At 59.9% G+C, this 57,671-nt stretch carries 56 protein-coding genes (2 of these 56 cut by a window edge); 25 read left to right on the top strand and 31 right to left on the bottom strand.

Annotation, left to right across the window (positions count from 1 at the left end; genetic code table 11):
• Positions 1-612 carry the 3' portion of a hypothetical protein gene (locus VGG22_17095; GenBank protein HEY1730089.1) on the top strand. 222 nt of this gene lie to the left of the window's left edge, so 612 of the gene's 834 nt are visible here — the last part of the coding sequence; its start codon lies off the left edge, out of view; the stop codon is at positions 610-612.
• A 46-nt stretch (positions 613-658) separates the two neighbouring features.
• Positions 659-1,345, top strand: coding sequence for a PilZ domain-containing protein (locus tag VGG22_17090; GenBank protein HEY1730088.1), 687 nt, complete (start codon positions 659-661; stop codon positions 1,343-1,345).
• On the opposite strand, the gene VGG22_17085 is transcribed toward VGG22_17090, so the two are convergent.
• Both VGG22_17085 and VGG22_17080 read right to left on the bottom strand, forming a co-directional pair.
• Positions 1,342-2,031 (bottom strand): PilZ domain-containing protein, encoded by a 690-nt coding sequence (locus VGG22_17085; GenBank protein HEY1730087.1) that lies wholly within the window; start codon positions 2,029-2,031, stop codon positions 1,342-1,344. The two genes, VGG22_17090 and VGG22_17085, sit on opposite strands and share 4 nt — an antisense overlap.
• A gap of 69 nt (positions 2,032-2,100) precedes the next feature.
• Positions 2,101-3,396 (bottom strand): homocysteine synthase, encoded by a 1,296-nt coding sequence (locus tag VGG22_17080; protein HEY1730086.1) that lies wholly within the window; start codon positions 3,394-3,396, stop codon positions 2,101-2,103.
• Positions 3,397-3,677: 281 nt separating this feature from the next.
• Between VGG22_17080 and VGG22_17075 the strand changes: the two genes are divergently transcribed.
• Positions 3,678-4,094 carry a hypothetical protein gene (locus VGG22_17075; GenBank protein ID HEY1730085.1) on the top strand — a complete coding sequence of 139 codons (417 nt, stop codon included), beginning with the start codon at positions 3,678-3,680 and terminating at the stop codon, positions 4,092-4,094.
• On the opposite strand, the gene VGG22_17070 is transcribed toward VGG22_17075, so the two are convergent.
• Positions 4,091-4,606 (bottom strand): hypothetical protein, encoded by a 516-nt coding sequence (locus tag VGG22_17070; GenBank protein ID HEY1730084.1) that lies wholly within the window; start codon positions 4,604-4,606, stop codon positions 4,091-4,093. The genes VGG22_17075 and VGG22_17070 overlap by 4 nt on opposite strands.
• A 45-nt stretch (positions 4,607-4,651) precedes the next feature.
• Between VGG22_17070 and VGG22_17065 the strand changes: the two genes are divergently transcribed.
• Positions 4,652-5,611 (top strand): threonine/serine dehydratase, encoded by a 960-nt coding sequence (locus VGG22_17065; protein HEY1730083.1) that lies wholly within the window; start codon positions 4,652-4,654, stop codon positions 5,609-5,611.
• On the opposite strand, the gene VGG22_17060 is transcribed toward VGG22_17065, so the two are convergent.
• Both VGG22_17060 and VGG22_17055 read right to left on the bottom strand, forming a co-directional pair.
• Positions 5,586-7,481 carry a hypothetical protein gene (locus VGG22_17060; GenBank protein HEY1730082.1) on the bottom strand — a complete coding sequence of 632 codons (1,896 nt, stop codon included), beginning with the start codon at positions 7,479-7,481 and terminating at the stop codon, positions 5,586-5,588. The two genes, VGG22_17065 and VGG22_17060, sit on opposite strands and share 26 nt — an antisense overlap.
• On the bottom strand, positions 7,478-8,338 hold the full coding sequence (locus tag VGG22_17055; protein ID HEY1730081.1) for a polyphosphate kinase 2 family protein: 861 nt from the start codon (positions 8,336-8,338) through the stop codon (positions 7,478-7,480). The genes VGG22_17060 and VGG22_17055 overlap by 4 nt, the downstream gene beginning before the upstream one ends.
• Before the next feature lie 173 nt (positions 8,339-8,511).
• Here VGG22_17055 and VGG22_17050 point away from each other — a divergent pair, with 173 nt between their 5' ends.
• Genes VGG22_17050 through VGG22_17030 form a run of 5 tightly spaced genes read left to right on the top strand, consistent with a single transcriptional unit; the run spans position 8,512 to position 11,933 of the window.
• Positions 8,512-9,276 (top strand): methyltransferase domain-containing protein, encoded by a 765-nt coding sequence (locus tag VGG22_17050; GenBank protein ID HEY1730080.1) that lies wholly within the window; start codon positions 8,512-8,514, stop codon positions 9,274-9,276.
• Positions 9,277-9,287: 11 nt separating this feature from the next.
• Complete coding sequence (locus tag VGG22_17045) at positions 9,288-10,085, top strand: SGNH/GDSL hydrolase family protein (GenBank protein HEY1730079.1); 798 nt, start codon at positions 9,288-9,290, stop codon at positions 10,083-10,085.
• Positions 10,085-11,047, top strand: a complete 963-nt coding sequence (locus VGG22_17040; protein ID HEY1730078.1) for a glycosyltransferase family 2 protein — start codon at positions 10,085-10,087, stop codon at positions 11,045-11,047. Before VGG22_17045 ends, VGG22_17040 begins: the two co-directional genes overlap by 1 nt.
• A complete protein-coding gene (locus VGG22_17035) occupies positions 11,041-11,634 on the top strand; it encodes a hypothetical protein (protein HEY1730077.1) in 594 nt (197 codons plus the stop codon). The genes VGG22_17040 and VGG22_17035 overlap by 7 nt, the downstream gene beginning before the upstream one ends.
• The gene (locus VGG22_17030; GenBank protein HEY1730076.1) at positions 11,631-11,933 is read left to right on the top strand and encodes a lipoyl domain-containing protein; all 303 of its coding nucleotides are present in this window, start codon (positions 11,631-11,633) and stop codon (positions 11,931-11,933) included. Before VGG22_17035 ends, VGG22_17030 begins: the two co-directional genes overlap by 4 nt.
• On the opposite strand, the gene VGG22_17025 is transcribed toward VGG22_17030, so the two are convergent.
• On the bottom strand, positions 11,930-13,249 hold the full coding sequence (locus VGG22_17025; protein HEY1730075.1) for a hypothetical protein: 1,320 nt from the start codon (positions 13,247-13,249) through the stop codon (positions 11,930-11,932). The two genes, VGG22_17030 and VGG22_17025, sit on opposite strands and share 4 nt — an antisense overlap.
• Positions 13,246-13,548, bottom strand: a complete 303-nt coding sequence (locus VGG22_17020; protein ID HEY1730074.1) for a hypothetical protein — start codon at positions 13,546-13,548, stop codon at positions 13,246-13,248. The genes VGG22_17025 and VGG22_17020 overlap by 4 nt, the downstream gene beginning before the upstream one ends.
• 89 nt (positions 13,549-13,637) lie before the next feature.
• Between VGG22_17020 and VGG22_17015 the strand changes: the two genes are divergently transcribed.
• Positions 13,638-14,924 carry a transglutaminase-like domain-containing protein gene (locus VGG22_17015; GenBank protein HEY1730073.1) on the top strand — a complete coding sequence of 429 codons (1,287 nt, stop codon included), beginning with the start codon at positions 13,638-13,640 and terminating at the stop codon, positions 14,922-14,924.
• Here the strand turns inward: VGG22_17015 and VGG22_17010 are convergent.
• From VGG22_17010 to VGG22_16995, 4 genes are all read right to left on the bottom strand, one after another.
• Complete coding sequence (locus tag VGG22_17010; protein HEY1730072.1) at positions 14,888-15,682, bottom strand: glycosyltransferase family 2 protein; 795 nt, start codon at positions 15,680-15,682, stop codon at positions 14,888-14,890. The genes VGG22_17015 and VGG22_17010 overlap by 37 nt on opposite strands.
• Before the next feature lie 39 nt (positions 15,683-15,721).
• Positions 15,722-16,708: a hypothetical protein gene (locus VGG22_17005; GenBank protein ID HEY1730071.1), complete on the bottom strand. Its 987-nt coding sequence runs from the start codon at positions 16,706-16,708 to the stop codon at positions 15,722-15,724.
• 115 nt (positions 16,709-16,823) lie between these two features.
• Positions 16,824-18,206: a hypothetical protein gene (locus tag VGG22_17000; GenBank protein HEY1730070.1), complete on the bottom strand. Its 1,383-nt coding sequence runs from the start codon at positions 18,204-18,206 to the stop codon at positions 16,824-16,826.
• Positions 18,207-20,975, bottom strand: a complete 2,769-nt coding sequence (locus tag VGG22_16995) for a TonB-dependent receptor (protein HEY1730069.1) — start codon at positions 20,973-20,975, stop codon at positions 18,207-18,209.
• A gap of 250 nt (positions 20,976-21,225) precedes the next feature.
• On the opposite strand from VGG22_16995, the gene VGG22_16990 reads away from it, so the two are divergent.
• A complete protein-coding gene (locus VGG22_16990) occupies positions 21,226-22,140 on the top strand; it encodes a proline dehydrogenase family protein (protein HEY1730068.1) in 915 nt (304 codons plus the stop codon).
• On the opposite strand, the gene cysC is transcribed toward VGG22_16990, so the two are convergent.
• Both cysC and cysD read right to left on the bottom strand, forming a co-directional pair.
• Positions 22,117-23,946 carry an adenylyl-sulfate kinase gene (gene cysC, locus VGG22_16985; GenBank protein ID HEY1730067.1) on the bottom strand — a complete coding sequence of 610 codons (1,830 nt, stop codon included), beginning with the start codon at positions 23,944-23,946 and terminating at the stop codon, positions 22,117-22,119. The two genes, VGG22_16990 and cysC, sit on opposite strands and share 24 nt — an antisense overlap.
• Positions 23,946-24,770 (bottom strand): sulfate adenylyltransferase subunit CysD, encoded by an 825-nt coding sequence (gene cysD, locus VGG22_16980; GenBank protein ID HEY1730066.1) that lies wholly within the window; start codon positions 24,768-24,770, stop codon positions 23,946-23,948. The genes cysC and cysD overlap by 1 nt, the downstream gene beginning before the upstream one ends.
• 31 nt (positions 24,771-24,801) lie before the next feature.
• On the opposite strand from cysD, the gene VGG22_16975 reads away from it, so the two are divergent.
• Together VGG22_16975 and VGG22_16970 are read left to right on the top strand one after the other, a co-directional pair.
• Complete coding sequence (locus VGG22_16975) at positions 24,802-25,269, top strand: helix-turn-helix domain-containing protein (protein HEY1730065.1); 468 nt, start codon at positions 24,802-24,804, stop codon at positions 25,267-25,269.
• Positions 25,270-25,280: 11 nt separating this feature from the next.
• The gene (locus tag VGG22_16970; protein HEY1730064.1) at positions 25,281-26,327 is read left to right on the top strand and encodes an MFS transporter; all 1,047 of its coding nucleotides are present in this window, start codon (positions 25,281-25,283) and stop codon (positions 26,325-26,327) included.
• Between the two features lie 98 nt (positions 26,328-26,425).
• Here VGG22_16970 and VGG22_16965 read toward each other — a convergent pair whose 3' ends face one another.
• The 5 genes from VGG22_16965 to VGG22_16945 form a co-directional block, all read right to left on the bottom strand.
• A complete protein-coding gene (locus tag VGG22_16965; protein HEY1730063.1) occupies positions 26,426-26,953 on the bottom strand; it encodes a hypothetical protein in 528 nt (175 codons plus the stop codon).
• Positions 26,954-27,267: 314 nt separating this feature from the next.
• Complete coding sequence (locus VGG22_16960; GenBank protein HEY1730062.1) at positions 27,268-27,879, bottom strand: pyridoxamine 5'-phosphate oxidase family protein; 612 nt, start codon at positions 27,877-27,879, stop codon at positions 27,268-27,270.
• Positions 27,880-28,296: a carbonic anhydrase gene (locus VGG22_16955; GenBank protein ID HEY1730061.1), complete on the bottom strand. Its 417-nt coding sequence runs from the start codon at positions 28,294-28,296 to the stop codon at positions 27,880-27,882. It lies immediately after the preceding gene.
• Between the two features lie 3 nt (positions 28,297-28,299).
• Positions 28,300-30,858, bottom strand: coding sequence for a phosphoenolpyruvate carboxylase (locus VGG22_16950; protein ID HEY1730060.1), 2,559 nt, complete (start codon positions 30,856-30,858; stop codon positions 28,300-28,302).
• The gene (locus VGG22_16945; protein ID HEY1730059.1) at positions 30,800-32,257 is read right to left on the bottom strand and encodes a hypothetical protein; all 1,458 of its coding nucleotides are present in this window, start codon (positions 32,255-32,257) and stop codon (positions 30,800-30,802) included. Before VGG22_16945 ends, VGG22_16950 begins: the two co-directional genes overlap by 59 nt.
• A gap of 91 nt (positions 32,258-32,348) precedes the next feature.
• Here VGG22_16945 and VGG22_16940 point away from each other — a divergent pair, with 91 nt between their 5' ends.
• Together VGG22_16940 and VGG22_16935 are read left to right on the top strand one after the other, a co-directional pair.
• On the top strand, positions 32,349-32,792 hold the full coding sequence (locus tag VGG22_16940; protein HEY1730058.1) for a type II 3-dehydroquinate dehydratase: 444 nt from the start codon (positions 32,349-32,351) through the stop codon (positions 32,790-32,792).
• A complete protein-coding gene (locus VGG22_16935) occupies positions 32,789-33,163 on the top strand; it encodes a response regulator (GenBank protein HEY1730057.1) in 375 nt (124 codons plus the stop codon). Before VGG22_16940 ends, VGG22_16935 begins: the two co-directional genes overlap by 4 nt.
• On the opposite strand, the gene VGG22_16930 is transcribed toward VGG22_16935, so the two are convergent.
• Genes VGG22_16930 through VGG22_16910 form a run of 5 tightly spaced genes read right to left on the bottom strand, consistent with a single transcriptional unit; the run spans position 33,160 to position 38,285 of the window.
• Positions 33,160-34,002, bottom strand: a complete 843-nt coding sequence (locus tag VGG22_16930; protein ID HEY1730056.1) for a DUF1028 domain-containing protein — start codon at positions 34,000-34,002, stop codon at positions 33,160-33,162. The two genes, VGG22_16935 and VGG22_16930, sit on opposite strands and share 4 nt — an antisense overlap.
• 25 nt (positions 34,003-34,027) lie before the next feature.
• Positions 34,028-35,653, bottom strand: a complete 1,626-nt coding sequence (locus VGG22_16925) for a peptide ABC transporter substrate-binding protein (protein HEY1730055.1) — start codon at positions 35,651-35,653, stop codon at positions 34,028-34,030.
• A 48-nt stretch (positions 35,654-35,701) separates the two neighbouring features.
• Positions 35,702-36,772 carry a DUF4432 family protein gene (locus VGG22_16920; protein ID HEY1730054.1) on the bottom strand — a complete coding sequence of 357 codons (1,071 nt, stop codon included), beginning with the start codon at positions 36,770-36,772 and terminating at the stop codon, positions 35,702-35,704.
• Positions 36,742-37,413, bottom strand: coding sequence for a cyclase family protein (locus tag VGG22_16915; GenBank protein HEY1730053.1), 672 nt, complete (start codon positions 37,411-37,413; stop codon positions 36,742-36,744). Before VGG22_16915 ends, VGG22_16920 begins: the two co-directional genes overlap by 31 nt.
• A complete protein-coding gene (locus tag VGG22_16910) occupies positions 37,410-38,285 on the bottom strand; it encodes a sugar phosphate isomerase/epimerase family protein (protein ID HEY1730052.1) in 876 nt (291 codons plus the stop codon). Before VGG22_16910 ends, VGG22_16915 begins: the two co-directional genes overlap by 4 nt.
• A gap of 23 nt (positions 38,286-38,308) precedes the next feature.
• Between VGG22_16910 and VGG22_16905 the strand changes: the two genes are divergently transcribed.
• The gene (locus tag VGG22_16905) at positions 38,309-38,773 is read left to right on the top strand and encodes a MarR family transcriptional regulator (protein HEY1730051.1); all 465 of its coding nucleotides are present in this window, start codon (positions 38,309-38,311) and stop codon (positions 38,771-38,773) included.
• A 17-nt stretch (positions 38,774-38,790) separates the two neighbouring features.
• Here VGG22_16905 and VGG22_16900 read toward each other — a convergent pair whose 3' ends face one another.
• The 5 genes from VGG22_16900 to VGG22_16880 are packed head-to-tail and all read right to left on the bottom strand — an operon-like array spanning position 38,791 to position 46,190.
• Positions 38,791-41,214, bottom strand: a complete 2,424-nt coding sequence (locus tag VGG22_16900) for a hypothetical protein (protein ID HEY1730050.1) — start codon at positions 41,212-41,214, stop codon at positions 38,791-38,793.
• A gap of 14 nt (positions 41,215-41,228) precedes the next feature.
• Positions 41,229-41,996 carry an SDR family oxidoreductase gene (locus VGG22_16895; GenBank protein ID HEY1730049.1) on the bottom strand — a complete coding sequence of 256 codons (768 nt, stop codon included), beginning with the start codon at positions 41,994-41,996 and terminating at the stop codon, positions 41,229-41,231.
• The gene (locus VGG22_16890) at positions 41,980-43,275 is read right to left on the bottom strand and encodes an NAD(P)/FAD-dependent oxidoreductase (GenBank protein ID HEY1730048.1); all 1,296 of its coding nucleotides are present in this window, start codon (positions 43,273-43,275) and stop codon (positions 41,980-41,982) included. Before VGG22_16890 ends, VGG22_16895 begins: the two co-directional genes overlap by 17 nt.
• 3 nt (positions 43,276-43,278) lie before the next feature.
• Positions 43,279-44,403: an enolase C-terminal domain-like protein gene (locus tag VGG22_16885; protein ID HEY1730047.1), complete on the bottom strand. Its 1,125-nt coding sequence runs from the start codon at positions 44,401-44,403 to the stop codon at positions 43,279-43,281.
• Positions 44,400-46,190 carry a thiamine pyrophosphate-requiring protein gene (locus VGG22_16880; GenBank protein HEY1730046.1) on the bottom strand — a complete coding sequence of 597 codons (1,791 nt, stop codon included), beginning with the start codon at positions 46,188-46,190 and terminating at the stop codon, positions 44,400-44,402. Before VGG22_16880 ends, VGG22_16885 begins: the two co-directional genes overlap by 4 nt.
• A gap of 124 nt (positions 46,191-46,314) precedes the next feature.
• Here VGG22_16880 and VGG22_16875 point away from each other — a divergent pair, with 124 nt between their 5' ends.
• From VGG22_16875 to VGG22_16845, 7 genes are all read left to right on the top strand, one after another.
• The gene (locus VGG22_16875; protein HEY1730045.1) at positions 46,315-47,268 is read left to right on the top strand and encodes a hypothetical protein; all 954 of its coding nucleotides are present in this window, start codon (positions 46,315-46,317) and stop codon (positions 47,266-47,268) included.
• Positions 47,265-47,987, top strand: coding sequence for a gluconate 2-dehydrogenase subunit 3 family protein (locus VGG22_16870; GenBank protein HEY1730044.1), 723 nt, complete (start codon positions 47,265-47,267; stop codon positions 47,985-47,987). Before VGG22_16875 ends, VGG22_16870 begins: the two co-directional genes overlap by 4 nt.
• 58 nt (positions 47,988-48,045) lie before the next feature.
• The gene (locus VGG22_16865) at positions 48,046-49,722 is read left to right on the top strand and encodes a GMC family oxidoreductase (protein ID HEY1730043.1); all 1,677 of its coding nucleotides are present in this window, start codon (positions 48,046-48,048) and stop codon (positions 49,720-49,722) included.
• Between the two features lie 569 nt (positions 49,723-50,291).
• The gene (locus VGG22_16860) at positions 50,292-50,822 is read left to right on the top strand and encodes a hypothetical protein (protein ID HEY1730042.1); all 531 of its coding nucleotides are present in this window, start codon (positions 50,292-50,294) and stop codon (positions 50,820-50,822) included.
• 4 nt (positions 50,823-50,826) lie between these two features.
• Positions 50,827-51,513 carry a TMEM175 family protein gene (locus tag VGG22_16855; GenBank protein HEY1730041.1) on the top strand — a complete coding sequence of 229 codons (687 nt, stop codon included), beginning with the start codon at positions 50,827-50,829 and terminating at the stop codon, positions 51,511-51,513.
• A 98-nt stretch (positions 51,514-51,611) separates the two neighbouring features.
• Positions 51,612-51,785 (top strand): hypothetical protein, encoded by a 174-nt coding sequence (locus tag VGG22_16850; GenBank protein ID HEY1730040.1) that lies wholly within the window; start codon positions 51,612-51,614, stop codon positions 51,783-51,785.
• A complete protein-coding gene (locus VGG22_16845; GenBank protein HEY1730039.1) occupies positions 51,782-52,351 on the top strand; it encodes a DUF308 domain-containing protein in 570 nt (189 codons plus the stop codon). Before VGG22_16850 ends, VGG22_16845 begins: the two co-directional genes overlap by 4 nt.
• A gap of 105 nt (positions 52,352-52,456) precedes the next feature.
• Here VGG22_16845 and VGG22_16840 read toward each other — a convergent pair whose 3' ends face one another.
• Positions 52,457-53,248, bottom strand: a complete 792-nt coding sequence (locus VGG22_16840) for a helix-turn-helix domain-containing protein (GenBank protein HEY1730038.1) — start codon at positions 53,246-53,248, stop codon at positions 52,457-52,459.
• 187 nt (positions 53,249-53,435) lie between these two features.
• Between VGG22_16840 and VGG22_16835 the strand changes: the two genes are divergently transcribed.
• Positions 53,436-54,338, top strand: coding sequence for a helix-turn-helix transcriptional regulator (locus VGG22_16835; GenBank protein HEY1730037.1), 903 nt, complete (start codon positions 53,436-53,438; stop codon positions 54,336-54,338).
• Here VGG22_16835 and VGG22_16830 read toward each other — a convergent pair.
• Positions 54,322-54,756, bottom strand: a complete 435-nt coding sequence (locus tag VGG22_16830; protein ID HEY1730036.1) for a PRC-barrel domain-containing protein — start codon at positions 54,754-54,756, stop codon at positions 54,322-54,324. The genes VGG22_16835 and VGG22_16830 overlap by 17 nt on opposite strands.
• A 127-nt stretch (positions 54,757-54,883) precedes the next feature.
• Here VGG22_16830 and VGG22_16825 point away from each other — a divergent pair, with 127 nt between their 5' ends.
• On the top strand, positions 54,884-55,567 hold the full coding sequence (locus tag VGG22_16825) for a BON domain-containing protein (protein ID HEY1730035.1): 684 nt from the start codon (positions 54,884-54,886) through the stop codon (positions 55,565-55,567).
• A gap of 1,067 nt (positions 55,568-56,634) precedes the next feature.
• On the opposite strand, the gene VGG22_16820 is transcribed toward VGG22_16825, so the two are convergent.
• Positions 56,635-57,671 carry the 3' portion of a peptide ABC transporter substrate-binding protein gene (locus VGG22_16820; protein HEY1730034.1) on the bottom strand. 556 nt of this gene lie beyond the right edge of the window, so 1,037 of the gene's 1,593 nt are visible here — the last part of the coding sequence; its start codon lies off the right edge, out of view; the stop codon is at positions 56,635-56,637.

Genomic DNA, 57,671 nt, shown 5'->3' with positions numbered 1-57,671 from the left:
GCTCCGCGCGCAACGCTCCTCGCCGTGCACACCGGCGGCTCGAAAGGCGCACCCAAGCTCGAGGTTCACACGCAGAAGGTGGTCCATCATAAGGAAAGCCTACCGATCTGGTGGGCCGCGATGCACGCTTCGAAGACCGTCGCAAGCACCGGAGCCGGGACAGAGCCGACACCCGGACCCGGGGCCTCGAGCGGTACCGGAACGGGCACCGGCGCCGGTTCCGAAAACGGCCCCGGCGGAGGAACCGGTGGAAACGGAAGCGGCGTCGCAAATGCGACGGCGCCCTGCGGGAGTCCGGTCTTCTATCGCATTCACGCACAATACAATCGCCAGGACGGCAGCTTCGATGATACGATCCGCGTTCAGTTGACGCTCGGCAGCGGCCAAACGCTCGACGGCGTCTTCCCGTATGCGTGGCACTACGCGAGCGAAGCCGATGACCCGTTCTCACAAAAGGGCTCGGACGACGATGGTGTCATGGCAAAATTGCCGCCGCCGGGTCTCGATCGCTCCAAAGAGCCGCTAGCCGTCCGTCTGACACTCGCGAAGACATTGCCTGACGGCAGAACCTTGTTCGACCCGTGTCCGCCCGGGGTCGGCAAAGACTTGTGATTTAAAGCAAGAGCAATTCGGGACCGTATGTGCCGAACAAGAGATTATGTTCGCGGACCTGATGGACTGGTTCGGTTCCCGTGCGCAGGAGCGCCGGGACGCCCCTCGCGCCCGTATGCCCTACAAGGTGGCTTGCAGCTCTAACGGCCTGACCTGGAGCCCGGTCATGGGCATCGACATCGGCGTGGGCGGAATCTCGATACTCTCACAGCACGGCCTGCACAAAACCGAACTCGACTTCAAATTAACCATCGGTTCGCGGATGATCCCTTGCCGCATGGCGGTCGTCCGTCACGAAGGCGCGATTCAAGCCGGCAACAAGCTGCACAAATACGCGCTGCGTTTCGTCTCGATGAAGCGCGACGATCAAGACGCGATGCTTCGGTGGCTGCGCGGAGCTCCGCTCGAAGACAAAAACAAGGCGCAGCAAGAGCTTGCCGCCGTTCGCGTTAGCCCCGACGACGTCAATCGGCTTTTTCCGAAAGCCATTCAAGATCGTCTGCATGCGGAGCTTGTCTCACGCAAACGTCTCGCGCCTCCGGATGGAAAACACTCACCACTCGTCGCGTATTACTACGGTGGCGTGGTTACGAAGAACGGCAAGCGTCTGCACCATCTCGCGATCGAATCGAAGATCTCGCACACGACGCACAACCACCATCATTCGGAAGCGCGTCATCGCACCCGTTTCACGTTTGACGACGGCGCAACCGAGATTACGGTCTTAGACTAAGTCTGCTGATCCATCGGGATCGCAATGACCCGCGAAAGCGTATCGTCGAAATACACCTGCGTGACATAGTTGTTGACGTGATGCGGCTTCACGAGGCGGGATTCGATGCGCAGCACATGCATCTCCACACCTTGGCGTAGCGTCTTTCCGAGGTAGCGCAGCTTGACGAGCGGCTCGACGGTCGGATGTAGCGGCGCAAGGCGCTTCATTTTTACTAGCTCGCCGAGCAGATGCTTGAGTGCAGTCTTCGGCAATAAGCGCGCCGCGTCGTCGGGACGCGTTTGCAGAGAGTTCAAGTCCAGACGCAATTTGTCGCTCGGCGCCGGCACGTTCTCGATGAAGCGCGCGAGCGCGTCCCAATGATCGGCAGTGATGCCGATGAACTTGCCGCCCGTTCGCCAGGCCTCACCGCCGCGCAGTTTCCCGGGAACCGATCCGGCTTTCGAAACAAGCGCGGTGATCTGGCGATCGTCGAGCGTTAGCTCGACAAGAAATTCTTTCAGTCCGATCTCGTCGTTCGTCAGCAATCCAAGTCCGCCGACGCTGATATCGACCGCAAGTGCCGGAACCATCGTCGCACCACGATCGAGCGAGTACTGGACCTTAAATGGCCGTTTGACACGCTGATGAGCGCGTTCCGTATGACCGCGCTTCTTGTCGGCTCGACTCGATCCGAAAAGCGGCACTAATCCTAATCCTAAAGGCGGGAGGGCCCAGATTTCGCTTGGGCTCACCCCCGCCTCCTTTAGCCGCGCCTAATTTGCAGCGAAAGCCTGTTCGAGATCAGCAATGATGTCGCCGATGTTTTCGATCCCGACTGAAAGCCGGATCGTCTCTTCGGACACGCCGCTCTCCCGTTGCTCCTGCGCCGTCAGCTGCTGGTGCGTCGTCGTCGCCGGATGTATGACGAGGGACTTCGCGTCGCCGACGTTTGCAAGATTCGAGAAGAGCTTGAGGCGGTCGATCAGTGCTCGCGCTTCGGCGGCGCCGCCATCGATCCCGAACGTAAGGATCGCGCCTTGACCCTTGGGCAGGTATTTCTTTGCCCGCCCGTGCGCGGCATGATCCGGCAACCCCGGATACGACACCCAACGAACTTTCGGATGCTTTGCCAGATACTCGGCCACCGATTGGGCGTTCTGCGAGTGCCGTTCGATGCGTAGAGCCAGCGTCTCTAGCCCCTGAAGGAAGAGCCACGAGTTGAACGGGGCTTGCGCCGCACCAAGATCGCGCAACAGCTGCACGCGCGCCTTGATGATGTACGCAAGCGTACCGAAGACGTTCTGATAACGAATCCCATGGTACGACGGATCCGGATCCACGAACTCATTGAACTTGCCGGACGCCGCCCAGTCGAATTTTCCGCCGTCGACGATCAGGCCACCGATCGAAGTGCCGTGGCCGCCGATGAATTTGGTGGCCGAATGCACGACGACATCCGCACCCCACTCGATGGGACGGAGCAGGTACGGCGTAGCGAGCGTGTTGTCGACGATCAACGGGATTGCGTGCTGATGCGCGACTTCTGCAATCGCCTCGACATCGAGAACGTCGATCTTCGGGTTGCCGATCGACTCGCCGAAAATTGCTTTCGTGTTCGGTTGAATCGCGCGTGAAAAATTTTCGGGCTTCGACGGATCGACGAACGACACGTTGATGCCGAGCTTCGGCAGCGTGTGCGTGAAGGCCGAATACGTCCCGCCGTACAGCGAAGCCGCGCTTACGATGTGATCGCCGGTTCCGGCCAGGTTGAGCACCGAATAAATGACGGCGGCCTGACCGCTGGAAAGCCCGAGCGCCCCGACGCCCTTCTCGAGCGTCGCAATACGCTGCTCGAGAACATCGGTCGTCGGATTCATGATCCGCGTGTAGATGTTGCCGAACTCTTCGAGCGCGAACAGGCGCGCTGCGTGGCTCGTGTCATTGAACAGGTACGAGGTCGTCTGGTAGATCGGGACGGCGCGTGCTTTTGTCGTTGGGTCGCCGGAGTGACCGCCGTGGATCGCGACGGTTTCGAAATCGGGTACGCGGTTCTCGAGAGCTGTGCTCATATCAATTCGTCCTTTTTGCGATGGGGAACGAAGCAAATAAAAAAGCCTCCGACCGGCGGAGGCGTCTTTTGTGTTGCGGCGGGGCCGCAGACCAATGACTCCTTACGCCGATCCCCGTGGGAAACAGCACATGGCCATGGTCATCATTCGGGCGTGAGCCGACATGCGTGGGACTTTATCATGGGCGTCAGTCGTCGGTCAAGCAGCCAAGCGACTCCGATAAAAAAACATCATCCAAATGGACGCAGGAACGCTTGTCATTGAGGCGCACCCGGCCCAGCATGAAAACTGCCGTCCTCATTTCTTTCATACTTATAATTAGCGGACCGTGGACCGCCCTTAACGCGCAAAGCGCGGCGCAATCGCCGCCGGCTCCGGGCGCCGTGGACGTCGGCCAGGAACGGATCGACGAGGTTCTTACCAAGCCGAAAGTCACGTCCGATGAGTTTGCGCCTTCATACTTGCAGCACAACACGCAAGCTAAGGTCGAGGGAATCGTCAAAGACCTTAAGTCTCAAATCGGCGGTTACAAGAGCGTCAAGAAATCAACGGATAAGAACGATCCGCCCTTCGACGAAACTTGGCAACGCTATACGGCAGTCTTCGCTAAGGGAGTCGACGACGTGTACATCCACTTCGACGACTCCGGGAAAATCGACGCGCTTACGTTTCGCGCGCCGAAACCGGGCGGAACTTAGGCCGTCGTACTAAACAGCGGGGGCTGCGAACCCGTGCTGTTCGTCCCAACCGACGAGTACGTGGGCGAGAGTAATTGCGCAAGCTTCTGCTGCTGTTCGGGCGTCAGCACCGATTCGATCTGGGAAAGCACGCTCGCCGGCGAGGCTTGGCTTTTCTGGGCCGTTTGCACGATCGAGGCGATCTGGGACTGTTGATCCGTCGTCAGGTCTAGGGCCGACGCGAGCGTCTGCGCTTGTGAAGCTCCGTCGGCTTCGCCTGCGTGCTTTCCGTGATGACCGTGATGGACGTGCGCCCCCGAGGTGTCCTGACTCCCCGCAGTTCCCGATGCGATCGCTGAAATTTCGCTCTGCGCCTGTGCGGATGTAATTGACCCGCTGGCGAGCTGACCCAAGATCGACTGAACTTCCGATTCCTGCGCGGGCGTCAGATCCGTGGGGATGCTGATCGACGAGGATGCCTCTTGTTGTGACGATGCGAGTGAGGAGGTGATTCCGTTGAGAGCCGACGACACGAGTAACTCCTTTTTAGCTGATATACCTCACGTCGGAGCCTGGGAGTGCGCGATTTAGATTCCTCGGAGAACCTCAGGAAAGCGATCTCAGAAATCGAGCAGCGCATTCGCCCGTACATCCGGCGAACGCCGGTAATCGAGATCAATCCGGCGGATTTTGGTGTCGCGTGTTCGGCGATTGCGCTAAAGCTCGAATTGATGCAATACGCGGGTTCGTTCAAGACGCGTGGTGCATTCACGAACCTCTTGTTGCGCGATGTTCCCAAAGCCGGAATCGTTGCGGCGTCAGGCGGCAATCACGGCGCTGCGGTCGCGTACGCAGCCATGCGTCTTGGAATTCCGGCGACGATTTTTGTTCCGAGCATATCATCACAAGCGAAGGTCGATCGCATTCGCTCCTACGGTGCACGTCTCGAGATTCGCGGTGATCTTTATGCCGATGCGCTCGCTGCAAGCGAAGAGTTTGTCCGCGAATCCGGCGCGATGCCGGTGCACGCTTTCGATCAAGCCGAGACGATTCGAGGGCAAGGCACGCTCGCACTCGAGCTGGAGCAGCAAGCCCCGAATCTCGACACGGTGCTGGCCGGCGTCGGCGTCGGCGGTTTGATCAGCGGCATCGCCGCATGGTACGGCGGGCGCACGCGCGTGATCGGCGTCGAGCCGCGCAAATCACCGACGCTGACGCGCGCGTTCGAAGCCGGTAAGCCGGTCGATGCCGAAGCCGGTGGGATTGCGGCAGATTCGCTTGCACCGCGTCGCGTCGGCGAGCTGGTGTATCCGATCGCGCGTCAATACGTCGAACGCGTTCTGCTCGTCGAGGACGAAATGATCGAACAGGCGCAGCAGCGACTTTGGGACGATCTTCGTCTCGTCGCCGAACCGGGCGGCTCAGCCGCGTTTGCGGCATTGCTTGCGGGCGTCTACACTCCGTCGAGCGATGAGCGCGTTGGCGTCGTGGTCAGCGGCGGAAACACCGTTGTCACCTTGCGTGCGGTGCCGCAATAGCCGAGAGCATATCGGTTGTCCCCGAAATACGCTCGAGATGCGGGAAGCGGAGCCCGTCGTGATAGTTGAGGGTTAGGACTTGAAACATGCCGGCGCGCTGCTCGAGAAGCACGATCGGCGCGTTTGTATGCTGCATCGTCTTTAGCGAATATTCGAGACGCGCCTTGTCGACGGCGAATCCGTCGATCGCAAGAATCGTCGCCTTAGGAACAAGGCCGGCATCCCAAGCCGGCGAGCCTTCACGAACGTCAAGCACGACATTTTTCGAGTCGGTGTTGAAGCCGAGGCTGAACCAGGCATTCAGGCCGTCACGATCGGCGACATCGTCGAATACGAGATACGGGTTCGGTGTTTGATTCCACACCAGTTTCCATCCGGCACGCGCGAGCTCGTCCTCAGGCGGAGTCGCGGTGGCCGTGTAGACGTGACGCTGAAAGAACGCGTGCCAATCGTACGGCTCAACGTCGTTCAAGAGCGCTTCGATCTCGGCGCGCGTATAGGTTTTGACGATTGGCCCGGTAACTGCCGGCAATGTGTAGCGGTGCAGAAACGTATCGATCGAACGCGTGCCGTGCGAACGCTCGCGGATGATCGTATCGACGTCGAGCCAGAGCAAATGGCCTTCGACGTAAAAATCGCTCGCCATCCGGCGGATCGAGTCGTAATCGCCGTGTTCGGTATAGAAATACGGCGCGCCGGTCGTTAGATCGATGATCGGCGTGGTTTTTCGTCCGGATTCCGACGCCATCTGTGCGTAGTCGGCTGCGACGAGATCTGGGTATGTTTTTGGATCGCGCAGACCGGCGCGAAACGAGATCAGGTCGCCGAGATATTGATTCATGCCTTCGTAGACCCAGAGCAAGTCGGTTTTCTGCGGTACTTGAAAGTTCGGCGTCGTGAGATCGTATGGCCGGCGGTATTTTCCGTTCCACGAGTGCGAGAACTCGTGCGTCACCAAATCGGCGGCCCCGACGTTGACCTGCGAGTTTGTCAGGAAATCGTTATCCGAACGATTGTCGCTCGATTGGTGGTGTTCGATGCCCTGAAATGGGATCGAGTTGCTAAGGGTGAGCAGCGCGTGATAGTCGGCAAAATGCCGCGATCCGTAGAGCGCAAACGCTTCGGCGGGAACGCGTTGGTAAGCATGAAGAATGTTTGGGGAAATTTCGAGATCTTTCGGATCGTCGGCGAAGGCGTCGAGCTCGACGAAGGCGCTGCCTTCTTTCCAAAGCGTCCACTTTTGGACGTACGCCCCCAAGTCCATCGGCGAATCGACGAAATTCACAATCGCCGCCGGCGCAAAGTCGACGCGATCGCCGCTTTGTGATTGCACGCGCAGCGCTGTGCCGAACTGCCACGCAGACGGCAGCATGACCGAAGCTTTGACCCAATACTGCGCGGAGTCGATCCCGTGTTGATACAGCAGCACGCGATTCCAATTGACGATGGCGAGTGAGGCCGTCGACATGATATCTCCGGGAGCGTTGAGCAGAATATCGAAATCGAGCGTGACGCTCGTTACGCCCTGCGGGACGTCGAGGTGGAACGCGTACATATCGAGGTCATCGCGGTGCCAGGCAACCGGCATCGAGCCGGATGAAACGCGCAGGCTCGCAAGATCGTAGAGTGGACCGGTCGGTCCGTGTTCGCCCGGAATCCACTGTGGATAATCGATCGTGAAGGTCCCGGATTGCACAGGCATCGTCTCGTGAACGAAAAGCACCCCGCGCCTGACCTGGCGCGCGTCCACGACGAGAGTCATCGGATTCTGCTCGGTCGCAAGCGACTGCGCGGGCGTGAACGTTTGCGCGTACGCGGGCCGCGCGATCGCAAGTAGCGCGACGGCGACGAGCGCCGCAAAGACCCTCATCGCTTCTCTGCCTCGAACTGTTTGCGGATGCGGTCCAATGATTTCTCCTGTTCTGCATCAGGCTTAGGGTAATGAAGATCGAGTGATTCGAGCGCATCCACCGTAATCTCGCCTATCGCCGCTCGCGAGCACCATTTATGATCGGCTGGAATGACGTACCACGGTGCAAAGTCGGTGCTCGTCGCGGAAAGCATCGACTCGTATGCGGCGATGTACTCTTTCCAATACTCGCGTTCCGTTGCGTCACTCCGGGAGAACTTCCAGTTCTTCGAGGGATCGTCAAGACGGGCGAGCAGCCTGGTTCGCTGCTCATCCTTGGAGATGTGCAGAAAGAATTTCAGGATACGCGTTCCGTTGCGCACGAGATGACGCTCAAACGCGTTGATATCCTCGAAGCGCTCGCACCAAATGTCTTTGCCGTTCTCGACGTCCTCTTTGGCGAGCAAACTGCTGTGGACGCGCACGACGAGTACTTCCTCGTAGTAGGAGCGATTGAAGATGCCGATGCGGCCGCGCTCCGGTAGCGCTTCCTGACAGCGCCACAGAAAATCGTGGCTCAACTCTTCTTCCGTAGGTTGCTTGAAAGCGTGCACGTCGACGCCCTGCGGATTCACACCCGACATGACGTGCTTGATCACGCCGTCCTTGCCGGACGAATCCATGCCTTGCAGTACGATTAGAACCGCATACGAACGCGAAGCCGCAAGCTTTTCTTGCAAAGTCTCAAGCTTGTGGAGATTGCGCTCGTGGCATTCGCGCGCATCATCCTTATCTTTGAAACCATTTGTGTCGCTCGGATCGATCTCTCCCAGATGGAGCGGCACGCCGGGCTTCACGCGCAAGTGTTTTTGCTTCACGATTGCCGCTCGCTTGCGCTCCTTTAGTTGTCCGAACCTTCATGCGCCCTTAAGGTGAATTGGGTAAGCTCGCAGCGGCGGGAGCAGTCCGCGTGGGGGACCTGCTTCCGGGAAACCGCCTTGCGCAACCCCTCGTGCAAGGCGGTTTCGCTTTTTGTCGCAAAGACGCTGGCATGTCGCCGCGGTCGGAACAGCACAAGCTCGTTCAAGAAAAGTTCTCGCAGCAAGCCGAGCACTGGCGCGCCTTGAGCATCCCCCATGATTTGCAGGCAATTTTACAGCGCGTCGAGCTGTCGCCGCATGCGCGCGTGCTCGACGTCGCGGCGGGAAGCGGATTGCTGAGCCGCGCCCTCGCTCGCCGCGCCAAAGAAGTCGTGGCTGTCGACATCACTCTGGAGATGCTCGCCGGCGGCCGCGAAGCTGCTGCGCGCGAAGGCATAACCAACGTCACGTTTATGCAGGCCGAGGCCGAATCGCTGCCGTTCGAAGACGGTTCGTTCGATCTCGTCGTAACGCGCTTCTCGTTGCATCACATTGCTGAGCCGCAGCGCGTCGTCAACGAGATGGTGCGTGTCGCGCGCGGACGTGGTCGCGTGCTGTTGATCGATATGGTCGTCACCGACGATCCCGATCTTGCGCAGCGCGCGAACGCGATCGAACGCCGCCGAGACCCGTCGCACGCTTGGACGCCGACATGGTCGCAGCTACAAGCGTTCCCGGCCACGGCAGGGGCCGCAGTCGTTGAAGCCTACACGCAAGACCGCACGCGCGACCTCGACGATTGGATCAAAATGTCCGGAAGCGAGATCCGGGACGAGCTGATTGCGGCCTTCGAAGCCGATCTTGCGGGCGGCGAACCGACGGGGCTGGAGCCCTATCGCCAAGGCGATGCGATTCGTTTCCGTCATCCGCTAGGAATCGTGCTCGCTCGAGCCTAGAGGCCTCACGTGTGAATCGCGGTCTGACGGTTTTTGCAAAAGGGAATCTCGACGTACGCGATTCCCTCCATTCGCTTCGTCTTGACGGGGTTGTCGCCTGGAATGGCGTCAACGAAATCGTCCGCGCGCGCTTCCCGGCAGCCACGATCCGCATCAAGCACGAGCTGTACACGCGCTCTGACGCGCTCCTAGCCGCGACCGGTACGGCGCCTGCGGCACTGGACGAGCGGCGTTCGCTCCTCGAGCCGTACACGCCGGAAACGCAATTCAGTCGCGCGCTCTTCGAGACCAAAGCCGATGCGTACGTTCTCTCGATTCAGCCGGACATCATGACCGCACTCTATCGGCACCGCAGCAACGGCTATCTGCTCAGCGCAATCGCCGAAGATACTTGGCCGGCCGCGGACCGCGACTGGCTTGCGGAAAACTTTGCGTTCAACGGCGTACTCGACGTCGACGCGTCGATGCGCAACCTCGAGCGCATCATCGCGCACATTCGCGCCAATAACGATGCGCCGATTCTCGCCTACAACGTCTCGAGCGTCGTCCCAGGCGAGTCCGTCCGCAATTATGCCGAGTTCCCCGAAAGTCTCTCGACGCGCATCCGGCGATTCAATCTTGGCTTGATCGAAGTTTCGGAACGCAACGGCATCTGGATTATCGACGTCGACACTATCGTAGCGCGCGCGGGCGCCGACCGAACGAAGATCGACACGCTCCACCTGACCGCCGAGGGTTGCCGGCTCGTCGCCGGCGAGGTCGTCGACACGCTCGAGCAGCTCGATCTCTTTTCGGGTGCTGCGGTCTAATGCGCCCGAGCGTCGTCATTCGCACCAAAGACGAGTCGCGACGGTTGCGCTTGACGTTGACGTCGCTCTCGGCGCAGTCCGTTTCCGCGCAAGTTGTGGTCGTGAACGACGGGTCTTCCGACGATACACACGACGTGCTTCGTGAGGCTGCGAATTGGGTCGACCTGCTCACGGTCGAGCACACGACCGCACGCGGGCGATCTGCAGCGTCGAATGCGGGAGCACGCGCCGCTACCGGTGACCTGCTTGTCTTTCTCGACGGCGACACGCTCGCCGGCCCGCATCTGGTCGAACGGCACGTAGCCGCGCACGCGACGCCCGGCGTCGTCGGACGGGGCGAGACATTTCACATTCGCTCCACCCGATTGCTGCGCGATCCTGAAACGCTCGATCCTTGGCCGGCTGACGAGCACACCCTTTTCGAACGTCCGCGCGCCGAAGTGGAACGCATGCGTATCACGCGCGACGAGATCTTGCATGATTTTGCATCGGTCGAACGGCGTGCCTCACCCGGCGTCTACCCCGGATCAGGCGCGCGGCGCGTCTACGAGCTCGAAATGGATGCGCTGCATAACCACCCGGATTCGCCCGTGCTCTGGGCCGCAGCTTGCGGCAGCAATCTCTCCGTCGAGCGCACGCCTTTTCTCCAAGCGGGCGGATTTCTCGAAGCGCTCGATCTCAACGAACATCGCGAGCTTGCGCTACGGCTCTACGCGCAAGGTGTGCGCCTCGTTCCGGTCCCCGGCGCCCGAACGTATCATTTGATTCATGGCGTGACGCGCAATCCGCTCGAAGAGCGCGCGTGGGAAGACGTCTTCTATCGCGCGCATCCCACTGCGGTCGTGAAACTTTTGCCGGTACTGTGGGCGTCACTGGCGCCCGACTCGACGATACCGCCTGCCGAGCGCATTCTCTCGCTTCCCGAATTGGAAGCCGCTGCAGCGCGAGCGCGGCGATGCTGATCGCCGGGGCCGTCACTGAGAACGAAGGGCATGCATTGATGCTCGCGGCCGAGCAAGCGCGACAGCTCCTCGTGCGTGCGGGTGCGCGTGAATGGAAGATCGATTGCGAGCTGACGGGCAGCCTGCATTTCGAAGCCGATCGTCAACCGGCAATCTGCATCGTCTCACTCCTGCGTGAGGTCGATTCCGATCCGCTCGATCAGGTTCGAATCCGGCTTATGGACCAGCTGGGCAAACTCGACGCTCGGCAAACGGCCGTCTATCTTTGCACCGTTTTTCGCGCCTGCGAAAACGATGCGCCGCTGCTCGAGCGGATCCGCCGTCTCAATTTGCTGGCTGCGGATCTTTCCCACCACTTGGATATCGGAGTCATCGACTTCGACCGGCAGTTTGCCGACTTCGGCGCGCGGCCGCTGCAAACGAGTTACCGTCTGGAAGGTGGCACGACCCGTGAAATTGCTGCGTACACGATTCTCAAGACGCTGCTCGCGTCGGGAGCCTTCGACAACCACGTCGACGACGAGACGATTGAAAAGGCACGCGCGATGTACGACCGTGCCCACAAAGCGAACGTGGTGACCTCGTGACGTACGCGCTCGTCGTCGGCGGCACGAAGGAAGCCGTCGACGTTCGTCTCCTGGAGTGGCACGTGCAACCCGGCGCAACTGTGGCGCCGGGCGACTTGATCGTCGAGCTCGAGACATATAAAGTCATCGTTGAGGTTCGCGCGCAGCAAGGCGGCGTTTTGCGGCGTATCGGGTGCAAGGCGGGCGAATGGCGCAAGCTCGGAGACGTTCTGGGAATTTTCAGCGACGACGCCGGCGGCGCACTCCCTGAATCTTCGGAAGGTCTGCCGATTTGGGAGGCGCGGTTCGAGATCGCCTAGCCGACGACGCGTGCGATCTGCTCGCGCAGCTGGGATTGCAAGAATCCGCCTTGATGGACACCATCGGGTAGGTGGTGCTGCGCTCCGAGCATTGCGACCAGCTCGTCCGCATCGACGATCGTGACGTCGCGGTCCCGCGCGAGATCGTACAGCATGAGGTTCAGCTCCTTTGAGCGCAGCGTCGCCACGATGTCGCTCATCGGCAGATCGAACGCCGCGTAGTTGAAGATTGCATCGCCGATCGAGCTCGAAAACGAATTGAGTACGACAAACCGCGCCGGATGCCGCTCGCGCACGGCGTCGATGAGTGCATAGTAGTCCCTGGTCACGTCCGCAACCGAACGTGTCACGACATCGAAATCCGATTTGATCCAGGCTTCGATGGCCGGCGACAGCTCGGCCATGCGAAAGGCGTGCATGGTGAGCGTGTAGCCGAGACGCCGGTGCCGAAATGCGAGTGAAAGTTCCGAGTTCAACGAAAGAACGATGACGTCGGGGGGACCCGTGGGGACGACTCCGGAGCGCGTGAGCAAGCTGTAGGATTCCTCGAGCGGAGAACGCACGAGCGCAGCCAGCGCGCCACCTGCCACGATCCAGTCATCCCCCGTCGGCGACGGCGATGCTGCGGCCAGCGATGCGGCAGCGTCGGCTTCGATCTCGCGCTGTTGTTCGGAAGTGCGTTCGAGTTGTTCGAGAAGCACGCGGACTGATGGAACGAGTGAATCATCCGACGTCCACACGACATGCGTTGACGGGGAGATAAGTAAGGCAAGCTCCAAAAATGCATCGCGCTCTCCGCGGAAGATCCCCGTCTGCTCGCAGATACCAAGGCTCAGTACCGTAGTAAACGGTCCGGTGTGATCGCCGCGCCACATTCGCGCGCGATCGTACCAACCGGAAAGCAAGCCGGCAGACGTATCCGCAAGCTGCGTGACGCGCCGGCCGGCAAGGAACAGCAGCCGCATAAATTCGCTCGTCGCCTCGATCGGCTTTTCCCCGGGCCGCAGCTCGAGGTCTCCAATCGAAAAATCGGCCTGCCAACGATTGTGATGCGGATGTCGATCCAGAAACCCGCCATGCGAGACGTCGGCTTTGCGAAGCCGGCCACTTGCGGACGCGAGAAACGCAACTTGAAGATCACGCCATTCATCGCGAAACGGCATGACGTCTTGTGCTGAAGGCGGCGCTACGGCAACGTTGCAGTAGGCGAGCAGGTCACCCGGTTTGCAATTGCGCCCTTCTTCCGCAAGCCATCGGACCCCGGAACGAAGAACGACGACATCCTCGCCGAGCGGCCCGGCGCGAAGTGTCGTCACCACCACTCCGGCTGAAAGAGAATCCCGGCGACGCTGAATCGCGCGGCACGAACCGGCGAGCCATCCAAAACTTCGGCCGGTTCGGTGCTCAAATGCGCAATCGGCGTTCCGGGAGCGACCTCATCGCCGGCCGCGATCGACAGCCGCCGCACCCACGCACGTTCTCGAACGACGATTCGAAAGTATGAAATCGCGGGACAATCGTGCTCCGCGTAACTGGTCAAGTCGACGCTCACGTCGAGAAATTTTCCACCGGACGGAAGCGGCTCGCCTTCCTTTGCGTGGACAGCCTTAATCACCGCACTTGTCATGAGCGGGTTGAGCGTAGGGAGCGTCAAGATGAAAACCAAAGCGTTGTCACCCCGAGCGACGTCGAGGGGCAGCGACCATGGCCTCTGAATCCGGCTCGTTGCACGTGAATCCTTTGGCGTCGCCATCAAGCGACTTTTACCGAAGCGCCGACGAAAGCTCTATCCACGATTTCTTATGCATCGCGGGTTGGGCGGAGCAATATCGCCGCGAGCCGCAGGCCGCGCGCGCCGCCGCAGCCGGTGCGCTCGAGCGCTGGATTTCAGCTGGCTTGCCGTTTCGTAAGCATCACTCGGTACGCACCTTCGATCCGGCCGAAGTCGTCAATTTCGCGAAAGCACTCGGCATGCGCGGGGACGATGACTTTTGGGAGCAGCATTATGTTGCAACTGGACGCTGGTTGGTCGGCGAGCTCGCTGCACCACGAACCGTCGCTCCGGATGAATCCCGGTGCTTTTCGTTACGTCTCGAGCGAACCGTTAACCTCGGCCACTACGCCGCCGGCGACCGCGTGCGGTTGCATCTTCCGCTTCCAATCGAAGACGAATCGATGCATGACGTACACGTTGTACCCGACGTCGATGGAGCGACGCGCATAGAATCCGCACGCATCGAGTCGGGACGCCTGGTCGCAACGGTAATCGTGCCGCAAGAGAAAATCGCCTCCATCGCCGCTGAGATCGCCTTTTGTCATCCTGAGCGTAGTGAGCGAAGCGAACGTAGTCGAAGGACCGCCACAATCTCCGACCTCGAGCTCTACCTTCGCCCGCAGGAACAGCTCATTAAGATTACACCACGGATGCTCGAGCTCGCGAAGCGGCTTGGTGTGAATAAAAACGATTCGCTCGCGACGATGCGAAGCATCTGGGACTTCTTCTTCGAGCATCTGGCGCTCGGCGTCGTGCACTATGATGCGCTCGGCGAAAATCCACTCGATTTCGCAATCGAGTCGGGCTTATTCGATTGCCGTCTCGGCTCCGCGCTGATCGTCGCACTTTGTCGCGCTGGCGGAATACCGGCGCGAATCTGCAGCGGGTACGCGCTCTACGCCGTGCCGTACTACCATCACTGGGCCGAGGTCTGGACCGACGATCGTGGCTGGCTGCCGTTCGATCTTATTTGTTGGGATCTCTCGCTACGCGGAGAAGATGCTACCTGGACCGGCAGATTCTTCGCACGCATTGACGCGCGCATGACGACCGAGAGATTGCCGCGCACGTTCACAGGATTTCCATCGGTGCAGTTTCCGGATGCCTGGCACGTGCTGTCGAGACCGATCCAAAATGGCGCCGCCTTCGGACTCTTTTCCGTCGAGACCGGCGCCCTCGTCTACGAAGACCGCTTAGCGCTCAAAACAAACGCTTGACCATTGCTTCCTTGAACGGTAACGTCACCCGCGCCGAAGTCGATCGGTGCCAACCCTTCGCGAAGCTCGCGCTCACGCCGCTGTAGTAGCCCTTTCGAGATTGCGAGTTGCTCTGCGAGCATCTCGTGGTGCTCGCGCGGATACTTGTTGAGATCGTGCGTAACGTATACGTAGAGAAACGGTTGCGCTGCGAGCGTTGCGAATCCCAGCCGTTTCTGCAGCTCGAGACATACAACCGAATCGTGCGTATACTCCGCTGCTTCGCCTTCTTCCGGATAGGCGATCATGGCCGATCGCGAGCACAACAATGTTCCTGGATGCGCCCGCTGCTGCGTCGCATGCCAATTGAGCCAGTACAGCCGGCGCGACTCCACCATGAACTGCATCGTCTCTTCCAAGTAGAGACAGGCGGCGTCTTGCTGCTTTAACGCGCGGTATTGTTCTTCAAGCCGTCGCGGGTGGTAGATGTCGTCGTCGTCCCACTGGCAGAAATACGCTCCGGAAGCGGCTTCGCAGCTCAGGTTTCGCAGTGCGCCGAGTGAACGGCTCCGTTCCTCGTGGACGACGCGGACATCGCCGCGGCCGAGTGACTCGACGTGCGCAGCGAGCGGACGCATTCTATCGCGGGGCCCGTCTGTAACGACGACGAGCTCCTTGTTTTCGTACGTTTGTTCACAATACGCGGCAACGCTCTGCCGAAACAGTTCGAGCCGTTTCGGCATCGTCACCATCAGGCAACTGATTTTCTCTTCTGTCATCCAGAGCGTAGCGCCGAAGCCGCGTAGTCGAGCGACCGCTTATATCTTCGCGTTCGCCACGCAGCCTGTGCGCGGGCGCTGAAATATAACGGCGACGCCGCACGACGATGTGAACATGCCGTGCGCATCGTGATCGACGTTGGGGACTTCAGCGACGTCTTGATTCGTCCCCGACGGGTGCCGCGTGCGAAGGTATTGCGTATACGATAGCCCGCGCGCGAGACGATAGGGTCCCTCGGCTTCGCCTTTGCAGCTCTTATCGAGGACAGGATGATTCGGATCCGTATCGAGCATTCCGAGCATATAGGTGACGCGGCGCTTAACGTAACGTGCTTCGAGCGCGGCAGCGTCGAGCGTAATGTACGGTGGGAGATTGTCCATCCCGTACTTCCAGTTGTTGAAACCCGAACAAGTCGCGGCAATGCTCGGGACCGGCCGATACGAATCAAAATACAGATACGACGACGGATTAGCGACGACGAATCGAATCGCGACGCCGGACGCTGCGAGATCGTCCGGAGCTTTTCCGACGACGGCATAGCGCTGAATGAGCTGGCCACCCGCCGAGTGACCGATGAACACGATCTCACGCAACGCGGGAAAGCGCGACCGATCTGCGAGCCGCTTCGCGATCGCATCGAGAACCGAGAACGCGCTGATCGGCGCGGGTCCGATTGCCGGAAGACCGTCGAGCCAGGTTTGCACTTCCCAGCGAATCGTGCTGGCAGGCAGCGAATGTCCGGCGACGTCGATCTGCGCCAAAAACTGTGGTGTGATCAAGATCGTGTTCGCGCCTGCGCCGGCTGCGGCGACCGCTTCTTCGCCTGTCTTCTCGTACTCGTCGCTGTTGCGGAGCAAGCCCGAGATGTTGATCAATGCGCGTACGGCCGATGGCGATCCGTCAAGCGACCCCGTCGCAAAGTAATGCACGATCCCCGAACCTTCAGGCGCCTGCACGAGAAACTCGCGGTCGCCGACGTGCTTCACAGGCTTGTAGTGCGGATCGTCTTCCTTTTGCGCACTCACCGGACACGTGGCAACGCCCGCGATGAAAAGCGCCGCGATAAAAGTGGAGAGTCCCCGTAATATCATTCGTATCACGGGGACTCTCCTCAGTGGTTTGGGATTGCGGCTCCTGCCGCTACGGCAGATTCACCAGCACGACGTTGTCAACATACATGAAGACACCGTATGAGCTTCCTGAATCACCGGACTTACCCCACGTCCCTATAAAGAGCGTGACACTCTGGTTGGCCAGTGACTGGATCGTTGAAGTGTATGGGCCTTTGACCACCCATGTGGGCGTTGTCGGTGAGCCCGTACAGTTCTGATACATCTGACCAACTGCTTGGCCCGTACAGATAGACTCGCTGAAGAGCTGGACCTGGGACGTCGCGCCGCTTATGACGTAGTACGGATTCGTCGGCGTCGAGTCCGTCGCCAGTGTCAGCGTTCCGCCGACCACGAGAGATGCTTTCTGACCGATGTAGGCGCTGCCGTCGTTTCCGCCTTCGAGGACTGCCAATGACATGTACGGATTCGACGGAATTGTCACTTGCTGGCAGATTCCGTAGGCGCCGCGAGGTTCATCGGGACCCGTCGTCCCCAGAACTCGGCCGATTAGGGCTGCATACTGGACGCCTCCGTACGGCGTCGGCTCAGGGTTCACGGCAGCGTCGTCAAAGCTCACATTAATACTGCTCTGGAAGCTCGGCGCTACTGCCTGCGTTGCTGTCGGACGAGGAGTCGGCGTTTCTTCCGGATCGGAACACGGGGTCCAACCAGTGGTGCTATTGAGCGTCCACTGCCCAGCAGTGCCTTCGGCCGTGAAGTTGTTGTCCGCAACCAAATCCGGATAGCTCGGAATCGGTGTCGGCGTCGGAACCGGCGTCGGCGTTGTGCCGGTGATTGCGACGAGTGCAAAATTCGCACCCGGAGACCCCGTCGGAATCACGATCGGGCTTGCAACCGCTGCCGGCGTGAAGAGATACGTGACGTTCGTCGCTGTCGGTCCCGGCGAACCTTGCGGCGTTCCGCCCCCGTAGATGTTCCAGCCGGGAATCGTCGGATCGTAATAGGCGATGAAATAGCTCGCACCCGCTATTGGGCTCGCGACGGTCACCGACCACGCTGGCGGACCTGGGAACGTGAGACTCGCGCTTGCGATGACGTCATAGAACCATTGCGCCGTGTACGTGAAGTCCTTGATGTTGCGCAGCGAAGCCGGCAATCGCGCCTTCGAGAGCGCTGGAAGGCTGCTCGTCGCTGACGTCGTTAACGTCATCGACGCGCTCGACGGGCCGCCGCTAGCCGCGAGGAACTGTAGGTTGGCTTGATTGCCGCCAATCGACGGTGCCGCAAGCGTAAACTGACCGGTTGTCGTGACCGAGTACGTCTGCGACGATTGAGACTGCACGGGCGCACCGGTGGTACTACCCACTGGCGGCGGCCCGGTGCTGGCACCACATGCCGCTATGAGAATCGAAAGACCGACGGCACCTAGGACTGCAAAGAGATATCTCATCTATTTGGCTCCGAAGTCATGCGAGATTTGGAACCGGAACGTCGTGGGCATTAGCGACTTCGCGTTGGTCAACGCAAAGTTTCCGTTGGCCAGGACGACCTCCGGCGTTCCTACGAACGCGGTTCCGTAACCGGCACCCCACGTATTGAAGAGATTGTAGACCGAGACTTGCGCGAATGTGTGTGCATCATAGATCGGTGCGCGCAAGGTTGCGTTGAACGTGTAGAAAGAGGACCGTTGGAAGGTATTGTTGTTGCCGTAGAACGTTGTGCCCAGCAGCACTAGTCCGCCGCGCGGGAAGCGGTAATGGATCTCTCCGTAACCTTGCGCGTACGGTACCGCGTCGCCGAGCGTATTATATTTGCCGTCCGCGCTGACGCTGTTGCTGGATCCGAAATTCGCGTAGGGAACGATTCCGAGGTTCTGCGAGGCTGTTGAACACGAAATCGTCGGGTCAGATGAGTAGAAGCAGGGATTGATGTCGTACGCGTACGCGCGAATCAACGAAAGATTCACGATACCACCTAGACCGACTGGCGGATCATTCTTGAACGAACCTTCGAGACCGGCGTAGCGCGAATTCGAAAGATTCTCAACCGTTTGTCCGTAGAGTGGAACGGCTCCGGCGGTCGACGCCGGGACCGTGGTCGTGCAAGGCGCGAGGCAATACCCTTGCAAGTAGTACGGCTTGACGAATTGATTTCGAAGGTTGTTCCAATAGCCGTCGACCGAAAGTGTCTTGTATCCGCCTAAGCGCATATCGCCGCCGAGATCGTACCCGAAAGCCGTTTCCGGAAAGACGCTCCCGGTCGGCGGAGCCACCGTGTGTTGGTAGTAGGTGCCCCCGGCTTCCGACGTTGGAGCAGTGTTTTGCGTTGAAAGCAGATAGAGATATGCTGGAGCAATTGCACTCCCGGCGGCAGCGCGAATTGCGGTATTGGAATTCGGCTGCCATACGAGACTGCCGCGTGGCACGTCGTACCAACTGTGCGGGTTTTGCCACGTAACACCGTTGTCGCTCGAATAATGATAGGAGTATTCGTTAAAGTAATTGGCGAGCGTGAGCTGCAGATGCGGACTTAGGTTGAAGATGCCACGCAACATCTCCGTCGTTTCGGCAACCTGCGATCCAGGCGGAATGCCGTATGCTGCAAGCGCCGGCTCATATTCATACGACTCGCTGGTCGTTGCCGTACTGTCAACCGCGACCGACAGCAGACCGGCCCCGCCGCCAAGTGCATGATCGTACTCGAACGACCCGCCGTGCAATTGATCGAATTCGACCTCCTGGAAATATTGGTCGATGAACGACACGCTCGCAAGCTGATTGTTGAAGATGATCGGCGCCGAGTTGGGAGCGGCGGGAGTGAAGGACCCATTCAACGTCATGTTCGTCGTGTACGTACCGGTCGGTCCGGCGATTCCATTAGATAGCTCGCGGTAAAGTTCGGCCGTGTAATAGCGCGCCAAGATGACGTCGTTTGGCGTCGGTGCCGTTCGAAATTCCACCTGAAATAACGGTGCGTTATTCGATTCGGGCTGATTTGGTGGCTGGTACACGCCCGTGATCGTGTTGATCGTCTGGCCAGGAACGGCGCCGTTTCCGGTCGCTGTATATCCGGCAGCCGGCTCAAAAACCATCGGAAGATTATAGGTTCCCGTCGAGATTTCTTGAGCCGCTACCTGGCTGCCGATGTAGCTAGCCGTCAAGGTCGTGGAACCAGAAAAATTCCACCGCAGCTTAACGAGCTCGCCCCTATTAAGATATTGCGTGTTCAGCGGATAACAACATCCGTACAAGCTATCGACGTTATAGGGAGGATTCTGAATCTTCGCCGGAAGTGTCGCCGGCGCGGTTGCGGCATAGCCGCCGTTCGGAATGCCGTTGATGATTGTGTCGGGAGTGAACCCGGTGTAAACGCTCTGCGCATTCTGCAGCGGCCCCGGCGTACCGGTTATCGCATAGTCGAGCGCGTAACCGAGTTTCCCGTTCAGGACCGTGCCGGTCGCGCGAAAGTTCGAGTAGTTGCCGCCAAAGGAGTCGACGCCGAACACGACTGATTCACGTCGTTCTGTCGTCGGTTCGAGCGTACGGAAATTTACGGTGCCGTTGATCGCATTGTTGTCCTGGGTCGCGGACGCGCCCGGACCTTTGACGACTTCGATGCTCTGCAGTAAATACGGATTCAGATACGTGATGACAAAGTCGCCGTAACTCTGGTTGGCAAGCGGATGTCCGTCAATGAGACTTTCAGTCTCATACGGAAGCGCGCCACGAATAACGGGATACGAAACGGATGCCGGTGCAGACGGGTTCGCCGTTCCTCCCGGATATTGCGCGATGATGCCCGGCGTCTCATCGAGGATCTGCATAACCTGCTGAATGCCCTGATCCTGCATCGTCTGCTGTGAGATGACCGCGGTTGATGCGGGGCTCGTATTGATCGAACCTCGTGCGCCGGCGGATGTCGAAACGTGCCCAATGACTTGCAATGACGTCATGGTCTGCGCTGCGAGCGAAACGTTCACGGAATTCGTCTGCCCGGAGACGACTACGACGTTGCCCTGCGTTTGTCTCTCGAAGCCCGACTTCGTCACAGATATCGTATAAGTGCCGGCTGCAACATTCACTGAAAATGTTCCGTCGCTGCCGCTCGTCGTGGACGTCACTTGCGGGCCGCTCAGCGAGATCAATGCACCCGCTATAGGGCCTGCATTGGTATCGGTGACGACGCCGCTAACGGTGCCTTGTGATGCGGATTGCGCCATCACGTCTGTCGGTATGAGCGCTAAGGCTACGATCGCGAGGGCAAAAATAAGACTAGCGGCACGCCGCAAAGCGGGCCTTGCTGAGTGCTTCAAATCCGAGCTTCCCTCCTGACTAGGACAACCTAATTCAGAAACGGTAACGTGTACTTAAGAACACGTATGAACGCGTTAAATCAGACAATCACTATCTTGCCTCCTTGTGGATTACTAGCGCGAACAAGCGAGTAAGCGTGCCGGAATTGAACGCGGCATGATCGCGCGGGCCGCCCTTCTGGCTGCATCTCGCAGCCAATTTCTGAGAACGTTCATGGCTGCAAAGGGCTTGCAGCTCGGCGCGCGTCGATTCGTTGCCGGTGAGACGCTCGACGACTTCGTCGAGATCGTCCGCGAGCTCAACCGCGGGGGATTTCTCGTCGCATCCGCGATCTTGGGTGAACAGGTCGCAAGCGAGGGCGAGACGCACCGCACCACTGCGGAGTACAAGCAGCTGCTCTCGCGCATCGCGTCGGAAGGCCTCAAAGCCAACGTCGCGCTGAAGCTAACGCATCTCGGCCTGGGCATCAGCGAATCGCTTGCCTCCGAGAATCTCGCGGAGATCGTTGCGCACGCCGCTCGTCTGACGACTTCGATCCGCGTCGACATGGAAGACTCGGCGCGCGTCGATGCGACGCTGCGAATCTATCGCGCAATGCGTAAGGCCAGGCATGACAACGTCGGTGCGGTTCTGCAAGCGTATCTCTACCGCACGCCGGCCGACCTCGAAGCACTCGGGGACTGCAAGCCCAATCTCCGGCTCGTCAAGGGCGCGTATCTGGAACCGCCATCCGTCGCGTATGCGAAGAAACCGGACGTTGATGCCGCGTTCAAACGGCTCATCGAGCACGCGCTGCTCGCCGGCGGCTATACGGCAATCGCAACGCACGACGAGGATGCAATCCGGCATGCGTCTTCCTTTATAAGGGCAAAGGTGATTCCGAACGATCGCTTCGAGTTCCAGATGCTGTACGGCGTGCGGCCGGCGCTCCAGAAGCACGTCCGCGACCAGGGCTACACGGTGCGCATCGCCGCGCCGTTCGGACGCGAATGGTATCCGTACTTCATGCGGCGTTTAGCGGAACGACCCGCCAACGTCGCGTTTGTGCTACGAAGTTTTCTGAAGGGATAGGCGCGTTGCCGTATACGCGTACGCGTAGAGCTGCTCGACGCAGTCGTCGATCGAATGTTTCGACGTGTCGATGACGAGTTCGGCTGACTCCGGCGGCTCATACGGCGCCGTAACACCGGTGAATTCTTTGACTTCACCGGAACGCGCTCGGCGATAGAGTCCTTTGGGGTCGCGTGCTTCGCACGTCGCGAGGTCGGCGCTGACATAGATTTCGTGAAATGCGGAACCGGCCGACGCGCGCGCTGCGTCACGATCCTTACGGAACGGCGAAATGAACGCCGTCACGACGATTGCACCGGCGTCGGCAAAAAGCGCCGCCACCTCGCCGACACGCCGGATGTTTTCTGCACGATCTTCCGCAGAGAATCCGAGATCTCTGTTGATCCCGGCGCGTACGTTGTCACCGTCGAGGACGTAGACGAAGCATCCACGCGCAAATAGGCGCCGCTCAACCGCCATCGCGAGCGTCGATTTCCCCGACGCCGATAACCCCGTCAGCCAGATCACGGCGCCGGTGTGGCCGTTGCGAACGGCACGTTCGTGACGCGAGACCAGATGCTGTTGTGGATAGAGGTTCGTCGCCCGGGTCGCGCTCGCGACGCGCGAGACCAGACCGCCCGCCACGACATGCGAGCCGCGCAAGAGCACGACGCGGCCGCCGATATCCAGTGGGACGGGCGCGTTGGTGCGCAAACGCGCATCGAGGACCGAGTATTGCGAAACCGTGCCGGTCGTCGACTGCGCAAGGTTCTCCGTGTCGACGACACGTTCGATCGCCTCGACCCAAACGCGACTTTCGGTCGGCCCAAGCTGGATTCGAAAACTTTCATCGGAGTCCGGACCGCTCTCGTCAAGCCAAAACAACGTTGCGTCGAATGCGCCGGCCCGATGCGGACTATCGCTTTCATGGCTGATGACGTCGCCGCGCTCGATGTAGAGCGGCCGGTCGACGCAAAATCCCACCGATTCGCCGGCGCGCGCGCTCGACTTCGATTCCGAGGGCCAAGTCTCAAAGCTCTCGACCGTTGCCGTGATTCCGGCCGGCGAGACGAGGACCGTATCGCCGACTGCAAATGAACCGGAATCAATGCGTCCAACGACGATACGACGCGTTCCGCGGCGATAGACGTCTTGAACAAGCAGGCGCAGCGGACCGTCATGTGCCGGCGAGCGCGCAACGAACCGTCCAAACGCTTCGAGCAGCGTCGGCCCGGTGTACCAGCTGAGGTGGGCAGAGCGCGCAACGAGATTCACGCCTTGATACGCGGAAATTGGAATGATCGCTGATGCGGTGATCTGCAGCTCGGCAAGGTATGCGCCGCATTCCCGGGCCACTGCTTGGAAGCGCTCCTCCGACCAATCGACCGCATCCATCTTGTTGACCGCCACGACGACCTGCTCGATGCCGAGCAGCCGCAACAGGTATGCGTGCCGGCGCGTTTGTTCGCTGACGCCTTCGATCGCATCGATCATCAGTATCGCAGCGTCGGCTTCCGCAGCGCCGCTGAGCATGTTCGATATGAACTGACGGTGTCCGGGAGCGTCGATGATGGCGTAGCGCCGATCGCCCGCGCGCATCCAAACGCGGGTCGTGTCGACGGTGACGGCTTGATCGCGTTCCATTTGCAACGCGTCGAGCACGAACGACCATTCCATCGGAACGCCACGCCGTTTGCTCGAGGCTTCCAGCTCGGCCAGCTTTCCTTCAGGAAGACTCCCGGTCTCGTGCAGCATGCGCCCGATCAACGTCGATTTCCCATGATCGACATGACCGACGACGACGATCGCCGGCGAGCGTTCGCTCATCACATGTAACCCGACGACCGCAGCCGCTCGAATGAATCCTCGCTATCGTGATCCATCGTGCGGCCCGCGCGCTCGGGAGTTTTCGTCGTCTCTAGCTCAGCGATGATATCGTCGATGCTGGAAGCGTCGCTGCGAATCGGACGCGTGATGTTCTTCTCACCCAGCGAACGGTAACGCTCACCGTTCCGGGCTAAGTAAAGATCGACAAACGGAATGCCTTCGCGTTGCGTATAGCGCCAGACGTCGACTTCCGTCCAGGCTAAGAGCGGATGAATCCGAACGTGCATGCCGCGCGGAACGTCGGTCGCGTAGCGTCCCCAAAATTCCGCGGGTTGTCCGCGCACATCCCAATCGCCGCTCAACGAGCGCGGACTAAACACGCGCTCTTTGGCTCGAGTCGCTTGTTCGTCGCGCCGAATCCCAACAATGACACCGGCGTATTGATCGCGCTGCAAGAGACGTTTGAGTCCTTCAGTCTTGCGCGCAGCCGCGCGCGAAGCGGGCGCGAGGTCCGGATCCGTCTCGGATTCCGGAGGACACGGCTCGTTGCGCACGTCCAGGTTCCACTCGCGCGCAATGCGATCGCGAAAAGCGTAGACCTCGGGCAGTTCCATCTCCGTGTCCAGCAAAACAACCGGAAAGGGGACCGTACCGAAAAACGCTTTCCGCGCTAGCCACAGGAGCGCGGTGCTGTCCTTCCCCATCGACCACAGCATGCACAACGGTGCGACGCAGCGATAAGCCTCGCGTAATATGTAGATGGACGCCGATTCGAGCTCGTCGAGATGATTGGCGTCGCGCTGCAGATGCATCACGTGTCGCACTTACCGGACTTTTGAGTCGTCCTCCTTCGCTTTGGGAAAGACGCGGCGGTCTCGTGTCGCCGGCGAAGCCGGTGTCACGAAGCGGACGCTCTACCATCACTTCACCTCGAAAGAGAAGCTCATCGAGGAGGCGCTGCGCAGCGCGCCGATCGTGTTGTTTCCCGAAGAGGGCGATCCGCTGAAGAGAATCTCCGGCGCATTCGACACGCTGACGGCTTACCTCAAAGATTCGGAGTATCGCGGCTGTCCATATATTATCTACAACGCCGATCTGACGGATCGCCGGCATCCCGCACGGCACTTGATCGAGCGCCGGATCTTCAAGCGCCGCAAATGGTTTGAGGCCCGCTTACGCGAGGCCGGCGTCCGGCATCCCGAATCAGTTGCCGAGGAAATTGACGTTGTCTTTGACGGCGCGCTCGCGTCCGCGACGAAACGCTGTTCTCTCGAACCGGTCCGCGCCGCAAAACGCGTCATCGTACGGATGCTAGAGGGATGAAGAGCGAAGGCGTGAGTCTCGCTATCGCGGTCGGTGCCGGCATTCTGATCATTTCGACCGCGATGGGCATACGGCAAACCTTCGGTTTGTTCGTCCATCCTGTGGAAGCACATCAGATCGCAACCATCGGTGAGATTTCGTTCGCGCTCGCAATTCAGAATCTGACGTGGGGAATTGCTCAGCCTCTCGCCGGCGGCCTCAGCGATCGTTACGGTCCGGGGGTCGTTCTCGGCGTCGCCGGAACCGCGCTCTATCCCAACGGCGTGATGTTGATCGGCGGATTTGGCATCTTGGTTGGCCTCGGTCAAGCGGGGATGACGTTTGCGGTCGTGATTTCCGCAGTAAGTAAGGCGGCAACGCCGGCTCGCCGCGCAATGGCAGTCGCGATCGCCGCCGCTCCGTTCGGATTCATCATTTCACGCAGGCGGACCGCATCTCAATCACTGCAAACCGTTCCCGCGGCACCATCCTGGCGCGCAATCGTCGACGCGAGCCGCGAACCCGGCTACTTGTTCTTGACTACCGGCTTCTTCGCGTGCGGATTCAACCTCGCGTTTATCGGCGTGCATCTTCCGACGTATTTGAGCATCTGTCACATCGGCATGAACGTAAGCGCTATGGCGCTCGCCACGATCGGTTTGTGCAACGTGGCCGGAAGCTATGTCTTCGGAAGCCTCGTCGATCGCTATCCGCCACAGTATCTACTCGTAACGTTGTACGCGACGCGAGCGATGGCGATTCTCGCCTTTGCGATCTTTCCGCCAACGATTTTGGCGACAATGACCTTCGCAGTACTCATGGGACTGACGTGGCTCGGGACGGTACCGTTGACGAACGCCGTCATCATGCGGTTCTTCGGGACCGGGAACTTAGGCGTGCTCTTTGGCGTCTGTTTTCTCAGCCATCAAGTCGGAGCGTTTCTCGGCGCATGGGGCGGCGGTCTCTCGTACGAGTTTACAGGATCGTACGCGCCGATGTGGGCGCTCGAGATCATGGTGAGCTTCGGCGCCGCGTTACTGAATCTCCCGATACGTCTGCCGGCTCAGGCTCGCGCGTAAAGCGCGCTACAGATGCCAGCGGATGCCAACTGAGGGTCCGGTCCCGAGATTCTGATCGGTATCAAGGTGCGTCGGATAGTAAATCGAGCCGACAAAATTCAGGTACCGCCAACCGTATATCCATTCCGCGTGCCGTCCGAGAGGCGCCACACCTGTAGCGTCAGATCGATCTCCGAGGCCGTCTCGTGTTCGTCAGTTCCGAACGTCGCGTTGCCGGATAGAAAGCATGGCACAGTTGGGAAACCGGCATTGCTCGTCTCGTAGCACTCATCGTGGACGAGGCCGTGCATTTTCGGCGCAACTGCGGCGACTAGTGAGAGTCCGGTGCGACGGTCGATGTAGCCGGCCGTAAATCGCATGCCGGCGACTTTGGAACGCTCGGTCGTCGTGTCGCTGAACGTCGCGAATCCCGGATAGGGAAACACGGTCGGCGAAAATTTCGAGACCTGATTGAGCAACGTTGTCCCTGCGCCGACCATTACGTGCGGGGAGATATAATACCGGCCTTCCGCCAATAGGATTCCGAGCTGCGTGAGTTGGGAGCCTCCCCCGAGGGAAATCGGCAATACCGGTAACGTTTGCGCCTGGACTTCGATCTGCTTATAGCGCGCATCCGCGAGAATCAACGGAAAGGGAATATCGAAGTGTTCAACACTTCCTTGTAATGCGTGACTTGCGCTAAGGGCATCCACCGTCAAACCAATTGAAGTGTCGACAGGATCGGCAGACGCAGTCCGGCATGCGAGCGAAAATACAACAGCTATAAAGAAAAGCCGTAAGAGAAGCATGCCGTGCGAGTAATGATGCGCCGCGCGCGGCCAAAGAACCTAGTGGCAGCCTTCGGGTTTGAAAACTCGCGTTGTCCGCGGCGGATGCTTGATGAGCTTCGCCGCAGGACGAATGGGACGCGGCGAAAGATTACCGCCGCAGTTCGAGCATGCTAATACAACCTCGTGCGATAGCCTTCTTCAAAAGACTTATCGTATTCTTCTTTGGTTTGTCCGCCAAACTGATCGGCGCAAATCTTTCCATAGGTTGGAAACGCTGTTCGCTCGACACGCTTCTGCGGATTCCAGAGATCGGATCGAATCAGCGCCTTGCCACAATGAAAGAAAGCCTCGTCGATCGCGATCACCCATACGGCGCGCGCAGGCTTGCCGCCGGCTGCGTTCGCATCGCACAACGCTTGATCGAACGTAATCGACGCATGCCCGTTTATGCGAAGCGACTCGTTGACGCCGGGCACGAAGAATATCATGCCAACGTGTGAGTCGCTGAGCAGATTGTGCGACGAATCGAGCCGGTTGTTGCCGGGACGATCGGGCACGTGCAACGTTTGCTCATCCACGACGCGTACGAATCCCGGAGCATCGCCGCGCGGTGACGCATCGATCTTCCCGGCCTCGCCGGACGTGGCGACGATGACGAAGGGCGAGAGCTCGATAAACTCACGCATGTACAGGCCAAGCCGCGGAAGGACTTTGTTCGCGACCCGCTCGCTCGGCATCGGGTAGACGTCTCGAAGCGTGCCGGGATCATCCACGATATCCATCTACGTAACTTCGCGAACGCGCCCGTGTTCGACCTCGTAAACGAAGCCGCGAACGTTGTCGCGATGCGGCAGGGACGGGTATTCACGCACAGCCCGGATCGCGCTCCGAACAGCCTCGTCGACATCGCTGAACTTCATTCCGCAATCGGTGTGGTGCATCAGAATGATCTCGCGTGTCTGAAGCAAGGTTTGCGAGAGAACCAGCGAGCGGAGCACGTCCTCGGTGACGATGCCGCCGGCATTGCGCAGGATGTGCGCCTCACCCGAATCGAGTCCGAAAATCGCGAACGAGTCGATGCGCGAATCCATGCAGGTTACGATCGCAACATGCCGAGCCGGCACGACCGCACGCGGGCCTTTGAAGTGCGCTTCATGCGCGCGCGCGTTGGCAAAGAGCTGATCCGTTTGGGTGGGCATCGCTCATCCTGATACGCGCAGGCCCGACGCGATTCCGTTTATGGAGAGCCGAATTGCATCCAAGATGCTCGAGTCCGGGTCTTTCCGATAGTCGCGAAGCAAACGCACTTGCAAGAAGGATATCGGATCGACATATGGATTTCGAAGCGCGATGCTTTGTGCAAGCTGATCCCCTGCGAGTAGTTCGCTTCTCCCGTTGATTCGCAGCACGGCTTCGACGGTGCGGTAATACTCCTCGGCGATGACGGTGCGGAACCTTTGACGCGCTTCGGGGTCATGGACCAGCGCCTCGGAATATAGTTGAAAGATCGCGAGATCGACTGTCGCAAGGGTGCGCTCGACGTTCGTGATGAGAATGCGAAAGAACGGGAAGCCCTCGAACATGTCGCGCAAAAGAGTAAAGTCCGCACTGCGCATCGCCGAGCCGAGGCCATACCAACCCGGAACGACGGCGCGCGCCTGCGTCCACGCAAAGCTCCAGGGAATCGCCCGCAAATCGGCCAGAGAGCGGGCTCCGGCGCGGCGTGAAGGACGCGAGCTGATTTGCATCGCTGCAATCTCTTCGACGGGCGTGCACTGCTCGAAAAAGCCGACAAACCCCGGGGAACCGATCAGCTCCGTGTAAGCGTCGTGCGCGCGCTGTGATAGCAGATCGAGCGCGGCATTCCACGACGCGGGAATCTCTTCATCCGATTCCTTCGCGCTTTCGTATAAGGCATCGAACCAAAGTTCGAGCGTACGCCGGGCTAACGAGGGGAGCCCGTAACGCGACGCGATTACCTCCCCCTGTTCAGTGACCTTGAACGCGCCGTTTCGCGCCTCGTAAGGCTGCACGCGAACGGCCTGGCGCGGATCGACGGCGCCTCTTCCGGGCGAACCGCCACGACCGTGAAAGAATCGAGGCTGTACGCCCTTCGCGCGTGCAACCCGAGCGATCGCGAGCTGAGCACAATAGGCCTCCCACGAGCTGGTGACGATCCCGCCGGCTTTGTTCGAATCCGAATAGCCGAGCATGATTTCGAAGACGCCGCAGGCATCGACGTTCTCACGAAACGCCGGATCGTCCAACAGTTCGGCACAGACGTCCGCAGCGTTCCGTAGCGATTCGATGTCTTCGAAGAGCGGGACGATTCGCATCGGACCCGCAGTCAGCGTCCCCGCTTCTCGCGCAAGCTCGAGCAACAGCAGCACGTCGGCAGCCTTCTCGGTGCCGGAAACGATCAACGCACTTGCAGTTTGTGCTCCGCGCTTGCGGCGAAGCTCGCCGATTGCGGCCAGCGACACGACCGTGTCCGCAGATTTTCGAGCGATCTGCGCGCGATGATCTCGCCACTCGAGCGAGCATAAGTGAAAACCGAACGTTTCCACCTTGCGGATCAGTCGTACGACTGGTGCAGCGACGGTCGATCCGCTATTGAGGGTGACGCTTCGCTCGATCAGACGAAGGTCGGTAAGCAATGCTTCGGCGTTCGGGTACCCGACCGGCGCGTCCTCAATCGCCATGCGCAACCGGCGATGCACGTATGCGAGCTTTCGCCGGTACGGTTCCGCCGATTGACGCGGTCCGACGGTGTAGCGAACGTCATGTAGGAGAATCTCCTCAGCGGCGAGCGAACGCAGCAGCTCCTCGTCAACGGTCCCTCGAATCACATCCTGCGAGAGCCGCACCTGTAATTGCTCGACGTCCGTCAGGTAGTTTTGCAAAATGAAACGGCGCATCTCTGCGGCGGCGGTGAAAATCGTCTCTGCCGTGACGTTCGGATTGCCGTCGCGGTCACTGCCGACCCAAGAGCCAAATCGAAAGATCGCTCCGAATCTCTCGCGATCGCCGAGACGAGCTTCGAGTCGATCGTAGAAAGCGGCAACCTCGTCGACGATGGTCTCCCTGAACCACAAGATCAAATTACGAATTTCGTCTTGAACGGTCGGCGGCGTAAGATAGAGTTCGTTGCTCTGCCACAAGAGGTATATCTGCGCGCGCAGCTCCGATTCGATCGCCGCGCGCTCATCCGGAGTTTGAATGCGCTCGTCCAGTTCACGCAGGAGCCGCCCGATGATCCCAATTTTCTCGATCGTCGTTCTTCGTTGCACCTCGGTCGGGTGCGCCGTGAAAACGAGACAGATCTCCAGCTTGGCGACACGCTCGCAGAAGTCGCCGGCGTCGTCGATCTCGAGTGCATCCAACGAGGACGAAAGTGGTTCCTCGCCGCCGATGAGACGTTCGCGCCGGCGTCGCTCGCGGTGCAACTGCTCGGCCAGGTTGACCATCCAGAAGTAAAGCGCGAAGGCGCGTATCACTTCGACGGCTTGCCGCTGCTCGAGGCCGTCGATCAGCGCACCGATCTGCGTATCCAGCGCGTCCGACTGCGCCGCTCGGCGCTGCGCGGTTAAGGAGCGAATTCGCTCGACGAGCTCCAGCGTGCCCGGCGATGCATGCCTGCGCAAGACATCACTGACGATGCCACGGAGGAAAGCGATTCGCTCGCGAAGCGGCTTTGTTGCCTCAGACGACGTGCGCGTGATATGCGATGGAGAGTGCGCCGTAGTGTCTGTCTTGCACATAGAGGGCGACCGAAAGGTCATTGAACACTTCGCCGGTGTCGCGCGCATAGGACTGCAAGAGATATGGTCTGCGGGCCGTCGCCGAGCGTCTGTTCTCGCTTAGTTCCAGAATACGTGAATCGAGCAGCGCCGACGGCCCCTCGTGTTCGGGCAATCCGACGCGGGCGCAACGCAGTGCAGTACGATCGTCGAATATGCGTTTGATGCGATTGTTGGCTCGATCGACGATTCGGCTTCCTGTGAGTGCCGCGCGTCCCGCGCGAGAGTAGCCGACATGAAATGCATTGTTGTCGAGAACACACATCCCAGTTAGGATCGGATTTCGGTCGGCGTTGCGATCCAGAAGATCGCAGAGTCCCTCGTCGATCTTTGCATCGTAGGTGCTGCCGTACTTCGGCGGTTCAAATGCCGACGAGGTGGGGCCGATGTCGAACAGGCGTGCAAGACTGACGACTTCGGCACCGCGCAATTCGTGATATGCAGGCGCAAGCAGTTCGCTCAGCTGATATACTCCGCGCTTCAGACCTTCCTCGAGAATTGCCTCGAGTTCACGCGCCGTCCCTTCAGCGAGATCGAGCGCATGGTCGACAAAAGTCCCGAGACGATATCTTCCGACGACCTCGTGGAGCTTCGAATTGAGATCCCCGATGTGTAGGTCTTTGGCATCCGCGGCCATTCGAAGTGTTGACGTCGCGGCACCGGCGACCGCGCGGGCATCAGATACGAGGGCTTCCAGATGCTTCGTTTGCTCGGCGGTCGACACTTCGATGGACGCCATCTGGTCATGCGTGACCCTCGTGGCGATCGCTACGTCGGTGAGCGCTTCTTCAATGCGCTGCGATGAAACGCGAACGGCTTTTGCGATATCGAGCGCTTCGCGCGTCGCGAGACGCAGCGCCCGCGATGCTTCGGCATTCGTCTGCAGCTCGAAAAACATTTCGTGCAGTCGCTCGACTCGCATGCACATGTCGATGACGTCGCAGACGACTTGGCGCGCAGTCGCAGCCGTCGAGCCCGACGTACTCGCAGTCTCGAGCGAGACGATAAGGGAACGCTGCGCCCCGAGCACCACTTCACGCATGTGATCGACCGTCTTGCCTAGGCCGGCAATCGCGTTGTCGACGAGATCGGCCTCCTTAGCCGCCGTCTTTCCGATGCGATCCAGAAAGAAGCTGTTTTGCGCGATTTTCGTCGAGGACGCATTGGCGATCAGCGCGAGTTCGCGAAGGTCCTTGGTGATGCGTTCAGCTGCCGCGTTGAGCGCGCCGCGCAAGGCGCGTTCCCGGGAATCACCCTCGGTTTCCGAGAGCCTCAATTCCAAATCTGCGCCCGGCTCCGTCAGGTGCCGAGCAAAGGTGACGATCGCATCGTCGGAATCGTTGAGGACCGGTGCGTCCATCGAATTAGCATATCCGTCGCCGCGCGCCGGGGCATTCGACTTTTCGTTAGCGGCAGGGCGGCCTTTCGGACATTCGCAAATCTGAGGGCTAATGGGATTCACGATCTTGCTCGTCCAGGGCCCCAACTTGTCCTACTTGGGCAAACGCCAGCCCGAAATCTACGGAACGACGACCGCCGCCGAGCTCGACGCGATCCTCCACGAGCATGCTCGGCGCAACGATTGCACTCTCGAAATCTTTTACACGCACATCGAAGGCGAGGCGATCGGCCGGATCTACCAAGCCGTCGAAGACGGTGCGGACGGCCTCTTGATGAACCCGGCCGCGTTTTTGTTTGCAGGATATGCCCTGCGCGACTGCTTGAACGCAATCCCCATCCCGTACGTCGAATGCCACATAACGAACATTGACAAGCGCGGTATCAAATCGCTTACGGGCGAGGCGGCGCGCGGAGTGATCCACGGCTTCGGAACGAACTCGTACGTCCTCGGACTTGATGCGTTGCTAGCAATCTTAAAAGCGGGGCGTTCGTGACCGAATCCTCGGGCGTCAAACGTGTCCTCATTATCGACGATGCCAGTACGACGCGTTTGCTGCTCCAGAAGCTCCTCAGCAAGCAGGGCTATTTGTGCACCGAAGCTCCGAACGGCGAAGCAGCGGTCAAGCTCTATCACGCCCAACGCCCCGACCTCGTCACGCTCGACATCCACATGGATCAGCTGTCCGGGATGGGCGTCGTTCAGGTCTTACTGAAGATCGACCCTTCGGCTCGTATTGTCGTCGTCACGTCAGAAACGGAAAAGCGCATTCTCGACGAGCTCCTGCGCATGGGCGTAAAGGATGTCGTCAACAAGCCCTTCGAGTCCGAACGACTTTACGAAGCGATCGAACACGCTATGACCTAGCGGCGGCCGAGCTTCTCGCGAAAGTATTCGAGCGTTTGGCGATCGACCGTGCCGTCGGTGCGAAGGCGCTCTTCGAGATTCTCGACGCCCATCACGTGCTCGAACGCGGCGAACGCAGCTTTGTCGAACTTAGGATGGCCTTTTGGTAGCGCATCGAGCGCTACCAAAAATCCGACGAGCTCCGCACCGATCGAGTCGTCGATCTTGACGATATCTTCAGGTTTGGGCGGCGCGAAGTAGAGCATGTGCAGATCGAGCAGATGCGCCAGCTGCTCGATCGGTTCGGTTGCGTCATCGACGCGCAAGTCGATGTAGCGGTCGTTGTAGCCGCCGTAGCCACCGCGAGGCTTGACGATCACGAGCGCTGCGCTTTGCTGGCCGCGTTTGTCGCCACCGGCGCGTTGCGCAGTCCGAAGCGCCGCAAGTAAACGTCCAGCAAGCGTGCCTTGCGTCTGCTGAAATCCCGTGACGAGTCCGTCGACGACGGCGGGTCCGGCCAAAATATTTCCCTGCGCAGCAAAACCGTCGCCGCATTTTCCGCCGGCCCACTCCGTGCACGCTTCACCGGTGTACGTCGCCGATTTTCCACTCGCGTCGACGATCCCGATTTGGCGGCGCGTTCGCCCGTCGTCTTCACCGATCAGCGCATCGATCGCGTCTTTCGGGCTCGTACCCTGGCGCAGTAGCTCAAGGCCACGCGGACCGTAACTGGTATTTGCCCAGGCTTGCGTCGCAACCGCGCCGACACCGGCTTCGAGCCATGGCACTGCTGCACCCACGGCAAGAAACTTCGACTGCACCGCAACGCCAAGTTCGCCCTCTGCAAGATCGACGGCCACGATTGAAAACGTCGATGGTCTCACGCTAGATTGACCATTGATACGAGTTCCAATTTTCGATGATCCCGTTGGGACGGAAGTTCTTCAAGTCGTCGTTGATCGCTTCGATCTGCCGCAGCCACCAGAGGTACACAAACGGTGTATCGGCGGCCAGAAGATGCTCGATCTTCGAATAGGCCGCCTTGCGCGTGGCACGGTCGTAGTGCGTAAGCGCGGTCCGTTGGGCCGCGTCCATCTGCGAGCTGCAATAACGCGACCAATTCCAGCCGCTCGGCGGTCTCTGGTCGCACATGAGCTGGGTCGAATCGTCCGGATCGACGCCGGCGTACCAATCCGTCAGCGCAGCTTGAAAGCGCCCACTGGCGAGAATGCCGTTTTGCGCAAACGTCGCGTAGAGCATTGACGTATTGAAAGCCTTGAGATGAACGTCGAAGCCTGCGTCGTGCAGCATTGCTGCAATCAGGACGCCGCGGTCACGATCGGTAGCGGTTTCGCTACGAAGCGCAATTTCGAATGTCAGCCCAACGCCGTTGCGATGCCGTATGCCGTCGCTCCCCATCTTCCATCCGGCCTCATCGAGCAGCGCTCGAGCTCCCGGTAGGTCGCGAGAATCCTCGCCCGCGGTTGGATCGGCTGCCCACATGAATGGCGGCAAATCTTCCTTCGCGGGGACCGTGGTTCCGAAGGTGACCTTTTGGACCAGCGCGCGTTTGTCAATCGCGAGCCCGACCGCGCGCCGGACGCGCGCATCGTCGAGCGGCGGTTTGCTCACGTTGATTTGCATGGCGTCGTTTCCGTTGAAACTGACGAGCCGAACGTCGATTCCCGGAATCCCTTTGATTTGTGGATACGTGCGCGGTGACGCTTGAATGAACCAGTCGATCTCATGGGATCGGAGCTCGTTTGCGATCGTATTCTCATCCGGAACGATGTGAAGGATGATATGCCGCAACTTCGGCTTGCCCAGGAAGTAGTCGTCATTTGCAACGTACTCGATGCGATCGCCCCGCAACCAGCGCACGAAGCGAAATGGCCCGGTTCCAATGGGATGCGAGTTAAACGCGACTCGATCGAGACTGGTGTAGCGTTCGAGGAGGTGCGCCGGCAAAATCATGTACGGCGTATCGCTGTGCGCGAAGAACGTGTGAACGGCCGGAGCGAACGGCCGCTTCAAGTGAATGATCGCGGTGTAAGCGTCGGGCGTGCTGATGCGGGCGACGTCGTCGTATCCGTGCCGCGAAGAGACCGCGGTATTGTCGTTCATGATTGCATCGAAGCTGAATCGCACGTCGCGGCTCGTGAACGGAGCATTGTCATGCCATCGCACGCCGTGACGCAAATGATACGTGATCGTCAGGCCGTCTTTCGATATTCCGCCGTTCTCCAGGGTCGGCACGACCGACGCCAGCACCGGATAATCGTGACCCTCGGGATCCGTGGCTACCAGCGGATCGAAGATGAACGCTTCGGCGATCGCCTCCAAGGCTTGCGTCGAGAGAAGGGGATTGAGCGTCTTCGGATTGGCGACCATTGCGATGCGCAGCGTCTCCGGCTCGGTCCACGGATGACGAGCCGTCTGCGAGGAGCCCGGTGCAGTGCGCGTGCAGCCGATGGCACCCAGCAGCAATAAGAATACGCAGGCTCGGAGCATAGCTCGCGGTTCTGCAGTACCTTGGGGACTCTTTCAGGCGAAATGGTTCTATTGAATCGCTTGTGTCATGCACTCGGACGGTCCCGAGCGAACCTCAAAGCGGAGAATATATTCGCGCACTTCGCCCGGCCCGAGAAAAGGCAACCCATCCCCGGCGGCGCGTCGTCCACCGACATTGGCACAATTCGCAGGCTCCACTGCCATGACGTACGATCCGAACCCGAGCATGCGCCATGTGAAGAGTCCCGGCAATTGGTCCGGACGAAACGATACCGTCAAGGCCGTTCCGCCATGCAGCGTGGGATTGCAAACGGTTGCCTTCGACCAACCGTCCGAATCCGCGCGCGGTTTGTGTATGAACACTTGCTCCTCAAATTCGGCGGTTGGAGAGTCCCCGTTAGCCCATTTGTCCATACCTCTCGCCGCTACGTCGTCGCGTGGTCGAGTCCCGGCAGCGTCGAGCTTCCAGAAAGTCCGCTCGCCGAGTAACGGATATCCCACGTTGCAGTGATAGAGAAGCATGTGCGGTTCGCGCCGGCCTCCATCATTCGAGACACGGTCGCGAAGTTCGATTGTGTTTTGATCGACGCGGACTCGCCACGTTCGCTCGACACGCAACGCGGAGCCAAACATTTGAAATTGGCGGATCGTCGCCGCGATTTCAATCGTCGGCTCGTCGGTGTTCCAATCGGTCATGAAGCGCACGTCAGTGGCTGCGGTGCGATTAAAGTGGCCGTGCTGCGGCCAACTTCCCCAGGCGTCGCGGCCGGGGGGTCCGTAGGCGTCCATGCCACACGTCGTCACCAGTCCACCGAAGAACGTCCGCTCGAACGCATCGACGGATGGATCTCGTCCTTCGACCGGAGCGGCATTCCCCGGCCCGTACCAAGTCAACGGAACGCCCTGATGAAGCAGTTCGCTCGCATCGAGCCCGCGCTCGACGATAAGGCTGACCTGCAAGCCCCGAGCGTTTCGAACGTGAACTCCGCGCACGCCGCGACGGCGCGCATCGTCATAGATGACCGGCGTGACGCCCGCGATGGCCGCCGGATCTATTGCGCGGCGCCGCAACTCTGATATAGGAAGCGTTACGCCTCCCACAGCATCGCGCGCGCCCATGCGCCGCTGCAGCCCTGAAGTTTGATCGGCGTCGCAACGAACAAGCGTTCCCGATCGTCCATCACCGCATCAGGGAAAAACAGTTCTTCAGTAATAAAGCCGCCGCTACCGAGAACGGCGCGGTGCGCCGGCCCCGCTTTCGCGGGATCGTCGTAACCGCCCAAACTAACTGCATCTATTCCGACACCCTTCACGCCGCGGGAAACCAGCAGTTCCGCGGCCGCGCCACCGAGATAGACGTATTGCGTTAGGAAATCAGCTGTATTGGCGCGTCGCTGACCTCGGCCAGTGTTAAGCAAAGCGATCGACCCCTGCCGAAGGCGTTCGAGTTTGGATTCGAGGTCGGCCGGCGCGATTGCACTCCCTGCGGGCTTTGCGCGCAGATCGAAGATTACGGCTGGTCCGACGTATGTCTCGAGCGGTATCTCGTCGACCGTTTTTCCGTCGTCAAAGAAGTGGTACGGTGCATCGCAGTGCGTGCCGGTATGTGTGCTCAGCTCGACGATTTCTTTGTTTACACCTTGCACGGCGCGCATATAGAACAAACGGATCTGCACGGGACGCGGCGAGTGGTCGGGGTATTGCGGGCAGTTGGGGAAAACGGGTTGGCTCAGATCGTAAATGCGAGACGGCGGGTTCATGCGAGCACCTCCGCAGCAAGCGCCGTAAACGCATCACGATTGCGGCGCAGATGCGCGGCGATGTCGCCGGCCCAAAGCGAGTCCGGCAACGATTCCTCCGAAAAAATCTCCAGTACGTAGGGGCCGCTGTACCCGGCGCGCTCCACAGCGACGATGAGTTCACGCGTAGGTATCGTGCCCTCGCCGAGATTTCGGCGGTCGGCGTTGGAGCGAGGCCGTTGCCAGTCGCTAATTTGCACGACAAAAATCTTCCCGCGTGCACGCTCGATGGTCGCCAAAATATTGGGGGTTTGGAAGACGTTCCAAGTGTCGAGACAAATGCCGAGCTGGTCGTGATCGATGCGCTCGACCAACTCGAGGGCGGCATCGAGTCCCCAGATTGCCGTGTCGGTATGAAATAGCACCGGATTGAGCGGTTCGAAGGCCAGCCGCACACCAAGTTGGGCGGCACGATCGGCAAGCCGCGGCAGAACCTCGAGAAGCGTTGCGTACACTCGCGCGTTGTCCCCATTCGGCGCTGCACCGCTGATAACGACGAAGGGCGTTCCGCTTGGGACGTACGGCGCGATGCGCTCCATCGATCGCTCGATATGCCGCACTCGGAATTCGGGATTGATCGGCGCGGGCGCAAGGCTGTCAGGATATACCGCGTGGACCGTCGCCTGAACGGATGAAACGTGCAGCCCGGCGCGCCCGACAGCTTCGAGCTGTGGCGCATAATCCGCCCGGTCGAGCTTGAACTCACATATCTCGATCCAGGCGGCACCGGCGCGCGGGTACTCGATCAGGTCAAGCTCGAACGGCCAGGGCGTCGTCGTGAACTGACTGATGCCGAATCTCCCCGCCCGCGAGCGTTCTTGCAACAAATTCAACGGCCGACCACGAAGATACGACGATGTCGCCTACGTTCAGCGAACTCGAAGCGCGCCGAAGCCTGAATCTGCGCCAGTTGCTGACGCGCTCCACACGGGCCGTCAACGAACGCATCGTCGCCGCGCTGCGCGCACGCGGCTTTCCCGAAGCGCGAGTCGCGCACGCCGCGGTCCTTGCAAATTTGGAACTTCGAGGCAGCACTGTAACGGAGATCGCGAGCCGTGCGCTGTTGCCGAAGCAAGCAATCAGCAAAATGGCGTTGGAACTGGAAGAGTTTGGTTATCTCGAGCGATCGCGGCACGAAAGCGACGGCCGGGCGATCGTCGTACGCTTCACGCGAAAGGGACGCAAGCTGATGGCGGCAACGTTCGACGTGATTGCCGGCATCGAGCATGCCGCGCGAGCTCGTCTGGGTCCGCGGCGCTATTCTGCCTTGAGATCGTCGCTGTTCGTGCTGCTCGAGCACGATACAGAACCCGACGCCTAGGTGTCGATAGCCCCGCATCACACGTCTTGCCGAAGTTCGAACAAACAAAATCCCTGGCTTTCCAACTCAATTGCTCTCCCGCGCTTAAGTTGCGCGGCCGTCACAGCTCCCGAATCGACCCACGTGCCACGCAGACTGTTGAACTGCCGGGCGGCGTACGATCCGCGGAGCTCGGCGATGGCTATGGAGGCCGTAACCGTCAGGCCCGACGTGTTCCCTACGAAAACGACGATATTGTCTTGATCGCGTAGCGCGAGTGCAATTACATCTTGGCCTTCGAGCGTTAACGACGCGGAGATATCGGTTTCATACTTCGCCGAGGTGCCGGGACAACGAAATGTGGCATTCGTATACAACTGCACGTCGGGAGCACGCACGATGAACCACGTGATGCGAGCGCCGAACAGCAACAGATCGCGCACGGCGGTCCACTTCCATTGCGCAGCAAGCCGCGCAACGATTGTTGGCGTACCTCCCGAGACGTCGAGACCGGCTGCGCCTTCGATTGCGGCCCACAGGTAGCGCGGCGGAAACCAAGGTGAGAGCATCATGCCTTGATTCACCAGCGTCTCGCCGTGCAGCCATTCGGAGAACTGGCCGGGAACGGTATTGTTACGGCGCGGATCCTCCGCGTAGTGCCGGAAGCCGTTCGTGAGCGCCCAGGCCATGTTCTCCGAATTGAACCGTGCCGCAGCGAAGGCATACCAGAACGCGACGCCGACCCACACGCCGCCCAATAGCCCGTAGCCGTGCGTGGGTCCGTAATTGACCGCATCGCGTGGGACGGTTCGGATTCCGGCGTCACTCCAGAACTCTCGCGCGCTCAACCGCGCAATGATACCCGCAGCAATCGCGTCGTCGGCTACGCCAAACATCACCGGGAATACGAGGTCGGAGGTAACATCGGTACGCGCCGTACCGTCCAGCTGGATGTTGAGGTAGTACAGACCGGATTCCGGATCAAACAGATGCTCGTTAATTGCCGCCCGCAGCGCGTCAGCCGCCGCTTTGAACGTAGCGCTCTCCGCATGTTTGCCTAGGACGCGTGCCATATGCGAGACCGTTAGCAGCGCTGCATAACACTCCGAATTAACTTCGGTCGTAGCGCCCGAGAGACGGTAGTCGGTAATCACATTGCGCCATCCGACGATGCCCCAATCGGAGACACCATCGGCGGTACACCACACTAAGCCTTGCTCGTTGCGTTGTGAAAGAATATATTTCGCCGCTTTGACGGCGCTGGGATAAATACGTTCGAGGAATGCTCGTTCACCGGTCGTGTTGAAATGATGCCATAGCGCAAGAATCAAGAGTGGCGTATTATCGTTGATGTTTAGTTTGTAATCCGCCGTCTTGCCGGTGCGAATATCGTAATATTCGACGACCAAACCTTTGGCTTCGAGATGCTCGGCGTACCATAGGAGCGAGGCTTCCGCGAACTCGGGCACAACGTAGTCGGCGCCAAACGCGAACCACGCTGTGTCACGCCCCACGCTGTTGTTCGAGCGGCTCGGGTCGTTGACGAAGCACCACCCGGTCGGAGCCAGCAGCATCGTCCGCAGCATGTTCGCCTTGGCCCAAAGCACGCCGGCATTCACTTCGTGGTCAGGTGTGAGCACCACCGACCGATTGAGAATTTCGTGATAGTACTCGCGCGTTTGATAAAGCGCGTCGGACGCCGATGGTAGTGTGTGAATGAGGGACAGTGCGCGTTTGGCGCCCTCGAGCGAGAATGTGACGATGAAGGTAAACTGCACGCGATCGTTCGGCTCGAGCGTATGGCTCAGATGCAGAACGCCGAGGGGATCGGTCGCGGGCGTTTGCGCGACGCCGGCGAGCGTGCCGGGCGACTCCGGGGCGATAGCTTTGCCGTGGTCCATGGTCGTTTCCCAACTCGTCACGCTCTCGGAGCACGTGATGACGCGAGCGAACGAGGGATCGGAGCTATTCCATGCGACGATCGCGTTGCGCCGTTTGTCGAATGCTGTCTCGACGTCGTGCCCCGTTTCACCGCGCAGCTGCGAAAACGCGTACGTGCCGATCGTTCGCGTGACATCCGTCGGATTCGAGAGGGTCATCGTGAAGTACACGGCGGGTGGATCGACCCGATCGCCCCGCGGTTTGGTACTGAGCACAAAGATGTCTTCGTGAACGCTTATGCCGTTCGCAAGCCGAAAGGCGTGCTCTTGATGCTCGGGGTGGATGCGAAACGTGCCCGGCAAGGCGGTGAGCGGAATCCCGGTAGTCTCATCCCAGTGATGCGGAACTAACGTCCCCATCAGCGTTTTCCCGTAATCGCTTGAATAGATTTTTTCGATCGCGCCGGTTCCCTTGATGATGCACACGCATTTGGGACCGCCAAGTGTGCTGCCGGCGGCGACTTGTGTGTCCGCGAGATCGTAGAACGAACCATGTTGTCCAGCGCCGACGACCTCGCTCAAGCGCGCGTTTTGCGTCAAAGGCTGCCCGCGTGTTTCGTCATTCCGCCGTCGATCGCGTAGGTAGCGCCGGTTATATACGCCGCCGCTTCGGAGGCAAGAAATACGACGATTCCGGCGACTTCCTCGGGCTTTGCCATCCGTCCGAGTGGAATTTCTCCCAATAGCGCTTCGTATTGTTTTTTGTTTGCTTTGAGGCCGGCGTCCATCGGCGTATCGACAGCGCCCGGCGCAACGTCGTTCACCGTAATATGTTCCTTTGCAAGTTCGAGCGCGACCGTGCGCATCAGCATACGTATGCCGCCTTTCGACGCGCAATATGGCGCATTGGTCGGCATCGCAAGCTCCTCGTGAATCGACGAGATATTAACGATGCGTCCCCCGCGTTTTTGCTTCACCATCTGCTTGGCGGCGGCTTGCGTGCACAGCCACACGCCACCCAAATTGACGTCGATGATTTTTCGGAACAATTCGAACGGCGTTTCGAGAAACGGGCGCTTTTCTTCGATTCCAGCGTTGTTCACCAAGATGTCGAGGCCGCCCCAGGCGTTGACCGCGCCCGCGATCAGCGATTCGACATCTTCTGGATCCGCCACGTTCGCTTCGACTGCGATCGCGCGCGCACCAAGGTTGTGGACTTCCTCCAGGAGCGCATTGGCCGGCGCGGCGTCACCATGGTAGTCGATGACCACCGAAGCGCCTTCGCGCGCCATAGCGAGCGAGATGGCCTTGCCGATCCCGGTATCGCCGCCGGTAACGATGGCGATCTTATCCTTCAGGAGCATGGTTCTCCTCGGCCGTCAAGCGGTCGGAAATCCAGGGCAAACGCGCGACATTTTGAGCGAACAGGCCGTTAAGGATCCAATCGCTGGCGACACGAAGTTTACGCATCGCTCCGGGCAACTGCTCGAGATAGTACGCGCGCCACATCAGCCACGCCGGAAAACCGGCGATCATGTGATTACCGGGCAGTTGTGCCACAGCGTCACGGTCGCCGAGCGAAGCCATCATGCCGAGCGGACGATACGTAAATGGCTTCAATGGTTCGCCCGTCAGCGTGGCGACGATATTACGCGCAAGCAGCGGGCCCTCGCGCACGGCGTTCTGGGCCAATGGAGCTACGTCACCACCACCGCGTTTGGGAATGCGCGCGCAATCCCCGATACCCCAAATGCCGGCGACACCAGGCACGGACAAATCGTCACCAACGACCAGCGCGCCCTCTTCAGAGGTTTGCAAGCCGATTTTCTGCAGCAGCGGCGCCGGCTTTTCACCCGCGGTCCAAACGATGGTGCGGCTATCGAAGCGCTTGCCGCTTTTGAGTGAAAGGCCGTCGGCATCTCCGGATGCGACATCCTCCCCGAGCTCGATGCGGACATTGCGCGCACGCAGCGATGCCGCGGCGCGTCTGCCGAACTCGGGCACGAGTCGTTCGAGCAGCCGTTGGCCGCTCTCGACCACGACGATTTCCGGCATCAAGTCGTGCAGCGCAGGGTAATAGCGATGCAGCCGCTTTAGATAACCGGCAAGCTCGCCGGCCGCTTCGACGCCGGTGAAACCGCCACCGACGATGACGAAACGCAGCCACCGGTCGCGCTCGACGCGATCGTGCTCCGCGGCTGCCGCTTCGAACGCTTCACCAACGCGCGCTCGCAGGCGCGCAGCATCCGGCAGCGTTTTAAGAAAGTACGAATGCTCGGTGATTCCAGGAATGCCATGCGCGCTCGATTCCGATCCCAGAGCGAATGCGAGGTGATCGAAGGGCAACGTCGTTTTGGTTCTGAGCGTGTCGAGGTCAACGGTGACATTACGCGCTCCGAGGTCGACCGCCGATACTTCGCCCAACACGACCTCCGTGCGCTTGAGGGTTACGCGGAGCGGCTGCACGATGGCACGCATGTCGAGCGAACCGCTTGCGACCTCCGGGAGCATCGGCGTAAACAGCTGAAAATTATCGCGGCTCACGATCGTGATATGAACGTCCGCAGGCGCGCGCCGTTCGAGCTCACGCGCGGCCGTCACACCGGCGAAACCGCCGCCCAAGAGAACGATCCTCGCCGGCAATGACTAGATTTCGTACGACGCCGCATCGCTGCGGCGAAATTCGAGCCCGATACCGGGACGCGTGAGATCCGGCGTCAACGTTCCTGCCACCGGTTTCACGGGACCATCGAAGAACATGCGCTCGATGCGCACGTGGTCGAAAAAATATTCCATGTGGCGCAGCATTTTCGCGGCTGAAGCCGCGTGCAAGTGAACGTAGGGCGCACAGTGTGTCGAAAGCGGCACGAGCGCGCTCTGACACAGGCCGTCGACGGCGAGTAGGCCAGTGAAGCCGCCGCAGCGCGTCGCGTCGGCTTGAAGAACGTCCACGGTGCGCGCTTCGAGCATGCGCGCGAAGTGGTACGGCGCGTACCCATATTCCCCGGCCGCGACTTCCATCGTTGCCGGCGCACGTTCGCAAACGGCAGCGAGACCATCAAAATCCTGATGGTAAACCGGCTCCTCGAACCAGGTGACGCCAGACGCTTTGAATTGCGCCGCCAGATCAAGCGCCTGCTTCACGACATATGCGCCGTTCGCGTCAACGAAGAGTTCGGCGTCGTCGCCGATCGCACGCCGCGCCGCAGCGATCCGGCGTACGTCGGCGGCGGGGTCACGTCCGATCTTCATCTTGACGCGCGGAATTCCGGAAGCGACCCAGCCGCCGAGCTGAGACGCGAGCGCAGCTATATCGTATGACGTGAATCCGCCGCTACCGTAGACCGGAACGCGCTCGCGCGCCTGGCCCAGAAGCGCGGCGACCGGCGTATCGAGCAATTTGCCACGCAGATCCCACAGAGCGATATCGATTGCCGAGATTGCCATCGCTGTAATGCCCTCTCGACCAAGATTGCGAATCTTCGCGACCATGCTCGACCAGATTGCACCATGCTCGAAAGCGTTTGCACCGATGACCACGTCGTGCAACGTGTCGCGAATCAGCGCCGCCGTCGCGGTGTCGGCGTACGTATAACCGATGCCCGTGCAACCGCCGGCCTCGAGTTCGACGAGGACCATGGTCGTCGCATCCCACACGAGCGTTCCGTCCGATTCCGGAGCGCCTTCCGTCGGCACGCGAAACGCACGCACGTTCAATCGGCCGATCGGCGCCGCCGTGCTCGAATGCGGCGGCGTTTCCGTCGTGGTCACCGCTTGTCTCCATGCGCGAAGATACCGGAAACTACGCTCTTCACCGATTCCGCGATCACTCGCATTTCGTCCGGGTCACCCTTGATCAGGGCTTTCGTCAAGTTTTTCGCTTGCTCGAACGAGATATGGGGCGGAATCATGGCGACGTTCGGATCGGTGTAGGCTTCGTATACGACGGGCCGGTCTGCCGACAACGCGGCCTCCCACGCAGCACCAACTTCCTCGGGGCGATCCACGCGGATTCCCTTCAGGCCGATCGACTCGGCGTACCTAGCGTACGGAAAATCCGGCAGCTGCTGGGATGCATCGAACTTCGGATCGCCCGACTCGATACGCATTTCCCACGTCACTTGATTGAGGTCGCGATTGTTCAATACGAGAATGATGAGCCGCGGATCCGTCCATCGCTCCCAGTACTTCGCGATTGTAAGCAGTTCGGCGTTGCCGTTCATCTGCATCGCGCCGTCGCCCGTCATGCCGATCGCGACACGATCGGGAAAGCAGAACTTCGCCGCGATAGCGTACGGGACAGCCGGTCCCATTGTTGCGAGACTACCCGAGAGCGAATACTTCATTCCGCGACGCATCTGCAAATCGCGAGCCGACCAATTCGTCGCGGTGCCTGCGTCGCCGCTAAGAATGCAGTTGTCGGGGAGGCGTTTGGAGAGTTCGGTGAAGACCTTTTGTGGATTCAGCGGGTCGGCCGTATCCTCGGCGCGCGCCTCGGTGACACGTTGCCAATGCTCGCGCTTGCCGGCGATGCGCCGCCGCCATGCCGGATCGGTTTTTTGCACGAGTAATGGCAGCAGTGCCCGCAGCGTCGCTGCACTGTCACCAATGAGGTTTACCTCGTTGGCAAAACGCATCGACAGATTCTTGCCGTCGAGATCGATCTGAACTCCACGCGCTTGACCTTCTTTTGGAAGAAACTGCGCGTACGGATAGGTCGTCCCGATCATGAAGAGCGTGTCGCAGGACGTCATCAAGTCCGAACTCGCTTCGGTGCCGAGCAGACCGAGCGTTCCGGTCACATACGGTAAATCGTCGGGGAGGGCCGCTTTTCCGAGCAATGCCTTCGCGACGCCCGCTTGCAAACGGTCGGCAGCGGCCATGACCTCATCTGCCGCGCCGAGCGTACCTGCACCGATAAGCATCGCCACTCGTTCGCCCGCGTTGAGAATGTCGGCGGCGGCGCGCAAATCTACTTCGGCCGGAACGACCACCGGTACACGGTAACCAATTCCCGACTGCAGCATATTCGCGGCGTGCGGCGGATGTTCCACCGCATCCATCTCTTGAATGTCTTTCGGCACGATGATGCACGTGACGCTCCGCGTGGCGTGGGCGATCCGGAAAGCGCGATCCACGATGTGACGTGCCGCCATCGGACTTGAAATCTGGTAGACGTATTCCGACGCCACATCTTTAAAGAGATTGAGCAAGTCAACTTCTTGCTGGTAGTTACCCCCGATTGCCGTCGTCGCCGCTTGACCGACGATCGCTACGACCGGGTGATGATCCATCTTCGCGTCATACAGACCGTTCAACAAGTGGATTGCGCCAGGGCCCGACGTGGCGAGACAACAAGCGACGTCGCCCGTATACTTTGCATCCGCTGTGGCCATGAACGCGGCCATCTCTTCGTGCCGAACTTGGATAAAATCCATCGCACCGTCGAGCCGGTCGAAGGCGCCCATGATTCCGTTTATGCCGTCACCCGGATAACCGTAGATACGGCGAATCCCCCAAGCATGCACGCGTTGGAGAATGAAATCACTGACGGTCATTGCGGCACGAACCCCCCCGGAAGGCGAATGTAGTCACCTTACCCGACTATTTTCGCTATTAACGCCGCACGTGCACAAACAAACTGGGTAAGACGCGTTTATCATCGATCTTCCGGAAGCGAACGTGACCGACAACTCTACGGATCCCCCGCTCTTAGAGGACGCCGAAGCAATCACGAAGGGGATACGCGAGGGCCGCTTTCAACGCTGGCTGTCGCTCATTGCCAGCGCATCAAGCGTATTGAGTGGGCTCGAAGTCGCCTACGAACATTATCGCGGCGGCTATAGCCGGCGAATCATGGTCACGCCCGTCATCTTGAGTGGAGCGCTAGCGATTGCCGGCTTGGCCGGTTTTCGCAACGCAGTCGCAGCTCGAACCGTATTACCGTTCATCTCCATCCTCACAGGCGCGGATGCAACGCTCGGCTTCTACTTTCACATGCGCGGAATCGCACGGAAACCTGGCGGCTGGCGCTTACCAATCGTGAATATCGTGATGGGTCCGCCGATCTTCGCTCCCCTTCTGTTCGCAACAAGCGCCTACTTGGGCATCATCGCATCGCGGCTAGAGCGAGCCGGTGACGACGAAGGGACCGGTCTTCCATATGCCGCGCACGCGCAGCACTGGGCAGCCCGTTTGCGCGGGAAACACGAGGCGATCGACGCACGGCAAGATCGACGCGAAGGCCGCTTTCAGAAACATCTAGGCGTCGCGACCGTCGTCGCGGCGGGCTTTAGCGGCTTCGAAGCGTGGTACTCGCATTACAAGAACAACTTCCGCAATCGCGCACAGTGGACGCCGGTGGTCGTCGCGCCGTTGTTGATGCTTGCTGCGGGCGGCGCGACCGCGCGCGTCCGGGTGGCGCACACATGGCTGCCGGCAATCTCGGCGCTCGCCGTCATCGACGGATCAGTGGGCTTCTTCTATCACGTTCGCGGCGTGCTACGTCGGCCAGGCGGTCGCGCATTACTTTTCTACAATGTCGTCTACGGACCGCCGATCTTTGCTCCCTTGCTGTTTGCCGCGAGCGGTTTTCTTGGATTGCTGTCGAGCCTCTTGCGCAGAGAATGCGCATGAGCGAACGCAATCCCCCCGATCCGCGGCCGGTCGATCCACGCACCGGCGAGCCACTACCTCAGCGTGAACAGCCGGGATATTATCCGAACTTCAGCACGCTCGCCCAACAGAACTATTGGGATGCAAAAACGCGCTCCGTCATTCTCGATCGCGTGCAGAACGTACCGCCCTCTCGCTTCTTCGATGTGGCGCACACACAGTTACTTGAAGCGATCTGCGCACGGGTTATTCCGCAAGATGACCGCGACCCGGCGCATCGCATTCCGATCGTACCGCACATCGATCGGCGGCTGGCGGCGAACGAAGGTGACGGTTATCGGTACGACGACATGCCGCCCGATCCAGAAGCCTACCTTCTCGGCCTAGGCGCTATCGATGAATCCGCGCAAACCGCATTCAAGCGCGCCTTCGTCGCAACAACGCTATTGCAACAAGACGAACTGTTGCGGTCGCTGCTCGACGGGAAACCTCTTGTCGATCATGTCGCGTGGCAGCGGATGCCGCCTAAGCGGTTTTGGATGCTGTTGCTTTCGGATTGCGCCGAAGCGTATTACTCCCACCCATATGCATGGGACGAGATCGGATTCGGCGGTCCTGCATATCCGCGCGCATACATGCGGCTGGAGAACGGCGAGCCCGAGGCTTGGGAAGTGGACGAGGTGCGCTATCCGTGGGCGGCGCCGCCGTGGTCGGCTTCGGCTGAGTGCGGATCACATTAGAGGTCCGCTCTTTGGCGCCTTCGGCGCATCCGCTGGAAAACCGCACATACTCGGAGCGATGCAGAAACTCGACGTGCCGATGCGACGCTTTACGGCGAGCGAGGAGGTCGACTATGCGATCGTCGGCACGGGCGCCGGTGGAGGCGTGCTCGCTCAGCGACTCGCGCGCGCCGGATTTCGTGTGGTGGCATTCGATGCTGGACCACTATGGAATACCGAACGCGATTGGGTGAGCGATGAAAAAGGCGCGCGTAACCTGTATTGGAACGACCTGCGCATAACGGGCGGCGATCATCCGCTTGCATTCGGCGCGAACAACAGCGGGAAAGGCGTCGGTGGCGGCACCGTGCACTGGGCGTCGTTCACGCCGCGTTTTCATCCATCCGATTTTCATACGTATACGCTCGACGGCGTTGGCGCAGATTGGCCGCTGACGTACGCAGATCTCAAGCCATACTACGAACTGCTGGAATTGGAACTGCCTGTTGCGGGGCCGGCGCGCTACCCATGGGGCGATCCGCACGGCTATCCGTTCGCGCCCCACCCGATGGGCGGTGTGGGAGACGCGTTGATTCGCGGTTGCACGGCGCTCGGCATCGGCGTCTCGGCCGGCGGACCCGTAGCCATACTCAGCGCGTCCCGCGGCGAGCGACCCCACTGCATCTATCGCGGCTTCTGCATTCAAGGATGCAAAGTCGGAGCGAAGGCGAGCACCTTGATCACCCACGTGCCGGACGCGATCGCGAACGGGGCCGAAATCCGGCCCAACAGTATGGTCTCCCGTGTGCTCGTTGGGAACGATCGGCGCGCGACCGGGGTGTGCTACTTCGATGCCGACGGAAAGGAACACGTCCAACGAGCGCGCGCCGTCGTCGTTGCGGGTTATGCGATCGAAACACCGCGTTTGTTGCTCAATTCAGCGTGTGACGGTTTCGAAAACGGCCTGGCAAATTCTAGCGACACCGTCGGTCGTTACCTCATGGCGCAGGCGGGTAACGTGATCGCCGGTCGCTTTGATGATCCGATTCGCATGTACAAAGCGCCGCCCGCGCATGCGCTTACCGAAGAATTCTACGAGACCGATCCCAATCGCGACTTCGCGCGTGGTTTTGCGATCCAAACCGTGGGACCGCTGCCGATCGCGTTCGCGAAGCAACTCGCCAATGCAAAGGGAGCGTGGGGTTGGAGCCTGCGCCGCGAGATGATGGATTACAACCATTGGGCGGCGTTCGGATTTCTGGGCGAAATCCTACCGCATGCGGAGAACCGAGTGCAACTCGCTGACGAGCGCGACCGCTTTGGCATTCCCGTCGCAACAACAACGTTCGCTCTGCACGACAACGACACGAAGTTGATCGAATTCGGAACAAGTAAAACGATGGAGATCATGTGGGCAGCCGGCGCTCGCGAAGTCGTACAGGAAGCGCGCTACGCGCACCTCGTCGGCGCTGCGCGCATGGGAAAAGACCCCGACACTTCGGTCGTCGATGGCTTTGGTCGCACGCACGACGTCGGCAACCTATTCGTATGCGACGGCAGCATTTTGCCCACACAAGGATCGGCAAATCCGGGCCTGACGATTATGGCGCTCGCCGCGCGCATTGCCGACCATTTGATCCGCGCCGGCGATGACGTGTTCGGGAAAGGGCGCATTCCGATGGAAGCGACGCCGATCCGCTACGATCTCTCGCCGCCGGACACATGGGGCCACGGCATGACGCTGCCCGGCACATAGGATGTACGCGAACGCGATCACGAGCCGGGTTTACGCAGCTAAGACAAAAAGGCTCGCACCTGATTTTCGGTAAGGGTGGACGCCGCGCAATCGTGCCTATCCATGGCGGAAACCTCAAACCTGGAACGGCAAGCGCTATCTTAGAGGCGTCCGGTTTGAGTTTCGAGGATCTGCTTCGGCTTATTCCCGATTGGAGCATCGGCCGCACGTCTTTTCTCTTCCGTTGACGATCTGTCCAAATGTACTTTAGTAGATCGGAGTCTCGCTAATCCTAAGGCGAGACTGGGCAGACGGTCGAAACAATCTGGACGCCGTCACTTCCATCCGGTTGGAGAACCAAAACAGAGACAACTGGCGCCTCCTTTCGCATGGTATGTCACATAGATCCGTGCATCGCTGCCTGCTCAAATTGAGCTCCCTTGATGCTTCACGAGCAGAAGATGGCGACGATGCGCCGGCGGCGCGGCGGCATGCTACCAAGACGCGATCCCGGCGATCTCACGTAGTACGGCCGATCATAGGAGCGAGCCTTTCTTGACCGCGGTCGAGCGGTGCGTTACATCGAAAGCATGTTAGCACGTGTAGAGCTTCTCGGTCGCCTGGCGAGCTTCTCGCTTGGAGCGGCCTTAGCCCCAATCGCTGCGGTTGCGCAGGCTCCCTCGTACACACGCCCCACGTCTCCCAACAGCGACGACGTGATCAACGGGCACATCGCTTCGATCGACGGTAAGTACACCATCACGGTCCGCGACGACCGTGGATTCATCGATGACGTGCACCTGCATCAAGGCACGATCATCAACCCGATCGGATTGACACTTGCGCAGGGAATGCAGGTCACGATCTTCGGCTACAACGCCGGTTCGTGGTTCGAAGCAAATGAGATCGACACGCCGTATCACTACGTTTCGCGTCCGCTGCGAGTGTACTATGGACCCGGTTGGTGGTATCCCGGCTTCCCGTATGGTTACGGACCTTCGTTCAGCCTCGTGGTAAACGGCGGAGCCGTCATGCGCCGGCCGTTTCACCCCGTTCCGGTACACGGTCGGGTGCCGCGCATTCCCATGGCTGTCGGTCACCCATACATCGGCCGCCGCTGAGTAGGTGCGGCGACCAGACCTGCACCTTCCACCGCCGGCGCTGATGAACGTCGGTCGCTTCGAGACCTTTAGCGACAGCGTCTTTGCCATCGCATCGACACTGCTGGTTGTAAACTTGCGACTTCCGGACCTCGCCGGCATGACGGCGATCCAGTCGACGGAACGGCTTGCCTGGTTGTGGCCGCAGCTCCTCGGCTACTCGACGAGCTTCGCAATCATCGGCGTGTTATGGGTCAATCACCACGCGCTCTTCCACTTCCTGAAAAAGGTCGATCGCGTGTCGCTCATCATCAATCTCGGTTTGCTGATGTGCGTCGCATTCATCCCCTATCCGACAGCGCTGATGGCGCAATACGGTCGCAACCGCGCGGTTGTGATCCTCTTCGGCAGCACGATGGCCGCGGCGGGGTTCATCTTCAGCGCCCTGTGGTTCTATGCCATCAGGCAGTACTTCCGCACCGAACCGCGCATCGATCGCCGATTTATCCGCGATGCAAGCCTCTGGACATTGGGTTACCCCATGTCATACGTCTTCGCAACCGCGCTCGTCCTCGTCGATCCACTCCTGAGCATCGTAACGTATGCGATCATCCCCATCGTCTATCTCCTGCCCGGCGTCATCGACCGTCAGTTGCATCTGGAGATGACCCGGCTTCCGTATGGGCGTGAAGCCGAGCCGGCTCAACCCTAGGACGCCCATTCCAATGAACGCTACTCGATTGACACGCCAATGCAACGTCAGACCATGGCGACACGAACCGTGACGCTAATTCAGCGGAGGATCCCATCATGACAGTAGTCACGAGCAATCAGGTGACCCTTTCGGGCCAGCACGACGAACAACAGGAAGACCGCAAACGGCGTTACTCCGAGAAGGCGACCTTTGAGAACGGCATTCTAAAAATAACGCTGCAGCCGACGAGTCCCATCGCTGCGAAGAAAATCCCGATCGAGGCGACGTGATCGCGCCCGCGATCGCTCGCCTTGCGCGCTTCTGGTGGCTCTTGGGTTTGCGCGGCTTGCTCGGCGTGATGTTCGGGGTTGCGGCGCTCGTCTGGCCGGGCGTCACGCTGGCCGTGTTGATCCTCTTCTTCGGCGCCTACATGTTTGTCGACGGTGCGTTCGCGCTTATTGCTGCGATCCGTTTCCGGCACGAACGCGAGCATTGGGTGATGCTGCTCCTCGAGGGCCTCCTTGGCATAGCAATCGGAACGATTACGTTCTTGTGGCCGGGGCTCACTGCACTTGCGTGGGTCTACACGATCGCGGCGTGGGCGATCGTGACGGGGATCCTCGAACTTACCAGTGCGTTTCTTCTCCGTCGCACCCTCGGCCCGGAGATTGTCTTAGGGCTAGGCGGTATCGTCTCGATCGTCTTCGGCATCGCGATGGCCGCACTGCCGCTGATCGGACTCTTCGTCTGGGTGATCATGACCGGTGCGTACGCGATCGCCTTTGGTATCTTGTTGCTCGTGGCGGCGATTCGGATGCGTAGGGTCGCCAAATCGCCCGTTGCGGCGTCGGTGTAAACGCCAAAACATAAATCAGCGCCTGGGCGCCGGAAACGCGAACGCGCAGCGGTCGGACGTTATCGATGCCGAGTTCAAGGAATCTCCCGTAGAGCGCGGCTTCGTCTACCGGTTCGGAATGGGCGTCATCAAGATAACGAACTGCCTCGAGGCGACGCAATCACATAGCAACATGGCCCGGTAGGCGATGCGGCCCTCGGCGGGACGATCGAATTCGACGTCGACGAGCGGCGACGAGTCGACGACGTGCCCATCCCACAAGAGCGCGAAGTCGTGGCTTTCCGCACGCAGACGTTCGATGAGTTCGCTGAACTGGCGGGGATCGGACTCGCGCGCGCGATTGCGGCGCAGGAGCGCGACCAGCGCCACCGAGACGTCGTTGCAATTGCAGGGTTTGACGCGCACGCCTTTCGCGCAGAAGAGCCACCACGCGAGGTTCGTTCCGGGCTCAAACTCAAAAAGTTCTTTGGCTATCGCATTGACGCCGAGCACGTCAAGCCAGGACGTAAGGGCCAATGCCGGGCCGCTTTCGAAACCGGTGACGACTTGCATGATGTCGTCACTCCACGGCGGTGCCTGCGGTGACTTGGGCCGCACCTCGGCTTTGCCGCCGAGCAAAAAGATGTAGCTCGTCTCGACATCGCTAAGCTGCAGCGCGCCGGCGATGGCATAGAGCACGTCGGCCGAAATGTCGAACGGCCGGCCTTGCTCGATCCAAGCGTAGTAGGCCGTCGAAATTCCCGCGATCGAACTGACGTCTTCGCGCCGCAGGCCCGGCGTTCGCCGGCGCGAGCGCAGCACCGGCAAACCGCTCGACTCCGCGCTCAGCCGCACCCGTCTGCTCAGCAGAAATTTTCCGAGTTCTTCGTTGCGGGGCGGGCGTGCAACGAGGCCCATCTGTCAAGCTCCCTTTTGGCATTTTCCTGGCAGGATAGCACCGCGGCAGCTTTAGTACACCTGACCACGAGTAGGGGGAATAATTACTTCGAGCGTCCGCTTGCGTACAATAAAAAAGACCGGGTGGTTGACCGCCTTGCATGTTATAATTGGGGCCCCTCTTCATCACTGAGGTCCCGATGTGCCTATGCACGAGCAACACGGGGAGCTGCGGGAACTTCTTCGAAATTGGCGCGCGCGGCTGCACCCGGCTGACGTAAGCTTGCCGTCGCGCGGCCCGCGCCGGGTCCCGGGCCTGCGATCGACGGAAGTTGCCGAGCTGGCGGAAGTCTCAACCGGTTGGTACGAGCAGTTCGAGAGCGGCAACTCGCGACGCAGTTTTTCTCCGGCCTTCATCCAACGGGTCGCATCCGCATTGCGACTCACCGATCAGGAGCAAGCGACGCTGTTTCGGCTGGCATTGCCGGACGTTAGCTACGCAGCTCGGATCTTGGAAGCAAACATCCGCGACGGGGTAATGCATTACGTGTCGCAGGCGCGCGATTTCGCGCGGCGCTTGGCGGCCGCCAACTCGTTCGAAGAAGCCAGCGGAGCGGTCGTCGAGGCGACGCAGGCGCTCATCGCGCCGACCTGCGTGACCATCGCCAGCGTACAAAACAGCTTCGCCCCGCCCCGCACCTTCGCCATCGGGCCGCGCGCGAGCTTCGTGGGACCCGCACTAGCGCAATGCATGCTCGATATGAACGATTCCGTTCGCAGCGGTGCCGTCGTCCTTTGCGAAGATTCGCCGAATCCACATTCGGCGATGCGGGACGCAGCTCATCCGGTTCGCGTGAAGACGTTGGACGGACGCCAAACGGCTGGCATGCACGATGTGCCCGCCGCCGCCTACCAGTCCTACAATTGCCGTCTGCTCCAGCGCAGCGAGTTAGTGACCGGGTTGTTCGAGAAAGGCACGTGCCGCGGAGTGATGAGTTGCTCGTGGACCGAACCGCGGGCGCATCTGCCGATCGAGGTCGCCCTGATCGAGACGCTCGTCGCGATGGTCGCTCTCCTCGCCGCACCTGCAGGCATTAGTGGGTATAGATGAAGGGCGGCATTCCGCGCAACACATCTTTGGTTGCACCCTTCAACAAAAAATGATCGCCCACGACCTTGAAGTTCCGCATCGGAATCGCAACGCGGCGCTCAGCAATCCCGAGAAATCCTCCAACGCCGACAATCGCAAATGCCGCTTGGTCTTCCGGTGTGATGATGATATCTTCGATCTTGCCGAGATCTTCTTTGCGATCGTTTTGAACGTGTTTCCCGAACACATCCTTCTTGACGCTCCAACCCGCGACGACCGCGCGCATCTCGATGATCGTTATTCCGAGCGGAATTTGACCGGCGGCCGGCGCGGATGGGGTAACCGCTCCCACGAGTTCGGCTCCCGGTGCCGCGACAATGGTTTCGCAAGCAAGAACGAGCATCGCGAACGTCGCGACTACTCCAGCTTTTTTCATCATGCTACCAGTGTCGCGCTGCTGGAAGCCGGTCGTCAATCGATTTAAAGACGTAGGACCGTTACTCGCACAACTGGCAATCCTAGGCTCTGTAGTTTATTGACGAGCGCATCGCAAAGCCGCACCATCGATGCCTATCATACTCGCATTCAGTGAAGAGGCGACCATGAAGTCAGACACACAGCTACATGCCGATGTGGCAGAAGAGATCGTTACCGATCCAAGCCTCGATGCCAAACGCATCGCCGTTGCCGTTCACGATGGTGCGGTTACGCTGACCGGAACCGTTCCAAGCTACTGGCAGAAGATCGAGGCCGAAAGCGCGGTCAAGCGCGTCACCGGCGTAAGGGCGATCGCGAACGAACTGAAGGTAGAACTAGCCGCATTACACCGGCGCGACGACACCGATATCGCCGAGTCGGCAACGAAGGCTTTATCCTGGCACAGTGATTTGCCCGAGGGCATCAAGGTCGTTGTTAATAGCGGTTGGCTTACGCTCTCCGGTTCCGTCGATTGGCAGTTTCAAAGGGATGAAGCCGAGCGCGCTGTTAAGTACCTCAGCGGCGTTATCGGGGTAACGAACAACATCACGATCAAGGCAACGCCGAAAGTGGCCGACGTGCGCGACCGAATTCGTCGCGAACTCGAACGCACCGTCGAACAAGAAGCCAGCCACATCCAGATCCAAGCCCAGAACGGTAGCGTGGTCTTGCGCGGCAGCGTCCACTCCTGGACGGATCTCGACGCGGCGAGAAGAGCGGCCTGGTCCGTTCCCGGCGTTACCGATGTCGAAAGTCATTTGGTCGTAGCCTAACCCGCCCCGAGAGAGCGGTCTGGCGCCGGCACACATGATTTCTCGGTGCGCGCCGGACGCGGATACGACGCGCGTCGTGCTTCGGACGTTCGTCCGCGCACCCACATCCTCGAATTGCTCAAGTGACGGGGTTAACCCTGACATTCCGCCTGCCCCCTGGTGTACAACGGGATTATAAACGTGGCACCCAGAGACACGAGTGAAATGGTCGCGAATTAGCTTACGCGATGCAGGTGCTTTACGAACCATCTGCGGCCAAACCGCCGCGTAAAGCACCTGGTAAGGTATAACCAATTCGACACGCCGCAGTTGTCGCCTAGGAGTTGAGTTACTCATTGATTTTATCTAGGCATGGCAAGCCGGTTTACTGAATGTCTTTGGCGTTGTTATGCATCGACTCGGCGAGGACGGCGCCGGCTCGTGCTGTCCTGACACGCATCTCTGATACTCCCGCGCGCCTCATCCGCTTGAACAGGACCCTAAAGCGTAAAAGAATTCGGTCACCTTCGCGTTCGGCAAAAGCCTGGCGACTAAGAATCGCGGCGTTGAGCTCGAGGCAGCGTCGAGTCGGCCCAATTCTTTGCGGATAATAGTTCCGCGAGAATGGCTCCGCCGAGTGCGATCCGTACACTGGCATCGGGCATGCCTATGCGACGCAGATCGGCAATGTCGTGCTGCAGAGCGCGTACAATGCTGTCACCATCCCTGTCTTCGAGATGGTCTGACCGAAGCACGAGCTGATTGAAGGCGACGCAGTGCTCCCGCAATATCCCGATCATCTCGCGCATGCGGGCTTTGGCGACTATTCTTAGCATCCCGCCCTCCCTAGTTGCGGAATACGTATCCTCTCCCACGAACCGTGAGAACGTGACGAGGCCAATGTGGATGCTCCTCAACCTTCCGTCGGATCGCGCAAATGTGGACGGCAAGCGCGCGGCGCGACGCGGGAGGCCGGGCTAGAGCACGTTCGAATTGGTCAAATGTGATGATCTGCGCCACTCGTGACCTAAGTACGTGCAGAATATCCGTTTCCATGTCAGTGAAGGCGCTCTGCGATGATGGGCGCACTAGTTCCAAGACCATGATGCGACATTCCAGAACGTGGATTCCGTCATACTCGGGTGGACGCCGTGCAGACGAGGAGCGTGCATTGAAATGATCTCATTCCATCTCAGCACGTAGTACGGAAGATCCGACAGTTCGATTTCTTGGATGTGATCGTACAGTCGTTTTCGCGACGCGACATCATAAGTTGAAGCCGCGCGATTTTCGAGGGACGTGAGCTCGGGGTCTGCGAACCACGAGAGATTCTGCCCCTTCGGTGGCACTGCATCCGAACTGTTGATATCCCAGAGACTCGGATCAGCCGCACTGACGATGCCGTTGAGCGCAACATCAAACTTGCCGCTATAGACCAGGCCTCCGCTCGACGCCGGAGCGTAGAGTACGGCAGCGGGCGCGTTCTTGATGATTGTCCCTATTCCAATTTGTTGCCATGAGCTCTGCAAGAATATCTGGGCTTGCTCGCGCGTTTGGTTTCCGGCCGTCGTAACGAAGGTCAGGCTTAGAGGACGGCCGTCTCTTTCTCGCAGACCATCTGAACCCAAATGCCATCCTGCGGCGTCAAGCAACGCGGCGGCTTTTGAAGGAGAGTAGGCGTAATAGTGTAGCTGACTATCATACCAGCTCGTCCTTGGGTTTTCTGCAACGGGACCTCGCACACCGAGACCGTGGTAGATGGTCGTAAATATTCGATCAGCATCAAAGCCATAACAGAGCGCACGCCGAACACGCACGTCGGCAAGTGGACCTTTACTTGTATTGAACGTAAGGTGATCCCAGCTCGATCGAGCGTTCATTTCCGTCTTTAGCGGCGCACCGCGCGCCGCTTCGTACGTGGACACACTGACGTTGTCGGCGAGATCGATGGCGCCGGATCGTATCGCCGTGACCATGGTGTTGCCGTTCTCGAGAAAGACGAGGCGTATTCGGGCGATGTGCGGCACACCGCGAAAGTACGAGGGATTTGCCGCGAATGTCATGTCGCTGCCGCGATGCCAGGCGGTCAGGCTGTAGGGACCGCTGCCGAATTCGGGGTCGACGA

It is taken from the genome of Candidatus Baltobacteraceae bacterium, from assembly GCA_036489885.1.
Taxonomy (GTDB): Bacteria; Vulcanimicrobiota; Vulcanimicrobiia; order Vulcanimicrobiales; family Vulcanimicrobiaceae; genus JAFAMS01.
Note: the sequence above shows the minus strand (reverse complement) of the source record. Positions and strands in the feature narration are given on the sequence as shown.

Bases quoted from the DNA above. Each gene is read 5' to 3' on its own strand.
- VGG22_17090 (HEY1730088.1), top strand. From the start codon at position 659: ATGTTCGCGGACCTGATGGACTGGTTCGGTTCCCGTGCGCAGGAGCGC.
- VGG22_17080 (HEY1730086.1), bottom strand. From the start codon at position 3,396: ATGAGCACAGCTCTCGAGAACCGCGTACCCGATTTCGAAACCGTCGCG.
- VGG22_17075 (HEY1730085.1), top strand. From the start codon at position 3,678: ATGAAAACTGCCGTCCTCATTTCTTTCATACTTATAATTAGCGGACCG.
- VGG22_17060 (HEY1730082.1), bottom strand. From the start codon at position 7,481: ATGAGGGTCTTTGCGGCGCTCGTCGCCGTCGCGCTACTTGCGATCGCG.
- VGG22_17050 (HEY1730080.1), top strand. From the start codon at position 8,512: ATGTCGCCGCGGTCGGAACAGCACAAGCTCGTTCAAGAAAAGTTCTCG.
- VGG22_17040 (HEY1730078.1), top strand. From the start codon at position 10,085: ATGCGCCCGAGCGTCGTCATTCGCACCAAAGACGAGTCGCGACGGTTG.
- VGG22_17035 (HEY1730077.1), top strand. From the start codon at position 11,041: ATGCTGATCGCCGGGGCCGTCACTGAGAACGAAGGGCATGCATTGATG.
- VGG22_17015 (HEY1730073.1), top strand. From the start codon at position 13,638: ATGGCCTCTGAATCCGGCTCGTTGCACGTGAATCCTTTGGCGTCGCCA.
- VGG22_17010 (HEY1730072.1), bottom strand. From the start codon at position 15,682: ATGACAGAAGAGAAAATCAGTTGCCTGATGGTGACGATGCCGAAACGG.
- VGG22_17000 (HEY1730070.1), bottom strand. From the start codon at position 18,206: ATGAGATATCTCTTTGCAGTCCTAGGTGCCGTCGGTCTTTCGATTCTC.
- VGG22_16995 (HEY1730069.1), bottom strand. From the start codon at position 20,975: ATGGCGCAATCCGCATCACAAGGCACCGTTAGCGGCGTCGTCACCGAT.
- VGG22_16990 (HEY1730068.1), top strand. From the start codon at position 21,226: ATGATCGCGCGGGCCGCCCTTCTGGCTGCATCTCGCAGCCAATTTCTG.
- cysC (HEY1730067.1), bottom strand. From the start codon at position 23,946: ATGAGCGAACGCTCGCCGGCGATCGTCGTCGTCGGTCATGTCGATCAT.
- VGG22_16960 (HEY1730062.1), bottom strand. From the start codon at position 27,879: ATGGATATCGTGGATGATCCCGGCACGCTTCGAGACGTCTACCCGATG.
- VGG22_16955 (HEY1730061.1), bottom strand. From the start codon at position 28,296: ATGCCCACCCAAACGGATCAGCTCTTTGCCAACGCGCGCGCGCATGAA.
- VGG22_16950 (HEY1730060.1), bottom strand. From the start codon at position 30,858: ATGTGCAAGACAGACACTACGGCGCACTCTCCATCGCATATCACGCGC.
- VGG22_16945 (HEY1730059.1), bottom strand. From the start codon at position 32,257: ATGGACGCACCGGTCCTCAACGATTCCGACGATGCGATCGTCACCTTT.
- VGG22_16940 (HEY1730058.1), top strand. From the start codon at position 32,349: ATGGGATTCACGATCTTGCTCGTCCAGGGCCCCAACTTGTCCTACTTG.
- VGG22_16925 (HEY1730055.1), bottom strand. From the start codon at position 35,653: ATGCTCCGAGCCTGCGTATTCTTATTGCTGCTGGGTGCCATCGGCTGC.
- VGG22_16920 (HEY1730054.1), bottom strand. From the start codon at position 36,772: ATGGGCGCGCGCGATGCTGTGGGAGGCGTAACGCTTCCTATATCAGAG.
- VGG22_16915 (HEY1730053.1), bottom strand. From the start codon at position 37,413: ATGAACCCGCCGTCTCGCATTTACGATCTGAGCCAACCCGTTTTCCCC.
- VGG22_16905 (HEY1730051.1), top strand. From the start codon at position 38,309: ATGTCGCCTACGTTCAGCGAACTCGAAGCGCGCCGAAGCCTGAATCTG.
- VGG22_16895 (HEY1730049.1), bottom strand. From the start codon at position 41,996: ATGCTCCTGAAGGATAAGATCGCCATCGTTACCGGCGGCGATACCGGG.
- VGG22_16880 (HEY1730046.1), bottom strand. From the start codon at position 46,190: ATGACCGTCAGTGATTTCATTCTCCAACGCGTGCATGCTTGGGGGATT.
- VGG22_16870 (HEY1730044.1), top strand. From the start codon at position 47,265: ATGAGCGAACGCAATCCCCCCGATCCGCGGCCGGTCGATCCACGCACC.
- VGG22_16865 (HEY1730043.1), top strand. From the start codon at position 48,046: ATGCAGAAACTCGACGTGCCGATGCGACGCTTTACGGCGAGCGAGGAG.
- VGG22_16860 (HEY1730042.1), top strand. From the start codon at position 50,292: ATGTTAGCACGTGTAGAGCTTCTCGGTCGCCTGGCGAGCTTCTCGCTT.
- VGG22_16850 (HEY1730040.1), top strand. From the start codon at position 51,612: ATGACAGTAGTCACGAGCAATCAGGTGACCCTTTCGGGCCAGCACGAC.
- VGG22_16840 (HEY1730038.1), bottom strand. From the start codon at position 53,248: ATGGGCCTCGTTGCACGCCCGCCCCGCAACGAAGAACTCGGAAAATTT.
- VGG22_16835 (HEY1730037.1), top strand. From the start codon at position 53,436: ATGCACGAGCAACACGGGGAGCTGCGGGAACTTCTTCGAAATTGGCGC.
- VGG22_16830 (HEY1730036.1), bottom strand. From the start codon at position 54,756: ATGATGAAAAAAGCTGGAGTAGTCGCGACGTTCGCGATGCTCGTTCTT.
- VGG22_16825 (HEY1730035.1), top strand. From the start codon at position 54,884: ATGCCTATCATACTCGCATTCAGTGAAGAGGCGACCATGAAGTCAGAC.